Genomic DNA, 57671 nt, shown 5'->3' on the forward strand with positions numbered 1-57671 from the left:
AGATAGAAATCCACACGTTTGAAATACCATATTGGCGAACCAAGCGGTTGAAAGTGTATCCATTATCTGGGTGAACGCGAACGCAACCGTGAGAAGCGCGCGTGCCTAAACGTTTGATGTTACCAGTTGTTGTTCCATGAATCGCAAAACCACCGTTATAGAAAACAGCGTAAGGCATATTGCCTAAACCTTTGTAGTCACCTTCTGGGTATTTCGTTGAAGTGTAGCGATCATAGATACGACCATTTGGACGACCTTCAAAGTTCGGAGTTCCGCGACCAGCGATACCTGTTGAAACCAACCAAGTGTCAATTTGACGACCGTTTTGATAAAGGTAAGCCTTTTGAACTGCTTTATTTACGCGGATGTAAATGGGGCAAGTCATCTGACGGCAAGGTGCGCCCCACGTTGTTACGATATCTTCAATGAACGCAGGCTTTCCTGTTTCTTGTTCGTACTGAAGATCCATCTGATCAAGTTTTTGTTCGATGTTTGGATCAAATGGGTCCAACTCATCCATTGCATTGGATGTTGCGGGAGCGGGGATTACAGTTGCCGGCGTCACTTCTTGAGCCTGTGCAAATGTCGCCAAAGATGAAACTAATAATAGAGCTGAAATTAGGCGAGTGATCATTCTTATAACCTCCTGGTCATTTAAATAACGCGTTGAAACGCGCAATGGAGGCTTGATAATCAGGATGTGCTGAATAGGCAATCAATCAATGAACAGGTGCGGCGCATTACATCGATGACATAATGCGTCCGTCTGTATTTTTACCGATGTTCGCGATTATTGTTTGAAGCCTTTAAGTCTTTCGTTCTCAGATTCAAGAACACGGACCAGTGTTTTGAGGTCCGAAACTTCGTCTTTCAGCTGAAAGATCTGCTCTTCTTTTTCCTGAAGAATTTGGGTGTAAGCTTTTTTGAGTTCATTCAAAAGCTTGTTCGCGGCAGTAAGGATGGGCTCATCCTTATTTATCTTTGCCGTTTTTTCTTGCAGGTCCTGAGCCCGATTCGCTTCTTTCATGGCATCCGTTCCTTGATGAGCACCCACCGCCGTATTCACTCCGCCTTCGGCGGAGTAGTTTCGGTCGCTTTCTTGGGAGGGGCGATGTACACGTTGATGGGTACCCATCGGTTCATCCATGATGAAGTACTTGCCGTCTTCGAAGCGGAACTTAATGTCGTCGGCTTTGATTCGGCGACGAAGTGTGCTCACACTAATCTTATGTTTAGTGGAGTACTCCGTTAGCGGTAGCCATGAATCAGAGTTTTCAACGATCATTAAATCCCCTCTTCAAACAGTTCTGGTGAGGTGGTCACCCTAACCGTTTGCATAACCAACACTATCACAGGACTTCGGTCTGTCAAATTTTGTGTGACTACTTAAAACAAAAAATTTGAATTTCAGGACCTTCATCTGGCTATTCACCATGTTATTCACACTGGTCACGGCTTTTGAGCAGGACCTTCGCCTTGAGTATGCACACTTTTGTCGCAACTTTCTTCACGCCTACCAAAGAACTCTTTGCGCCAAGACTGCGGACACTAGATACTTGGTGAAGGCATATGCGAATTAGAGATAAGAAAAAAGTAGCTTTGGTTTTAAGTGGCGGCGGCATTAAAGCGGCGGCTTTTCATATTGGAGTCTGCTTAGCTCTTCAAGAAAAAGGCTTTAAATTTGCTGGCGGAACCAAAGAGATGGTGCGTCAGAATTTTAATGACAAGGATCCTCTGACCATTCGACTTTATGTCGGCTCTAGCGCTGGTGCTTTTATCGCTTCATGTTTGTCGGCGGGCTATCCTGTTGAGTCATTGATCAACGCCTTCCAGGTCGGCTCGGGGACCATTCCGACTTTTGAAAAGAATGACATCCGTTACCTGAAACCAATGTCCTACCGGGACATTTTTAACTTAAATGCCAGCGGGCTTTTAAAGTTCATCCCTCGAACTTTGATGGAAAAGGCCCTGGTCACCGGTGGCTTTGAGTCTCTTTTAAAAAACGGTCTAAAGTTAAATGGTCTTTTTTCAACCAAAGGTATGGAGTCCTATTTACGCAAAGAGGTTTTGCTAGATAATGATTTTTCACGTTTGGGAGTCGGACTCTATATTATAGGTACCCAGCTGAACCATACCCGTAAGGCCATCTTTGGTGATTTCCCGGAAAGCTATAAAACCGGCGACACCAAATATATTAACTACGCTACGATCAGCGATGCCGTTGCTTGCTCAACCGCTTTGCCTCCCGTTTTTTCTCCCTATGGAATTAAACGTCCAGATGGAAAAGAGATCTTCTATTATGACGGCGAAATTCGTGACACTTTATCCACGCACGTCGCGGCCGATAACGGGGCCGATCTAGTCATTTCGTCGTTTTCAATCCAGCCATACCACTACACCAAAGAAATGGGCTCTTTGCATAATTACGGAATTCCACTTATTGCTAATCAAGCCCTTTACCAAGTGGTTCAGCAAAAGATCATGCGCCACATCCAGCACCGCAATGAAATTCGCAGCATCTATAAAGCGGTGGATGGATACTTTAAAGAAACAAACTTACCCGAAGAGCACAAAGAGAAACTTCTTGAAATTATTAGGGAACGTGCAAACTATCGTCCCGAAGTGGATTACATCTATATTTCTCCGCGTCCGCAGAACTATGAAATGTTCTTTGTGGACCACTTTAGTTTGAATCCAGAAATTTTAGCCCGCATTGTTAAAATCGGCTTTAAATCTGCAATCAACACTCTTCGCCATCACGACATCTAGAAAATAGATCAAAGCTTGTTTCTGATACCTCCAGCCCGCACAATATTGGGACATATATATGACATGGAGGTTTTAATGCGAGCATATGTAATTGCGGCGGCGGCTTTATCTTTGGCCTTGAGCGCCTGCGTTTCTAAATCAAAACATCAAACTGAGATGGATTCCTTAAAGGCGGAAATCCAAAAGGAAAAAACTGAAGTTCAATCTTTGAACGCGGAAAAAGCAAAGCTACAAGACACATTGATCGCTTCAGCCAAAGATCGCGGACAGCTTAAAACGTCTTTAGATGAAATGAAAAAAGCAATGGCGGAAATGCGTGAACGCCAAGCCGAACAAAGAAAACGACTCAAAGAATTCGAAGATTTAACAGCTCGTTTCAAAAAATTGGCTGATACGGGTGCTTTAACCGTTCAAATCATCGATGGAAAAATGGTTGTAAGCTTGGGTTCTGACGTTCTTTTCGGTTCTGGTTCAGCAAAACTTTCAGCTGCCGGTATGGAAGCAATCAAAGAAGTCACCAATCAGCTTAAAAACATCCCCGATAAACGTTACCAAATCGAAGGTCATACAGACAATGTACCTATCGCGACAGCTGTTTTCCCATCTAACTGGGAGCTTGCATCCGCGCGTGCTTTAAATGTAACGCGCGCGATGATTGATGCGGGAATGCCAGCAAACCGCGTGAGTGCGGCAAGTTATGGTGATACAAGTCCAGTAAAACCAAATGATACACCAGAAGGTAAAGCGGCCAACCGTCGCATTGCGATTGTGGTAGTACCGGATCTTTCAACGATGCCAGGTTATGATGAATTAAATAAAATGGGTTCGTCGAACTAAAAAACTTAAAGGGTCCTAAAAAGGACCCTTTTTTATTTCCTCTTTCCATTCCGTGCGCAGGCTTCCTATATCCTCACCTGCAGTTAAGTCTTCAGCGTAAACATGACGATCATAGGAATGACCAATTTTTTCTAATACCGGCTTAAGCTGTGGATAGGCTTCAGAGATCTTTTCAAAATAAATCAAGGGCGGCTGTTGGGATTCACGCTTAAGGTTTTTAGATAAACCCCATTGTTCAATTTCTAAAAGCAGTTTTTGCGAGGGCGAAAGTTTCTTTGCTTTTCGGAAGCGGTGGCGAACAGCCACGTAAACGAACAACGCCACGGCTATCAGAAATAAAATCAGCGGTCCCCTTTGTTCTAAAAGATTCTGCCAAAAGTTTTTCTGACTGCCACGATCAAAATCAATCAAGAAATAAGTCCACTGATAATTCAGATCCTCCGCCCAAAGGGTTATTTGATCCCAAATCATCGTAGAGTTGGCCCATGTCGGACGCCAGTTCGCCGATTTCGCAAATGCCTTTTGGTCTTCTTCTGAAAGATTAAAAAATTCTTCTGCCCCAATGGAAAGTCTTAACGGTGCCACCCACGCTGTCGGATCAACCCGTTGCCAGTGGCCATCAACAAAAACCTCTGCCCACGCGTGAGCATCCTTTTGCGATATCCTCCAAAAATCTCCCCAGGGATTATATCTGCCACCCTGATATCCGATGACCACCCGTGCGGGAATGCCCAAGCCTCGAGCCAAAGAAGCATACGCCCCGGCATAGTGTTCACAAAAGCCGCGCTTTCTGGTAAACAGAAACTCTTCTAAATCATTCGGTCCATAGGTGCCCGGCGCGATTGTATAAAAAAATCCGGTTTCAGAAAAAAGATTTTTGATCTCGGCCAAACGCCCTTTGGTATTTAATTTTTTACCGTTAACGGCGTCAACCCACTCCCGCACTTTTCCGCGCAATGGGGGTGTTTGTAAGTCTTGATCTGTGGGTTGCTCACGATTGATATAGTCCTTATCCCAAAAACCCACGTACACTGTGGCCTTTGAAAGAATTCTTGTTGATCTAAAAACATCTTGTTCTAATGGAACTATTCCGCCGAACTCACTGCGCACAATCCGCGTGCCTTCTAAAGCAAAAATATATCTTTGCGATGTAGCTTCAATCGCCACATCATAACTTGGTAAATCTTCAATTTTTTGTAAGTGATTAAGTCCTGCGGCCCGTCCCGGACTCCAACTAAGACCTTTAGATACATTTAATACCGAACCACGCCAGTACATATCAGATGTTATGAACAGTGGAAGATTGTGCAAGCGCGCGCGAAATGCCATCGCATTCGTGCTTGCAATGTCTGCCACTCGTCCAGGGCTTATCTCGTCAGAAAATCCGACCTCGGCCTGTTGGGAAGCTCCGCGTGACATCGCCCACGGAAGTACAAATCTTGGAAACGCAAAAAACATGAACATCGCCAAAGGCATCGATAAGATAAACATCTTAATCGTCAACCGCAGACGCTGCGGATAAGCTGGCGGCAATAACGAATACCACAGCCCCGCAAATGCAAAAACGGAAGGTACGATCCAGTAGATATCTAAGCTGAACAAAGCCTTAATTGAAATTAGCAAAAAACCAAGCAAGACGATAAAACGATGATCTCTATCTGTTTTATAATCCATAACCCGCAAAGCAGACAGCGCTAACAAAAATGTATAAGCCGGTTCTTGTCCGACAATAGTACGAAACTGCACAAGCACTTGTATCAAGGCCAGTATACTTAAAATTCCGGTCCACCGACGCGAAAGGGGCCTCCATCCGCGTTTTTCAACCACCCATTTCCAGCCCATTAAAAACGCGCAGAATATTCCAATAACGGGTGAAACTTCCACTGCCACCATAATCATCGCTGTAAGAAATGAATAAGATAAAACTTTATTGCCGTAAAAAGAGCGGTTCATCAAACCACTCCTTCTTTGGCGCGCGCTAAAATTTCAAGACAGTTTTTGTGCTGTCCCGGTCCCTTAGAAAATGCGGTCTTAAATGTGCCGAATTCTAACGAGTATTCGTGGCCATGCTTTTCAGCCTCATCAATCCATAACGCTAACTGCGAAAGGCGTGCTTCAAAGTTTTCTAGCGACGCCGTTTGCTCCCAATGGAATTTCAGCGAAGGCTTCTCGCCTTCCTCAAAATTTTTGACCAATAAATCTTGTCTGCGAGCGCTGGCTCGCCAATCAATTCGACGTACCGGATCCGAGCTTTGATAAATACGATGATCTCGAAACAGCCCTAGGTTCTGGATTCCTTCCGGCGCGCTAGAGCTTAGGGGAAAGCGGGGATCACCCCTGCGAGCGGGGTAGATCAAAATGAGGGGCGTCTTTTTGTACGCTTTCCACGCGCGAAAAAGCCCTACGGGAAAACGACTTTGTAATATTAAACGTGGCAGTTGAATTTCGCCCCGTTTTTTGGAGCTAAATGGAACTTCGATATATTCTTCGATTGATTCATTTAGAACTTCTTTAAACGCCATTTCCGGATTTCGTTGAAAGAAAAGTTCGAGCTCCCAAAGCTTCGAGGTCCTTCGATTTTTTAAGGACACTAAAACGGATGCGGGTTCTTCGGCAAAAGATGATTTCGGTTCGATTTTTCCAATTTCAACGCCATCCGTATTTCGGTTGGTGATAATCATTCCTGTGAGGGCAACGGAAATCAGGAAGAAAAGAAATATATAAATCAAGTTGTTGGCATAACCGACAGCCAAAAAAAATAATATGATCGCCACCGCACCAAAGGCATAACCAAAGCCTGTCGGTAAAATGTAGGTTCTGACTTGGGGACTAGACAGGAACGGCCGTCGACTTTTGAAGTTGGTATGCCCACTCGCGGCCTCGTTTGATGCCATGGTTACCTCCTAAGCGATGACCCAATACTGGAATTAAAACACTTTGCACATCCTCAGGCCGGACATAATCCCGTCCATCCATGATGGCCCAAGCTTTGGCCGCTCGGGTAAGGGCTAGGCCCGCACGCGTCGACAAAGGATTTCCTTCAAAGCCGGGTTTGCGGCTTATTTCCAAAAGATCCCCAACATATTGTGCCACGATCGTAGAGACTTTCACCTTTTCGACTTCTTTAATGAGCTTTTCAACTTCTTGTTCGTTGAATAACGCTTCAATTTTCTGTAACTGCTGGCGAGGATCTTCACCTTGGAAGATTTTAACCTCTGTTTCTTTTTGCGCGTGGTTTAACTCTAAGCTCATTAAAAAACGATCTAACTGACTCTCCGGAAGTGGGAATGTTCCCGTTTGCTGATGCGGATTTTGTGTTGCAATCACATAAAAGGGCTTAGGCAGAACGTGATTAATACCGTCTACAGAAACTTCGCCTTCTTCCATTGCCTGCAGCAGCGCGCTTTGCGTGCGCGGACTGGCACGATTGAGTTCATCTGCCATCACTAGCTGCGAAAATAAAGGGCCTGGATGAAAATGAAATTTCTGTTCCTGAGGATGATACACTTGTCCGCCAATGACATCAGCCGGAAGCAAATCAATCGTGAATTGGACTCGTCGTGTTTTTAATCCAATCAAGCGCCCTAACACTTGCACTAATGTGGTTTTACCCACACCTGGCAAATCTTCGATAAGCAAGTGTCCACCTGCCAAAAGACAGGTAACGGCCAAACGAACTTCCGCTTCTTTATCTAGAACAATCTTTGAGGCTTCAGAAATAAGAGCTTGGAATTTATGATTCATGGATTCCCAGAATACCGTCTCACGCAGTCTAGAACTAGTCCTGTTTCCTCGTAAGAATATAAAAAAAGCCCCGATTGCTCAGGGCTTTTTAAAATTTTCTAGTCTAGGACTTTAAGATTATCTTAATAGGGATGCTTCGACCGCCGTAAAGATTGGACCCGATACAAAGCCCATCAACGTGATAGCTAAAGCCATCACTACCGCTGTGACTGTTGTGGCATTGAGTGAATGTCCCGCAATCTCTGCATTGCCTTCACGCATGTACATAACAACGATCGGACGAAGATAGTAATAAACCGCAATAACGGAACTTAACATACCCCAGATCGCTAGCCATAAAAGACCTTCGCCAATAGCCGCGTTGAAAAGATAGAACTTACCAAAGAAGCCTAAGGTGGGTGGAACCCCCGCCAAAGATAGCAAGAAAACCGTTAAGCACAATGCCAACATTGGACGCTGTTTTGCAAAACCCGCAAGATCGTCGATGTTTACAATGTGGTTTTCAGATCTTTCAAGCATGCTTGCAATCGCAAAAGCACCCAAAGTCATAAGGCCATAGCTTAGAAGGTAAAAGATCACTCCTGAAGCTCCGAATGCTGAGTTGTCGCTAACACCTGCCGTGATAACTCCCACTAAAAGATAACCAGAGTGAGCCACTGACGAGTATGCAATCATACGTTTAAAGTTGTTTTGAAGAATCGCTGCCGTGTTACCCAAGATCATCGTGATAACAGCCAACCATTGAAGCATGTCAAATAGGTGCTCTGAACCGATCAACGATTTTGTCGCGATAATTCTTAAAAATGCCGCAAAAGAAACGGCCTTTACCGCTGTCGCCATAAGAGCGGTGTGTGGAGTTGGCGATCCTTGGTAAACATCCGGAGTCCACGCATGAAACGGAGCAATTGAAACCTTAAAGCAGAAGCCCAGAATCACAAAAGTGATACCAAACAAAAACAAACGACTTGTTTGGATAAGATCTGGCGCTACTTCCATGAAGTTAAGGATGTTTGTTCCACCCGTCGATCCGAAAATAAACGCCGTTCCGTAAAGGAAAATTGCTGAAGCAAATGAACCAAGTACGAAGTACTTTAAAGCAGCTTCTTTTGAAAGCTTCTCTTCATGGCTCATCGCGATCATCAAATAAAGAGACAACGACATCATCTCTAAGCCGATAAAGACCATTAAAAGATCTACCGCGGATACTAGGATCAACATCCCGATGGCAGAGCTTAAAGCTAAGAAGATCAATTCAGAGAACTGTCGGCCCTTAGTAGACGGATTTTCGTACATCATGATGATCGCCGCACCAGCAGAAGCCAAAGCAATTACGCCCAACCACTGAGTCACGCCGTCAAAGATAAGGCCATTATTAAAAGCTGTCTTACCCGCGCCACCAAATACAATCAAAAGACCGATAGAAACAACCAGACCCAAGATCGCTTGTGAAAGTGTTGCAATCGCTGGTTGCTCTTTATTTCCGCGCAAAACTTTTACTGTGATCGGAATCAAGCTTGCCAAGAAAAGCGCAATCATTGGCGAAATAAGCAGGATGTCACTAAGTCCGATATCGATTTTCATTACTGCTCTCCTTGCGCGTGCTGAATCTTCTGATCGCCAGGGTTAACAATGGTCAAGTTGTAGTTCGTTCTATTATTTACCAAGTGGTCAATACTCGCTTTAGAATAATTCAGGAAATGATTCGGGAATAATCCCATCCAGAAGACCATGATCACTAGTGGAACTAAAACCACGATTTCACGGCAGTTCAAATCGTGAAGTGGGTGATGTTCATCCGCAACCAGCTCTCCTTTTTGACCAAAAAACACTCGCTTAAACATCCACAACATGTAAACCGCACCCAAAACCACACCGGATACTGCAAAGTATGCAAACACTGGGTTTGCTTGGAAAGTTCCAAGCAGGATGAAGAACTCTCCCACAAAACCGTTCGTCAACGGAACCGCAATTGAAGAAAGAGTAATGATGAAAAAGAAAATCGTGAAAATCGGCAATACACCCGCTAATCCACCGTATTTTGAAATTTCACGCGAATGCGTTCTTTCGTAAATCATACCGATTAACAGGAACAGGGCGCCCGTTGAGATACCGTGGTTTAGCATTTGGTATAAGCCACCCGCCATACCGTATGCATTGAAAGCAAACAGACCCAGCAAAATGTAACCCATGTGCGACACTGAAGAATACGCCACAAGTTTTTTCACATCCGGTTGCACCATCGCGACCAAGGCTCCATATATAATCCCGACAGTACCGATAAGCATGAATAACCATGCCCAATATTCAGCCGCCTCTGGGAATAATGGAATCACCCAGCGCATGAACCCGTAAGTACCCATTTTCAACATAACACCAGCTAGAATGACAGAGCCTGGAGTCGGAGCTTCAACGTGGGCATCTGGCAACCAAGTATGAACCGGGAAAGCCGGAACTTTGATTGCAAAGGCCAAAGCAAAAGCAAAGAAAAGAAGTGTTTGAAGACTGAAGAATGTCCCGCCGATAAAAGGAATCTGAAGCTTATAGAAATCAAGAAGACTTGCACTCATTGTTCCAGTGGCTTCTTGGGTCAGGTACATCATATAGATGATCGCTACAAGCATCATCACCGAGCCGGCAAAGGTATAGATGAAGAACTTAACTGTCGCATAAATACGACGAGTACCACCCCAGATACCAACCATGAAATACATCGGGATAAGTGAAAGCTCCCAGAACAAATAGAAAAAGACCGCATCAAACGCTAAAAAAGTTCCTAGCATCGCGGTTTGAAGCAAGAACATACAAACGTGGAAGCCCTTGATACGTTCTGTGATCGAAGTCCAACTTGCCAAGATGATAATCGGCGTAAGGAATGTGGTTAGAAGAACAAGCCACAAAGAAATTCCGTCGATACCCATGAAGTATTGAATACCGAAGCGCTCAATCCACATGAACTTTTCAACCATTTGCAATCCCGAGCTATTCGGATCGAATTGTTTGAAAAGGGCTAAGCTTAAAATAAATTCAACCACCGAAAGGCCCAAAGCTAGGTGGCGGATCGTATTGGCTTTTGGCCAAACAGCTACGATCAGCGCAAACAAAAGAGGTAGAAAAACAATGCTACTAAGGATCATACCATTACCTCATGATCACAAATGAAAGGACAACTACGACACCGATACCGATGTACATCGCGTATTGCTGCATATTTCCGGTTTGAGAAGAACGAACCATTGAGCCCATTCCTTTTGCTAAATCACCAGCCAAATATGTCATTTTATCGATGAAATTCACGTCGATGTAATACCAAGTGTTGCGGCTGATGTTCACAAGCGGATTAATGATGAAAGCAAAGTACGCCTCATCGACAAAGTACTTGTTGTAAATAAGGGTGTAGATAGGCTTGATTTTTTCCGCAAATTTCTTCGGAGTATCCGGAGATTTCACATAGAACTGGTACGCCACGATCGCCGAAATTGTCGCCAAACCAACAGATACACCCATCAAAGTCCACTCTGTCGCGTGATCAATGGGCTGCCAACCTGGGATTGGCGAGATCAATGGGTGCAACCAGTGTTCCCACACATTCGGAATATGGCCCAAAACTGCGCCAATGACATGCGGAATACCAATCCAACCGCCGGTAACAGACAAGATCGCTAGCACAATCAAAGGAATGGTCATCAATGCCGGAGATTCATGTGGATGAACATCCTGTGGTACACGGCTTTTGCCCCAGAAAGTCAGCGCCATCAAACGAGTCATGTAAAACGCGGTCAACGTCGCACCCAAAGCACCCGCCGCCCAAAGAATGGGCGAACCGAAGGGCGAATTAAATGCGTAAGCCAAAATTTCATCCTTAGAGAAAAACCCGGCAAAAGGCGGAACCCCGATGATCGCCAGCCAGCCCAATAAGAACGTGATGTGCGTGATCGGCATGTATTTTTTCAATGCGCCCATCTTGCGGATATCTTGTTCTTCGTGCATTGCATGGATCACCGAACCCGAACCTAAGAACATCAAGGCTTTGAAAAACGCATGGGTCATCAAGTGGAACATCGCCGCGCCAAACGCCCCAACACCGCAAGCTAAGAACATATAGCCAAGTTGCGATACGGTTGAGTAAGCCAAAACTTTTTTGATATCCCACTGGGTCATACCAATTGTCGCTGCTAAAACGGCCGTTGCAGCACCGATGATTGCAATAACCATCATCGTATTTGGAGCCACAATAAATAACGGATTCAAGCGCACAATCATATACACGCCAGCAGTAACCATCGTCGCGGCATGGATCAGGGCAGAAACTGGTGTCGGACCCGCCATCGCGTCTGGAAGCCAAACATACAACGGAATCTGTGCTGATTTACCTGTCGCACCGATAAATAGGAACAATGTTCCTAAAGTCACCGCGCCCAACCAAGACGATTCAGCCACCGTGGGAGCTAATGCATTTAACTCCGCAAAGTTTAAAGTACCAAAGCTTACAAACAGGATGAACATACCCAGCAAGAAAGCGGCATCACCCACACGATTCGTGACAAAGGCCTTCATACCTGCGGCGGCTTTTTCTGAATCTGTGAACCAGAAACCGATTAGCAAGTAAGAGCAAAGACCCACACCTTCCCAACCCACAAACATCACTAACAAACTGTCACCCAGAACTAGCAACAACATGTTAAAGATAAAGAGGTTTAAGTAAGCAAAGTATTTCGCCACACCCTTATCGTGGTGCATATACCCGATAGAGAATAAGTGAATCAAAGTTCCAACACCCGTGATGACCAGGATCATAATGGCGCTGATTTGATCGACTACGAAGCCCGCGTTCACCTTGAACTTATCAATCGCCATCCATTCAAAAAATGAAACCGCGATACGGCGAGACTCGGCCGGCATCGCTACCAAATCAACAACCAAAAGGATGGCGCTGATAAAAGAAATCGCGATGGCTAACGTCGCGATACTTCCCGCAACGTTTCCAGAGTGTTTTTTATAACGAGCTCCGTTGATTAAAAAACCAACGAAGGGGCTTAGGATAAGAATAGCCATTAAAAGAGAGTGATTCATCGTCTATCCCCTATCCCTTCAAATGCTCAAAGAAACGAATGTTAACTTCGTTAAAGCGTTTGAAGATCGAAACCGTCAAAGCCAGCCCTACCGCTGCTTCCGCCGCCGCAATCGTCATGACGAAAAAGACCATGATGTGTCCGTCTAACAGACCCAAGAACTTACTGAACGCCACGAATGTCAAATTCACTGAGTTCAACATCAGCTCGATCGACATCAAAAGAACGACGACGTTTCTACGAAGCAAAACGCCCGCCATTCCCATAACAAAAAGCATCGCTGACAGAACCAAGTAGTGGGTCAATCCGATGTTGGTAATAAAATCAGTGTTCATGAGTTCCACCTTTACTGCGCGCCAAAGCCACCGCACCAACTGCGATCACAAGCAATAAAACGCCCAATGCTTCAAAGCCGAAAATATATTTAGAGAAAAGAATATTACCCAATGCCTTGGTCGTTTCCATACCGTTACCAACCATCACTGGATTGTCGGTGGTTTTTTCTGGAATCAGGCTCATTGATACCGTGATGGCGGCTACGATAAGGCCCGCCAACAAACCCACTGACGCAATTTTAAGTGCGCCCGTCACGCGTCCGCGGGTAAACGCCTGCACTTCGGCTTTTAAGTCGAAAAGCATCAACACCATGACAAAAAGAACCATCACCGCGCCGGCATAAACGATCAACTGAACCCCGGCGATAAAAAATGCGTTTAAGGTTACAAACAACGCCGAAATTCCCACCATGGTCATGGCCAAGCAAAGAGCAGAATAAATCGGATTGTTCATCAAGATCACGCTAAGGCCGCTTGCTAAAACGACAAAAGCTAAGAACCAAAATAAAAAAGCATCTGCAGTCACGTCAGTCTCCTTACAATGATGCTACGTAAATAATTAAAGCGGTCGCGATTGTGTTCGCTAGCGCCCACGGCAAAAGCGTTTTCCATCCGAAGGCCATCAATTGATCGTAACGGAAGCGCGGAAGCGTCCAACGAACCCAAATGAAAACCCACATAAAAAACGCAAACTTGATAAAGAACGAAAGGAAGTGCAGAAGGGCCACAAGACCGCTACCAAAACCAATCGAAGTCGCCCATTCATTAAGCTCGCCAACAGTCACATAAGGAATGCTGAAACCCCCAAAGAAGAATAGCGCCATTAAACCAGAAGCGATCATCATATGGCCGTACTCACCGATGAAGAACATATTGAATTTAAATCCGCCGTACTCGGTGTGGAAACCGGCAACAAGCTCGGATTCACCCTCAGCTAAGTCAAATGGCAGGCGGTTTGATTCAGCAAATGTGGTCGTGAAGAACAACAAGGCCGCTAACGGCTGGTAAAAGATACCCCAATTTGGAAGCCAGCTCGCCACAACATTGTGACCTAAGAAGTTAAAACTCAATGGACCTTGTTGAGCCAGTGTCATTGCCGTTAAATCAAAAGTTCCATAAAGCATAATGATGCCGACGATAGAAAGACCCAAAGCCAACTCATAAGAGATTGCTTGAGCTGACGCTCGAAGAGCACCCATCAAAGCGTATTTATTTCCCGATCCAAAGCCCGCCATCAAAAGGGTGTAAGAAGCTAGTGAAGAAATACCCAAGATGAAAACGATGCCGATACCGATTTCATAACCTTGAACAAGGAATGTGTAGGGCCCCCAAGAAGAGCCAAACATTTCAAACGCGGCTACTTGAATGGGTGTCGACATCGGAATCGCGGAAAACGCCACCGCACCCGGAATCAACGCAAACACCGGCGCTGCATAGTACAAGAAAGTTTTCGCACTTTCTGGAACGAAGTTTTCTTTTGTTAAGAACTTAACGGCATCGGCAAGAAGCTGCATTAAACCCAAAGGTCCTACGCGGTTTGGCCCCAGACGATCTTGGATAAATGCCGATCCACGGCGCTCTAGCCAAACCAAGATAGGAACGGCTTGAACCATCATCAGAAAGATGACGACTAATTTCAGTCCGTTGACTGTAATTTCAAAAATATCTTTACCCATTCCCATGAACTAGTCCCATTCCAATGCTTTTGATTTTACTTCCCAGAACAATCCGTAAATGAAGATCGCAATGAAGACCATCATTGAAATCAACACGAATGCGCCAGTCCCTGTAGCGATGAATTCTCTGAAAGAAACCGCCCATGGATACATGAAGATGATCTCGATATCGAACAAGATAAAAAGGATCGCCGTCAGATAATACTTTACCGAAACTTTCGTATCTTTTTTGTATTGAGATGGTAAGCCGCACTCGTACGGTTCAAATTTTACCGGATTATACTTGGCTTTACCGCCGGTTTTGGACGCGACCCATAGCAAGAATGCACCGAATACCGCGATGAAAATAAAAATGAAGATAATACCACCGAGTGGCATGGCCCCTCCAAAGTTGTCGTTATTATTTGGATTTCAATTAGTTATATATGTGTCGTCTGTGAAAACCAAGAAATATGAATGGAAACAAGGCGATAAGCATGGCAGGATAACTCCACCACATGAAAGCCGAGAGCACTCACACAAGACTCGAATCCATTCTGGAAAGAGCCTTTGAAACATCACGAGGAAAAATCAACGTCACCGGAGCCTCATCACCTCTGGCGCTCGCGTATTTCTTGTCGCAAACTTACTCTAAAAAAATCAACAGCTTGCCGCATCTGGTTGTAGTTGGTAGTGCGCAAGATGCACGCAAACTTTCAGAGCTGATTGAGTTCTTTGACCCGTCTCGTCGAAGCCACCTCTTCGCTTCTTTTGATGTCTCTCCATATTCCGGTCTTTATCCAAACACAAAAGTTGTCAGTGATCGCATTTCGTTTTTGTCGGCGGCCCAAAATGCCAAAGCTGGAGAAATCTTCATATCCCCGTCTGACGCACTGATGCAAAAAACTCTGCCTGTCGAAATTTTAAAGAAAAACTCTCGCAAAGTTTCTTCCGGCGACGAATTGCCAGAAGACATCGCTGAGTTTTTAAATTCTTTAGGATATTCAGCAGCTCCCATGGTCGAAGATCGTGGTCAGTATGCTTTGCGTGGGGGGATTGTTGATATTTTTCCACCGACAACCGACAAGCCTGTCCGTTTAGATTTGTTTGGTGATCAGGTGGAAAGCATTCGTCATTTTGACGTCTCTGACCAAAGAAGCACGGACGAACTTTCATCGTTTGTTTTGACTCCAGCAAGAGAAGTTTTATTTCGTGACGAAACCCATGAGCGGCTTTTGCAACGTGTCCGTGGCATGATTGATGGCCGTGAAGTCGATAAGGCTGAAGCCGAAGATCTGTTGCGATCTTTGGTTCTTAAAAATGTCTTTCCCGGCGTTGAGTTTCTTTTGCCCTATTTTTACGGGGAACTTTCCTCGCCCCTAGATCACTTCCCAGGGCCGGTGAACGTTTGGTTCTTAGATCCGATTGAGATTTCTCGCGTCACGGATGAGCTGGCATCCGATCTTAAAGCTGATTTTGCTCAAAGTCGCAAATATGTTATTCACCCAGAAATTGAGTCTCTTTACGAGGGTTTTGAAAAGCTGCGTTTTCCCGAAAACTCTCGCGAAGTTTATTTTTCGTCACTTCAATATTTTGATGAAGAAAATAGCGAAGATGCTCACGTCGAATATAAAACTTATAACACCCAAGACTTTAACAACTTAAGCCTGGCAAATCCCATCGGATCCGATTTGTGGTCCCAAGCCGCCGCCAATAAACTTCACCGCTGGAAGTCCGATGGATATCGCATCTTTGTCGGATCTAAAAATCAATCCCACATTGAAAAACTAAAGCTGATCTTTGAAAAAATGGATTTGCGCATTCAGCGAATTGCCGACGACGACTATCGTTGGGACACCTGGCTTCAAGAGCAAGACCGCGATGCCGGCCTCGTGCATGTAATTCCGCGCGGGCTGGTTGAAAGCTTGCGTTTAGACGAAGAAAAAATTGTCTTTTTGCGCGATGAAGATTTTTACGGAAAAAAACTTCGCTCGCGCGATTCTTCGGGTGCTCAAGATTTTCAAAAGCAAGCAAAACGCCTGGCTTTCGGTGATTTAAAACCGGGCGATTTGGTCGTTCACGTCAAGCATGGCGTAGGACAGTATGAAGGCTTAAAGCTGATGAACATCAGCGGCGTGGAGTCCGAGTACATTCAGGTGGGGTATAAAGACAAAGACAAACTTTACCTCCCCGTCTATCGCGTGGGACAGCTGCAAAAATTTTCTGGCGCAGCCGCCACCTCCGTCCTGGATAAACTTGGCGGCACGGCCTGGGAAAAAACTAAGACCAAAGTTAAATCTCATGTACGGGATATCGCGTCTGACTTGCTGGCCCTGTATGCAAAACGGGCCGAACTTCATCGGCCGCCCTTCGAATTTAAAGAAAGCGAAATTTCTTTATTTGAAAATGGCTTTCCTTATGAAGAAACCGAAGACCAATTGCGCGCCATTAACGATATTGAAAAGGATCTTCACTCCACGAAGCCGATGGATCGCCTTATCTGTGGCGATGTGGGCTTTGGTAAAACTGAGGTCGCCATGCGCGCGGCCTTCTTTGCCGTGCAAGCCAGAAAACAAGTGGCCTTGCTCGCGCCGACCACCGTCCTGACGTTTCAGCACTTTGAAACTTTGAAAAAGCGCTTTGATGGATGGCCCGTAGATATCCGCGTCTTAAATCGTTTTGTCTCCACCGCGGAAGTTAAAAAGACTTTGCAAGATCTTAAAGATGGCAAAGTCGATATCGTGGTTGGTACTCATAAGCTCTTAGGATCCTCAATCCAATATAAAGATTTAGGCCTATTGATAGTCGATGAAGAACAAAAATTCGGCGTTGCTCATAAGGAAAAAATTAAAAAGATCAAAAACAGTGTTGATACTTTAACTTTGTCAGCCACTCCTATCCCTAGAACTTTGAACATGGCCTTGGTGGGCGTGCGCGATTTAAGTTTAATAAACACCGCGCCCGTGGATCGACTTCCAACCAGAACTTTTGTGACCAAGTTTGATGAAGATACGATTCGCAAAGCCATCACCGCAGAAGTGTCCCGCGGTGGACAGGTTTACTTCATTCATAATCGCATTGAATCTATTTACGGATTGGCGGATGAAATTCGCAATATCGTTCCGGAGGTACGCATCAAGGTAGCTCACGGCCAAATGGAAGAGCATGAGCTAGAAAAAGCCATGCTTAGCTTCTTTCACCATGAAATTGACGTCCTTATTTGTACTGCCATCGTAGAGTCCGGCATGGACGTGCCTCGTGCTAACACCATGTTTATTGATTCCGCCCATATGTTTGGGTTGTCGCAGTTATATCAACTGCGTGGACGCGTGGGTCGCAGCAAAACGCGGGCTTATTGCTATCTAATGATGCCGCGAAATCGCAAGCTTGATAAAGAACAGCAAGAGCGTCTTAAAATTATCCAAGAAAATACAGCATTAGGTAGCGGCATTAAGATCGCACAATACGATCTTGAGCTTCGCGGGGCGGGAAATTTCTTGGGTGAAGAACAATCCGGACACATCAATGCCGTCGGGTATGAACTTTACATGGATCTTTTAAACGAAGCCCTAGCGCAAGCCAAGGGTGAGGCCGTGGAAGACATGGATTTGGATCCTGAAATAAACTTGCGCATCCCTGCCATGATTCCTGATAGCTATATTGCCGACATTCGTATTCGCTTAAGTTATTACAAAGCGCTGGCCGATATTACGTCCGCTGATGAGTTAGATCGCATCGAAGAAGAGCTGCGCGATCAGTTTGGCACCATCCCAGAGCCTACCGTGAATCTAATGGGGCTGATGTTGATACGCCGTCTTTGCAAAGAACTCGGAGTTCGGGACGTCAGTGCAGGCGTAAAATCTATTTCATTAATCTTTACAGCGCAAACCAAGTTGAAGCCTGAAGCCGTGATCGGCTTAGCGATGCGCGAATCAAAAAAATACTCCTTAACCCCAGACAACCGTTTGAATATTAAAATGGGAACTATTAGCTGGTCAGCGGTACACGAAGAGTTGGAAAACCTTCTGCGTTTAATTTAGAAGCTAGAATTCAAGTCTTAGGCCCGCTCCGTACAGGAAGTCGGTCTCGGTATTGGGGTCCGCATCCGACATCGTTTTTGCGTATTGAGTGGCATACACATCTACAAATGTATTTTCGATACCCCAATCCCACGTTGACGTTTTTGAGGAATCATAATCAAGCCAATCTAATTGAAATAAAAAACCCAGGGTGTAGTTATATCCAAAATCCGTGGTCATATCAAAATTATCCGTAGGAGTTTTTTCTTTAATTCCCATCTGCCAAAAGTTGATTCCCACATACGGCGCCACGTAAGGCTCCGTCCACAGGTTGTCGAGCGTCCATTTTAGTCCTACCCCATATTTCAATAGCGATAGATCATGGGTCACCCCATTCACCGTTCCGGAAAGCTGGCCTGTTCCCAAATCAATTCCCGCAGCGATAGATCCCAATGCCGTATTATATTTATAATCAACATTCAGGCGAATTAGCGGAACTGGGTTAGATCCAAAAATGCTCGCGTAGCTTTGATTCACACCATCTAAAACTGAAATATAGTTTTTAAGATCAACACCCTCATACGCAATGCCAAAATAAACCCCTGAATTATCACGACGCTCAACATACGGAGCAAGATTGTCCTGGCTAAGTTCAACCTCGACAAGAGGCGGGTCTTCTTGCGTTTGGGCTGAGGCCACGACTCCGCAGACTCCCAGACTCCATACGATTAGAATTTTCAGACTAAGGTGCAATTTCATGCTGTCTCGCAAATCTTACCTATATTCCCAAGGGCTGAATGATACGCTTTACCTATGCACAAGTATATCAGGGAAAATATTCGAAATTTGAGTGTTACTCTCTGGCTGATGCTATTTCCCCACCTTGTGCTAGCTCTTCCTAAGAATATCGACAACCTGGTCGAAAAAAAAGTCGCCCAGATGACTTTGGAAGAAAAGGTCGGGCAGCTTTTCATCGTCGGATTTCCGCAAACTAAAATCGACGCAAGCTTAGAAAAATTCATCGCTAAGCATAAGCCCGGCTCTTATCTGCTTTTTAAAAGAAATATTAAAAACGCAGAACAGATTCGCACGCTCAATGACCAACTTTACAAGCTTAGCTTTAAAGTTTCAAAACTCCCTCCACTGATTGCTATCGACCAAGAAGGCGGTGCGGTCTCAAGACTTCCGATAGTACCTGCTCAACCGAATGCTCTTGCTGTTGGACAAACTCAATCACCGCTTATGGCTGAAGAAATGGGTCAAATCACCGGCAGATTTTTACGCGAAGTCGGATTTAATATGAACCTCGCGCCGGTCTTAGACGTCTCTGATCCGTTCAGTGGAAGCTTTATCGGTGTAAGATCTTTTGGATCTGATCCAAACCTGGTTCGGGAGCTTGGATTTGCTTACTCCAAAGGTCTTTTAAAGGCACGGGTTGTTCCCACGGCTAAACATTTTCCCGGGACCGGAGACCTAAAAGCCGACCCACACCACAAAGTAGTCGAAAACAATACCCCTTTAGATCGCCTTTACAGCAAAGATCTTCTTCCATACAAGGGATACGCGCAGCTAGGTCCGAGTGTTGCGGTCATGCTTTCACATTACATTTACCCTGCCCTGGATGAATCTAAAGAGCCCGCAAGCTTTTCAAAAAAAATCATTCAAGATATTCTTCGGCGCGATCTGGGCTATAAAGGCTTAATCGTCACTGACGATTTACAAATGCAGGGATCAAGACAGCTTCTGCGTCCCGAAGCCGCCGCTCTTAAGGCGTTGCAAGCTGGGGCCGACATCGTGATGTTAACTTATTCCTTTGCGGACCAAGAAAAGGCCTTTCAATATATTAAAAAATCAGTGGCTTCAGGCGAGCTGCCAATGAAGGCTGTGGATGAAAAGATGAAACGCATCTTAACGGCGAAGGCCTTTGCTAATCTTTACCGTCGAAGCCCTCAGTCCCCTTCTCTGTTTCAAGGAAACTCACTCACTTCAAATGATTACCGAGAGCTGGAGTCCACGATCTTAGAAAGAAACCTCAGCGCGGCTTTGATGCCTAAAGATCTGCCGCCAAAGGTGCAAAAAAGATCGATGGCCTCTTCGGAAAATATCTGTCTGCTGGCCCCTAATAAAAAGTTTTTATCTTCATTTCAGAGGGCGACCAAGCGCTCGGTGAAATCTCGTCTGCTCGCGGGCGGAGTTAAAGCAGACACCGTCAAGGAATGGGTGCAGCAGCAAGGTTGTGATAAGGTCCTTTTTGCGGTCACGGGTCCGCAAACCGCTGGTCTTACTAAAGCTCTCGCTTCATCGTTAAAAGAAAAATCGATTGTCATAAACTTAGGATCACCAAAACTGTTTTCTAAAAATTCGAAATCGCCGCGAGTGATGAATTTATTCTTTAACCACGAAGACTCTGGAAAAAAAATCGCCGAACATCTTGATCAGATATTATATTCTTCTTCGACGAACTTAGTTTTACGCTGAATATCTTTTAGACACTGACGGACGCTGGCTGTCCCCGGGAAAAATTTACCGGCACTTTAAAACTCAAAAGCCCGAACTTTCAGCATGTTTAACTTTTATAAACGAATATGCTCCATTTCACTGCCCTTTTTCTCATTTTGAGACGACTTTGGATGGGCCTAATTTTGCATTACCTCCTTTGGAACAACAATGCTGAGGCGGTAAACGGTGTTAAGACAACAACCACAATCAATTAAAGCAAAAGCAAAATGGTTTTCAAAATGCTTCATGGTATTTTCCCTTTTGTTTTCAGCAGGTTTAACTTTCCACACGGAAGAATCCGAGGCTGCTCGCCGCACAGTTCGTAAAGCGACAAACACAAAACGTGTTGTTCGAACCAAGAAAAATCCTACAAAGAAACGCGCACTTCAGCGCCGTAACAAAACAACCCCTGCCGGGGTCTTCGCCCTTTATCAGAATCCCGTATTTGGATACGGAAAATGTTTACCCGGCCTAGTTGAGCCGGCAAAAGCTATTTTATCTCGAAACGGAATCCAAACTGAAAGAGCCTCTGCCCTTGAAATCGCGGCCTTAGCTAAAGGCATCGCGCAAGTCGAAAGACTTTTAGGGAAGCCAATTCCAAATGATTATCAATATGACTATCAATGGAAAGAAGCTTCTGGTCCTTGGAATTCTGGCTTATCTCGCGTAGGTTTCGTTACCGTAAAACGTCCTCGCGGGTCACCAAAGGGGCAACTTACGGGTCGTATGATGCATGAATTGGGTCACAGATTCGGTCATGCTAACGGCAATCAAAACTATAATGAGTATCGTCAACACATGCGCGGCAAAAAGTGCATGATCACTACTTATTGCGGAAAAAGTTTGAACGAAGAATTTGCCGAAGTCTTCGAAGCCTATGTCGTTCACCCAGACTTCTTGGCAAAACATTGCCCAGATTCTTACGCGTATTTCAAAAACAAACTTTTCAGAAATCCAGAGGCTTTAAATGTGTCGTGTGAAGACCCGGATTCTATCTTAGATCACGATCATGACGATGATGATGATGCGGTTGAAGAGTCTAACGAGCAGCAAATTGACGAAAACAAAGACTATGATCTGCCTGACGTCGGCCCTGTTCCAATGATGAATCCACGTTCGGCCGAGGACGTTCCAGCGGTAGAAACTGCACCTGTAACGACCGAAGAGGCCGCCCCACAGGCCGAAAACCCGAGCGCCGCGCAAGAGCAAGCCGTTGAGACGGTTGAATCCGTAATTCAGCAAGATCAGCAAGGTCAACAAACACAAACGACTCCGGCTGCCACCGCAACCACGGTGCAAGCTCAGCAATATAATTTACCTACCGGAATGAATATTCCGGTTCCGGTAAGTCGTCCAAAAAGATAATTTAGATTTTTATAGCTTTGAAAAAGAAAAAGCCCTCTCTCGAGGGCTTTTTTTATTTGCGTGGCGCCATGCTGGCAACATCGATCTTCGCGCGGGCGTGCGCCCATTCACGTTGAAATTCTGCCCAGTCTTCATCAGTGATAAGTTCGTTCATCACTTTTTTCTCAGACTCCGCCAATTGAGTTTTGGTCATTTCAAGGTCGATTTCTTCTGGCAACTCAGCGATGTTCGCTAAGATGTTCACGCCTTCAGGACTGACTTGGCAATAACCCCAGCTGATAACTGCAAGTTGTTGCAACTCTTTCCCTTTGATTTTCCATTTCATCACGCCTGTTTCCAGAGTGGTGATCAATGGGGCGTGACCAGGAAGAATATTAAGCTCTCCCTTAAACGCGGGAACAGTAACCTCTTCGACCTCTTGGCCGACCAGGATACGTTTTTCCGGTGTCACGATAGTTAGTTTAAACATGTAAGCTCCTTAGAGTTGCAAGCTTACGCTTGCAACTTCTTCGCTTTCTCTACAACGTCTTCAATAGTTCCAACTAGATAGAACGCCTGCTCTGGAAGAGAGTCGTGTTTACCATCAAGGATTTCGCGGAAACCACGAACAGTGTCTTTGATGTCTACGTATTTACCTTGAAGACCCGTGAACTGCTCAGCAACGAAGAACGGCTGAGACAAGAAACGTTGAACTTTACGAGAACGAGATACAACCAGTTTATCTTCTTCAGACAACTCGTCCATACCCAAGATCGCGATGATATCTTGAAGTTCACGGTAACGTTGTAACAACGCCTGAACGTCACGAGCACATTTGTAATGCTCTTCACCGATAACTTGTGGGTCAAGAAGACGTGAAGTTGAAGTCAACGGATGAACCGCCGGGAAGATCGCCATAGCCGCGATATCACGGTCAAGATTCGTCGTTGCATCTAAGTGAGTAAATGTCGTTGCCGGAGCTGGATCCGTGTAGTCATCGGCTGGTACGTAGACGGCTTGAACCGAAGTGATCGAACCTTTTTTAGTCGATGTGATACGCTCTTGCAAAGTACCCATTTCAGTTGAAAGAGTCGGTTGGTAACCAACGGCTGAAGGGATACGACCCAATAGTGCCGACACCTCTGCACCCGCTTGAGTAAAGCGGAAGATGTTATCTACGAAGAAAAGAACGTCTTGGTTTTCAACGTCACGGAAGTATTCCGCAACAGTCAAACCCGTCAAAGCAACACGCGCACGTGCTCCAGGAGGTTCATTCATTTGACCGAAAACCAGAGCTGTTTTTGCCAATACGCCTGATTGTTTCATCTCTTGCCACAAGTCATTACCCTCACGAGTACGCTCACCCACGCCGGCAAATACAGAGAAACCACCGTGCTCAGTTGCGATATTACGGATAAGTTCTTGGATTAGAACTGTTTTACCAACGCCCGCACCACCGAACAAACCGATCTTTCCACCTTTTGCGTAAGGGGCAAGAAGATCAACGACCTTGATACCGGTCATCAACATTGCTGCTGAAGTGGCTTGATCTTCGAATTTTGGAGCTGTTCTGTGGATGCCCCATTTTTCTTTGGCGTTTACTGGGCCCATTTCGTCAATCGGTTCACCGATAACGTTGATGATACGTCCCAATGCTTCACGGCCTACTGGGGCTGTGATCATTTCGTTCATTGCTTTTACTTTTTCGCCACGAACTAAACCTTCAGTTTGGTCCATCGCGATAGTACGAACCACACCGTCACCTAAGTGCTGTGCTACTTCAAGAACTAGGTTCATTTCAGCGTCAGATACGAATTTATTTGTTACACGAAGTGCTGAGTTGATTGCTGGAAGTTCTCCGCCTTCAAACTCTACGTCCACAACCGGACCCATTACTTGTTTTACTTTACCGAATGCCATTATTCAGCTCCCCTATTTCAGCGCTTCCGCGCCAGATACGATTTCAATCAATTCTGTAGTAATTTTTTCTTGTCTCAACTTATTGTATGTCAGCGTGAGCTTGTTGATCATGTCTCGCGCATTGTTTGTCGCGTTTTCCATCGCGCTCATACGAGCACCATGTTCACCGGCAACAGACTCTGACATAGTTCTGTAAACTTGAAGGTCGAAATGTTTCTCAAGCAATTCTTTGATGATTTGCTCTGGAGCTGGTTCGAAAATCATATCTACAGAGAAATTTCCCGCTTTGTCAGTTTGATCTGCATTGAAAGCGCTCAAACCCATATCGATAGGCAAGATTGTTTCACAGACAACTTGTTGGGAAATTGCAGACTTAAATTCGTTATACACGATACGAACTTCGTCATAACTACCTTCAAGATAGTCATTCATAACTCGGTTCGCCACCTTTGAAGCTAGTTCATAAGAAATATCCTTATCTAGCTTCGTGATGTAATCGATTGGTTTGATCCCGCGGCGAGCGAAATAGTCATGAACCTTGCGGCCCACGAAAATAAAATCGATCTTCTCAAGTTTCGTTTTGTTCTCGTTATAATAGTTCTCGGCGAACTTGTTGATATTGCTGTTAAAGGCTCCGCACAAACCGCGGTCAGAGCTAATTACAACAAGCAAAACCTTCTTTACTTGTTCTTTAGCTTCCATCAACGGATTAGAGACTTTGTTTGTAACAGCGATATCCGCAATCACCTTACGCAAAGTTAAAGCGTAAGGACGCATATTAACGATGTTATTTTGCGCCCTTCTTAACTTCGCCGCAGACACGAGCTTCATCGCTTTCGTGATCTGCTGGGTGTTTTTAGTGGACTCAATCTGAGCCCGGATATCCTTCAAACTTGCCATTTAAGCACCGATTACTTTTTAGTAGGTTGAAAAATAGCTTTGAACTCATTAAGAGCGGCCATCAATGCCTTCTTAGTGTCGTCAGAAATAGCTTTTTTCTCGCTAATAGTTTTGATGACGTCTGCGTGTTTAGAACGCAAGAAATCCATCAGTTCCTTTTCGTAACGTTTAACGTCTGTTTCTGGGTAAGCATCAACAAAGCCGTTAGAGGCTGCGAAAATCATCGCAATTTGTTCTTCAACTTTTACTGGTGAATATTGACCTTGTTTTAGAACTTCAACCAAACGACGACCACGCGCCAATTGTTGTTGAGTCGCTGCATCCAAGTCAGACGCAAACGCCGCGAATGCTTCCATCGCACGGAACTGCGCAAGCTCAAGTTTCATAGAACCCGCAACTTGTTTCATCGCTTTAATCTGAGCCGCACCACCTACGCGTGATACAGATTTACCTACAGAGATCGCCGGACGGATACCTTTGTAGAATAGGTCTGACTCAAGGAAGATCTGACCGTCAGTGATCGAGATAACGTTTGTAGGGATGTAAGCAGAGATGTCACCTGCTTGAGTCTCGATGATTGGCAATGCAGTCAATGAACCGCCGCCTTTATCAGCTGACAATTTAGATGCACGCTCTAACAAACGGCTGTGAAGATAGAATACGTCGCCTGGGTACGCTTCACGTCCCGGAGGACGACGAAGAAGTAGAGACACTTGGCGGTAAGCTTGAGCTTGTTTCGTCAAGTCATCGTATACGATAACTGCGTGGCGACCTGTATCGCGGAAGTATTCCGCCATCGCGGTTCCAGAGTATGCAGCCAAATATTGTAGTGGAGCTGGGTCCGATGAGTTCGCAGCGATAACAGTTGTGTACTCAAGAGCACCTGCAGCACGCAATTTTTCAACCACTAGAGCAACAGTCGATTGTTTTTGACCGATAGCTACGTAGAAGCACTGAACGTTTTGACCTTTTTGGTTGATGATAGTGTCAACCGCGATCGCTGTTTTACCAGTTTGACGGTCACCAATGATCAACTCACGTTGGCCACGACCGATTGGTACAAGCGCATCGATAGCTTTGATACCCGTTTGAAGAGGTTCTTCAACTGGATGACGATAAACGATACCCGGAGCTTTCAATTCAACGACGCGGCTGTGAGGTGTGTTGATTGCGCCACGACCGTCGATGGGGTTCCCAAGAGCGTCAACAACACGACCAAGAAGAGCTTCGCCCACTGGAACGGAAACGATTCTTTTTGTACGCTTAACTGTATCGCCTTCTTTAATGTTACGGTCTTCACCGAAGATAACCGCACCAACGTGGCCTTCTTCTAAGTTAAGAACCATACCGAAAACTTCGCCAGGGAACTCAACTAGTTCACCGGTCATAACGTTTTCAAGACCGTAAATGCGGGCAACCCCGTCACCTACAGAAAGAACGCTTCCTGTTTCGCTTACTTCAATCTTTTTGTTGTATTGATTGATTTGTTCTTTGAGAACACGACTGATTTCATCAGCACGAATTTGTGTTTCCATTGTTAGTTGGCTCTCCTGTTTAATTCTTCATTCAATTTTTTCAAGTGCGCATCAAGGCTATCGTCAAAAGTCCAACCACCCACTTGAGCAACAATGCCGCCCAAAAGCTTAGGATCTTGTTCGTAGGTCAACACGATCTTCTTGTTTAAAACTTTATTAATTTTTTGTTCGATATCTTTTTTAGCGTCGTCATTCAAAGCCTGCGCCGAACGAACCACGCCGCGAGTAACACCCTCTTCAATATCCATAAGATCTTGGAAAGAGTGAACAACGTCATTCAAAGCTGAAAGACGATTTTTTTCCGCCATAAGAACGATGGCGCTTAAGACCTCTTCGCTTAAACCTTTGCCAGCAAGGGCTGACTTAACCGCTGCTACTTTTTGTTCAGAGTTGACCATGGGGTTTTCGAAATAGCTTTTTACAGTCGCATCGCCGTTAAAGCCCTCAACTACGGCTTTAAGCTCTGCAAAGGCTTTCGCGTGAGCGCCTTTTTGCTTGGTTGCAGCCAAGAGTGCTTTTGCGTATCTTTTAGAAACTTCACTAGTAACCATTATCTACACTCCGACGTGATTGATGAAATCTTTTTGAAGTTTTTGCTGATCAGCGCCACTTAAGTCTTTCGTCAAAACTGTACGAGCGGCTTCAACTGAATCTTTCAAAAGTTGTTGACGCAAATCGCGCTGAGCGCGCTCGACTTCAAGCTTCATAGTTAACTGCGCGTCTTCTTTAATGCGCTTACTAACCGCTTGGGCCTCGTCCAAGATTTGTTTTTTCAAATCGTTAGCGTGTGCTTGAGCTTTATTAAGGGACTCGGCGCGAGTTGCATCTAACTGAGCCAATTTATTTTTGATATCTACAAACTCACGCTCTGCTTGCTCGCGAGCAAAAGCAGATTTTTGAGCCGCTTCAAGATATTGCGCCTTACGATCTTTAAAGAAAGTCACGATGCTGTCTTTAGTGAAATAGATCAAACCCGCAACTAGGATTACTACGTTGATCGCTTGGTACATGACAACCGTAGGAACTCCTTCGTTGTGGCCATGACCACCACCCGCCGCAAGTGCTAGGGCTGGAGACAAAAGAATCAATGTGTTCAAAAGTAACTTCATAGTCTGCTCTCTTACTTCAACAGTTTATTTGTGATCGCTAGGGCCACGGCCGTTGTTTGATTTTTCAGATCTTGAGCCGCGCTTTGTACTGCCGACATCAGCTGCGTGCGATTGCTTTGAACAGCTTTTTCAGATTCACTACGAACAGCAGATACCGCCGCTTCGTATTCTTTATTGGCTTGAGTTTTTGCCGAATCAACGATGGCTTTAATCTCGCCATTCAGTTCACGCATTTTGGTCTCATAAGTTGAATTAAGTTCGACGGCTTTATTTTGGAACTCTAAAGCAAGGTCTTCGCCCCCTTTAGTTCTTCTTTGACGTTCTTCCAATGCATGCGCATATGGGCCGAAAACTACTTTCGACAAAAAGATCAAAGCGACACAAAAAAACACGAACTGGAACGCGGCTGTGGTATTGATACCAAGTTGATTAAATATGTCCATTTAGCTGAAATCCCTACTAGTTTTTGAGCTTCGGATTTACCCGGTAGCCCATAAGGGGTCAAGCCGTATTTCTAATTGATAATGTTCAGGAATGACCCCAAATTGGGACCACTTTAAAATAGCCTATGACTTAGGCATATAAGAAGCACCCTCAAAGACCACGCCCTCATCAATTCTCAAGCTGGGTGACGTGACCGTGCCCTTAAAGATTGCGGGTGGGTGCATAATAACTCGGCGGCGGGCAAAGAGATTCCCCTCAACCCGGCCACTTATTATAATGGTATCGGCTTCGATTTGAGCCGTAACAGACGCGCCTTCGTTAATAACGATCGTATCTTTAGTAAAGATTTCGCCTTTAAAGTCGCCACCAATTTGAACCGTGCCCTCAAAGCTGAGCTTTCCCTCGAAATGAGTGCCTTGATCCAATATCGCCGTGACATGACCAGAAAGAAGATCGTCTTGAAGTAAGTTTGCGTTCGCTATTGCCATCCCTCTTTCAGCCTGTCTACTAAGTTCGTTAATTCATCATCAGAATAGAAGTGAATACTGATTTTACCTTTTGAGTTGGAATAATCAATGTTCACCTTCGTCCCCAGCATCTTTTGTAGCTCTTCGCTTAATCCAGAAATCAAACGTTGAGTTACATTAGAACCAAGCTCGCTTACTTCTTCTTCTTTATCATCAGCTCCCTTAACGACAGCCTGCACCATTTTTTCAAGCTTACGAACTGCAATTTTTTCGTTGATGACTTTCTTAGCGAATTCAATCTGTTTTTTTGAATCTGGAAGTGCCAATAACACTTTCGCATGACCCACGGACAATTCATTTCCTGAAATCAGGCTTTTGATTTCCTCAGGCAAAGACAATAAGCGCACGGCATTTGCTACGGTGGCACGATCACGCCCCACTTTTTCTGCCACTTGCTGCTGAGACAATTTAAATTCAGAAATAAGGCGCGAGTAACCTTCTGCTTCTTCGATCGGATTTAAATCTTCACGTTGAATGTTCTCAACAATCGCCAATTCAAGCGCTTGCTTGTCATCGTAATTCTTAAGGATAACTGGAACTTCATGTAAAGCCGCAAGCTGAGCCGCTCTCCAGCGACGCTCTCCGGCCACGATTTCTAATTTTCCATCTTTTCTTCTGCGCGCTACGATCGGCTGAAGAATTCCGTTTTCTTTGATCGATTGAGCTAACTCTTGAAGAGGCTCTTTTTCAAAGTGACGACGAGGCTGATATTCGCCTGGTGAAAGTTTATCAATGGCTACTTTCCAAATCTTGCTTTCAGGATCCACGGGAGGGGCTGCAACTGGAGCAGGAGTTGGGGCTGGGGCTGGCATTGCCGCGGAAGCCGCAGTTGCACCAGCCGGAGGGTTCATGGTTTTTGGAACCGTTGATGCGGGAGGGGCAACGGTTTCATTAGCAGGTCCACCAAGCAAGGAACCAAGTCCACGACCCAGTCCCTTTTTTTTGTTTGATGATTCGACAGCAGTATCAGACATTTAAATCACCTTTCTTAGGCCATTTGTTCTGCTAGCGAAGGGGCCTCAACAGAGACTTTTCCTTGTGCACGAGCAACAACTTCCTTTGCAAGTTCAAGATATCGCTGAGCACCAATCGATTTGCTGTCATATTCAAAGATGGATTGTCCGTGTGATGGTGCTTCGCTAAGGCGAACATTGCGTGGAATAATGGCGTTAAATACTTTGTCACCAAAGTGGTTTTTAATTTCAGTTACCACCTGATGGCTTAAATTATTACGAGCATCAAACATCGTTAAGACGATGCCCTCAATATGTAATTGAGGATTTAAGTTCTTCTTAATCAAACCCGCTGTATTCAACAGCTGACTAAGCCCTTCAAGCGCATAGTATTCACATTGAAGAGGAACCAAAAAAGAGTCCGCCGCATTTAAGGCGTTCAGAGTAATCAATCCTAAAGATGGAGGGCAATCAATGATCACGAAATCAAATTGATCAGCCACCGTCGCAATGGCTTGCTTAAGACGGTATTCACGCTGCGGCATATCAACAAGTTCAATCTCTGCACCTACCAGGTCAGGATTGGCCGTAGATATTTTCAAATTGCCGTTTGAAGTATTTTGAATAGCTTCAGTCAGTGTTTTTTCGCCGATGAGTACGTGGTAGCTATTCGCATCTTGGCTTTCATATCTTTTGATACCCAAACCGCTTGATGCATTCCCTTGAGGATCCATGTCGATCAAGAGTACGCGCTTACCCATCGTTGCTAAGGCTGATGAGAGGTTTACAGACGTCGTTGTCTTGCCTACGCCACCCTTTTGATTAGCTATACAGATAGTTTTAGCCATATTTCCTCCTTGAGATTTAAAATTCTTCCTTTTTTGGATAACTAGCAAGAATAAAGACTAGTTTTTCGCGCCACATCTTATGATTTTTCAAAAATATGCCGATGTTCCACGTGGAACACTATGCTTTTTAGAATAATCACACTTCTATTCTTGTGCGCAGCCATTGTTAGCTGTAATAAGCCCGATCCAAATCCGGAGCTTAAAGATCCCATTTACAATGATTTGAATTCTAGGCTCGGCAGTACAAAGCAAGCCCTCGAAGCTGAAAAGAAGGCGCTTGAAGGTCACGAGCAGGCGTTAAAAGACGTAGTTCCTCAAACAGGCCAAATTAAGTATGCGCAGAAACGTATTTATGAATCTCAGGCAAAGATTCAGAAACTCGGCCAAGAAGTGAGATATCTGGAGCTAAAAATTGAAAGTCGCAAAAAGGAAGCTAAAACTTCTTACATGTTGGCTTTTCAAAAGGGCGAAGAGTGGCCAAATCCAAACGAATTCTCTTCATATGAAGCCGCCAATAAGCTCCGCGCAGGTAAGATGACCTGGGATGCAAACGCACGGGTAAAAGCTCTCGCGCCGGGAGCAAAACCGGCGGCCGGAGGACATGGGGCTGCTGAAGGTGGAGAAAAGAAGGCGGAAGGCGGCGGACATCACTAAAGATGTTCCACGTGGAACATCTAAGCGATTTTTTCAGTTTTAACGACGGAAAATTTGATTGCACCTACTGGAAGTTTATATTCTCCAATAAGTGAGGGCGACCAGATGGAGCAAAGCTGAGTTGGAATTTCTCCAACCTCGATACCCCACTCTTCTCCCTTAAGATGATAAAAAGACCCGCCTTTAACCATCGACTTTCTAGCCGTCATGATTGTGCGGGAAATATTGGAAAGTCCGCGAGCCATCGCGTGCTCGACCGAGTTTTCCGGCAAGGATTCAATCGTCTTGCACTCCACCGTCGCATTCTTCAATTTTAAAACAGAAACGATGTTATTTAAAAACTCACACTTCTTTTGATCAGCCTCGACCAGCACGACCTCTACTTGGGGAAATAAAAGTGCAAAGATAGCTCCTGGGAACCCGGGACCACTGCCAAAATCAAAAATCTTTTTGATACCCTTTTGGGTCGACATAATAACCCGAGACGCTAAGATAGAATCCGCAAAGTGAAGAGCATCCGCCACGAAAACAGTTTTGGCGGAAATAAGATTCGTCGTCCGATTATATTTAATCAGCTCTTCATGGTAGGTCTTAAGGCTAGTCTTGATCTCAGGACTTAGATCCGGGAACCACTCATCAATTCGCCAGAATACCGTCGGTGCGTCCTGCTCTTGGTTTTCCTTCAAGCTCGATCTCCTTGGTCGTTTTGTGACCTTTTAGATAGATCATTATAGCTTGAATTGCCGAAGGATTAACACCACTGATTCTTTGAGCTTGACCTAAGGTGCGTGGCTTGATGCGCTGCAGCTTATCTTTCTCTTCGTTAGACAGTCCACGAATGTCTGCATACACAAGAGTCTCAGGAAGAAGCATTTCTTCCATTTTTTTAGACTGATTAATAAGCTCGAGCTGTCTTTTTACGTAACCCGAATATTTTACCTCAATTTCAACAGGTTCACTCACGTTTGGATCTTCATCCACAGTAAAATTCAATTTCTCAAGATGAGAACAAGAAACCTCTGGACGACGCAGCAACTCTTCGAATGTTAACGACTTTGTAAGTTCAGGGGTCGGAAAGGACGCCAAGATTTCCTGAACATCTTTGGTCGGATACACCTTTTCTGTACGAAGTTTTGTGTGTAATTCCCGGCGCTTTTCTTGAAGAGTTTCTAAGATCTCCAATGACTGTGAAGAAACAATACCCAGTTGAGCGGCTTTTGCGCCTAAGCGATCGATAGTATTGTCTTCTCGCAAAACCAAGCGGTGTTCTGCGCGTGAAGTGAACATGCGATAAGGTTCGCGCGTTCCCTTCGTCACAAGATCATCAATAAGAACTCCGATGTACGCTTCATCACGCTCCAAAATAAATTCTTCTTTTCCCAAAATACTGTGGGCGGCGTTTACGCCCGCAACAAAACCTTGAACAGCCGCTTCTTCATAACCAGAAGTTCCGTTGATTTGTCCCGCCAAGAAAAGTTGGCGAATCGTTCTTGTTTCAAGGCGGTGCCAGATTTGAGTTGGCTCTATATAGTCATACTCAACCGCATAACCATAGCGCGCGACTTTCACGTTTTCTAATCCAGGGATGGTCTTTAAAAACTCATCCTGAACTTCTTCCGGTAAACTTGTCGAAATACCTTGAAGGTAAATAAGGTCGGTTGAAAGACCTTCAGGTTCTAAGAAGGTTTGATGGCTGGTTTTATCCGCAAAACGAGTGATTTTATCTTCGATCGAAGGACAATAACGTGGCCCAACGCCTTCAATAATCCCACAAAACATAGGGGATTTATCTAGGTTCTCACGGATAATTTCATGGGTTTTTTCCGTCGTGCGAGTCAGATAGCAAAGAATTTGTGGGAGCTTTAATTTGGTCGAAGAACGATAGCTAAAAGGATAAACCTTTTCGTCCCCGCCTTGGGCAATAGTTTTTGACCAATCAATGCTGTCTTTTAGAAGTCTCGCGGGAGTTCCGGTTTTTAAACGTTTCACTTCAAAACCGAATTGCGCCAACTGATCAGATAAACCAATGGAAGGCAAGTCGCCGACGCGGCCGCCAGCCTCTTGGCGAAGACCGATATGCATCACTCCATTCATGAAGGTGCCCGTGGTGATGATCACGGATTTTGCGAAAATTTCGGATCCATCTTGCAAAACCACGCCTACGCATAAATCTTTTTCTAAAATCAGGCGCTTTACTTCGCCTTCCAGCAAATCTAAGTTGGGTTGATTCTTTAAAACCGCGGTTTGGAAGGCCGAATAAAGATGCTTATCATTTTGCACACGAGTTCCGCGAACGGCGGGACCTTTTGAGGAGTTAAGGCGTTTGTACTGGATGCACGTTTCATCCGCCGCCAAACCCATTTGTCCGCCAAGCACATCAAGCTCACGAACCATGTGGCCTTTTGCTAAGCCACCGATAGAAGGATTGCAGCTCATGTAAGCGATGCGGGAAATGTTTGAAGTGATCATCAACGTTTGTAAGCCTAAACGCGAAGTCGCCAAGCAAGCTTCAACCCCTGCATGTCCGGCACCAACCACGATCACATCAAATCTTTTGTTATTCATAACTACTAAGCCCTATTTGCCGGCTTATTTCGCCGACTATTTTCCAATACAGAATTCTTTAAACACGCGATCCATGATTTGATCATCAAATCGTTTACCCAAAGTTTCATGAATTGCGATCAAAGCCTCTTTAAGCTCCAAAGCAATAAATTCTTCGCCCAAGCCCTGCTTTACTAACGCCTCGGTTCTTCGGGTGTTCTCAAGTGCTCGCGTCAGGTTTTCAAGATGTCGAGAGTTAGAGATCAACACTGTGTTTTCTAACTGCAAATCGGCAAATTCAGCGACCAATTCTTCAAGGACTTGAGAGCGGATCTTTTTATCAAGGGCGCTGACAAAGAACACCCTTCTTTTCAGGAAGCCTTCCAGGTCCCCGATTTTTTGTAAAAATTCGCTGTTATCAAGGTCTTTAAGTACCGTTTTAGGGCTTAAAACAGATGAAATTCGGTCGATTTTATTAGCTAAAATGTAGGTTCTTTGAGGGTCTAAACCGTTCAGAATCTTGATCTCTTCCTGGCTCAGTCCTTTTTCAGAGTCATAAACAAAGAATACGAAATCTGACTCGCCCGTGGCTTCTTTAGATTTTTGAATCCCGATTTTTTCAACCAAATCAGAAACCGATTCACGCAAACCCGCTGTATCCAAGAAGGTGAACTTAACACCTTTAAAGCTTGTATCCCCGTGAATAACGTCCCTGGTGGTTCCGGGGATATCTGTCACGATGGCGCGTTCATCTTCTAAAAACACATTTAAAAGGCTGGATTTCCCCACATTAGGAAGACCAGTTAAAACAATGCGGAAACCGTCTTTCAGAATTCTGCCGACGCGGAAAGTAGCAACTAATTCTTGCAGAGACTTTTCAATGACCGCCAATTTTTGCAAGGTCACCGTTTGATCAACCACTCGAATGTCTTCGGTTGAAAAATCAATGCCGGCTTCAGCGTGAGCTAAAATCCAGGTCATATCATTTTCGATGTCTTCTAGTTTTTTAGAAACCGAACCTTTAAGCTGACGCAAAGCGAGTTTTGCTGCCTGCTGACTTTGCGCTTCGATAAGTGAAAGCACGCTTTCAGCTTGAACCAGATCCATTTTTCCATTCATGAATGCCCGATAAGTGAACTCACCACGATCTGCAGGGCGTGCGCCTAAACCCACCAGTTGAGTTAAAATACTTTGGCAGATGACCGGGCTTCCGTGACAAGAAATTTCAATAACTTCTTCACCCGTGAAAGAGCGGCCGTGTTGGAAATAGGCTGCAAGAACCTCATCAATCTCTAAACCTGTTTCGACGTCTTTAAGAAGACCGAAATAAGATTTATGAGACTCAGGATGTTCAGGCAAAAATGCGCAGATTTTTTTTACGATTGATAAAGTCTTTGGACCGCTAATGCGGATGACTGAGATTCCACCCACTCCGTGAGGGGTAGAGACCGCACATATTGTGTCGTTATCACGATCTCCACGAAACATTTGGTTACTCCCTTTTAGTGCGGCTAGCGATATGCACCGCTAGCCTTTAAACACTAATCGTTACCCGCGTGAGCGTCTTCGGCCCCATTGCCTTGTGCTTGCCCACCCTTAGCTGGGTAGATTTTGATTTTTTTGTACAGACCATCACCCAAAGAGCGGCTTTTAACACGTGGGTCTTTGGCTAAGTATTGGTGAACAACTTTACGATCTTTTGGAGGAAGGGCGCGGTAATAAACGGATTTACCTTGCTCAATACAGATCGCTTTTAGGTTTTCTGCACGCTCAATTAAAGCATTTGCAGATTCATCACGGTAACCACCACAGTCCACGGTGATGTTCGTTTTATCTTCAGGGAAGTTGTGTTGAACAACGCGTTTAAGGAACAGTTGAAATGCATCCAACATTTGTCCTTTTTTATCTTTCAAGATGTCTTCATCAGCGCCGTTAAATTCAACTGCCAAAGTTGAGCCACCGTCTTCTTCTTTTTCGGTGTTCAACTCAAAGGTCAATTCAAACTGTGCTTTTTCAATGATTCCCTCTAAGGTTTTTTGAACAAGTGCTTCAACTTCACTGTTGGCACCCTTGCTTTTCCCCCCGAAAAGCTTACTAAAGAAACCCATTTTACCTCCTAGTTATAAATCAAATTTAATCCACTATCGCTAAAGCTCCAGCGGACAAGTCCAAATCGCCCAGAACTTGGTGGGCTTGCCAGCCGAAGCCTCGGCGTAGGCGTATTATTTTTTCGCGACGTTGATAACCGCAGCTGAAGCCGGTGTCCTATCGCGCATCATGATATACTGTTGAATGATCCCGAAGAGCGTGCTTACAACCATGTAAAGTGTAAGGCCCGCAGGTAACTGCAACATAAATAACGAGAATACCACCGGCAAGAACAGCATAATCTTAGCTTGAGTAGGATCCATTGTTGTCGGCGTGATCTTTTGTTGAACAAACATGAAAACTGCCATCAATACTGGCAAAACATAGAATGGATCATGAGCACTTAAGTCATGGATCCACAACACAAAAGGTGAACTGTAAAGTTCAATGCTTGACCCGATAACGCGATAAAGAGCGAAGAAAACGGGAATCTGCAGCAACATCGGTAAGCAACCACCAATGGGGTTCGCGCCGTTTTGTTTCATCACCGCCATCATTTCAGTGTTTAAACGCATTGGATCGTCTTTATATTTTTCACGCAAATTAGCGATGATCGGCTGAACCTTTTGCATCGCTTTCATTGATTTGAAAGACATGATGTTAAAAGGAAGTACGCACAACCGAACTAAAAGGGTCAGAATGATGATCGCAAAGCCCCAGTTTCCAACAACAGCGTGAGAAGCTTTCATCACGTAAAGAAGTGGTTTAGCGATAAAGCTAAAGAAACCAAAATCAATAATATCCGCCATCGCGGGATCCACAGCATTTAGCGCATCAATTGATTTAGGGCCTGCATAAAAGATCTCGTTGAACTTCATTTCAGGAGTCAGATTAACTGGTTTATAAGTTAATTCTGCAAGGCCTGAATGATTAACCACGGATGAAGTAACTTTTACTTCCGGCAAGATTTCAGATTTATCCAAGATCGCCGCTGCAAAGTATTGTGAGCTTACCGACAACACACTTGCTGTTGAAAGACTCTTATTTACGTCTTCTTTAGCATTATTAAAGTTGATGGTTTCATGCTTTCCGCCATTATGAACAACGAAGAAATCTTGGTGTTCGTAAGAAGGAAAAAAGAATGAAGAAGACCCTTTAGCGTGAACTGCTTCCGGAATTAAAAGAGTAAAACCCTTTTTAAATTCGTCACCTGGGTTTTCCACCGTAATGGTGTTAGTGAAAGAAGAGTTTTCCGTATTGAATTTAAGTTCGCGGGTGATCGTTGTTGATCCAACTTGCGCTTTACCAAGATAATGACCCGGAGATTGTTCAGTGATGTTAAAGTTTAAAGCCTTATCATCCCCCGCCCAACGCATTTCAAAAAGAGCCGTGTTTTCCGAAACCCCAAGGCGAATATTATTTTTTTCTTTATCTTGATAGTTGTTGATTGTGTAGTTTTTTAGGCCCATCCCATGACTAGTCAGTGCGAAAGAAACTTTGTCGTTAGAAAATTGGAATGTTTGTTCTGTGTTTTGGGTGACTACTTCGGATTTGCCATCGACAGGCTTAGTCACTTTTCCTTCAGCAAGTTCTGCTGATGAAGAGCCTGGTGTTGGTGAGGTCGCGACTTGCGATTGTGCCGGGGTATTTTTGCCGTAGTCAGGATATTTTTTTTGTAGGTACGTATTCCACCCGAAATAGACAATCGCAACTGCGGCAACGGCGATAAGTGTTTTCGGCTCTAAAAAAGAAGGATTTTTGTCATTCTTTTGTTGCATCGTTCATTCCTCCTTGAGGGGGTACGGGGTCGTATCCATAAGGACCACCCGGACGACATTTACAAACTCTTTTTGTGATTAACCACAAAGCTTTATGTGCATGATGAGTGTTAATTGCTTCCACAGCATAAGCAGAACAACTTGGTTCGAAGCGACAAGAACCACCAAGATGTGTGGTTCCGATAGTGCGATACGCACTTATAAGAACTAACAAAAGCCCTCTAAAGATGTTTTCGAAGGCTTTCCAAACCACGATCCATCCCCTTAACAAATTCTTCGTAACGAAGACCTTTGTAGAAGTTCTGGTCCATAGGTTTAAAAATAATGTTAATGTCGGCTTCAATAGTTTTCCCTGCCACAAGAAAAGCCCTGAAATACTCTCGACACCAACGTTTTAATTTGTTGCGAACAACAGCGGGACCGACTTTGCGGCTTGCTGTAACTCCGAAACGCAACTGACCCTCGCTGTTCTTCTTATAATTAAGAAGCAACCATTGCGTGGGCCAATATCTTTTTCCCGTTTGTTTTAAAGAGAGAAATTCAGAACTTCGCTTTATTATTTGCGGAGAACTATTTTCCACCAGTAGAAACTGTCAGACGCTTTCTACCTTTAGCGCGACGACGATTTAGAACTTCTTGACCCGCTTTAGTAGCCATACGAGCACGGAAACCGTGAGTAGTTTTACGACGTTTATTAGAAGGTTGGTATGTACGTTTCATGATATTCTCCCCGAAACAAAAAATTACGACGCTATATGACGTCAATTACATCTATATATGTATTCCACCGAGCTGTATTAAACTAGATACGTGGGGCACTAATAAAGCACGTTGCGGCACGAAGGTCAACTGTTGAAAACTTCAGCTCCCCTTGTTAAGACCGCTCCAGGTTTTGAGGGGATGGTCTTTGTGGAGTTGAACTCGTCGTTTTGGACATTGATTAAATCGAAAATGAAGAGCCGGAACGATAACAATAAGTTATTGGATACCTGGCTTGATCCTATTGAGTATGTGAATACCAGTGGCAGCACGGAACGTCCCAAATTGATACTTGGGGTCCCCAATGCCCTTCACCAATATTTTGTTATTGAGAACCTCCAAGATAAGATTTATTTAGAAATTTCAGATACTTATGGAAGACCCTTTGAGGTCGAGTTTAGTATTACGGGAAGCAAAGTAAATACTCATATTGATAGCTCTGTCGCCCAGGAAGAGGCTGTGGGGGGAACTGAAATCCTTCAGGCTCAATTAGCACGTACTCAGAATATCCAGATTACTCAACCTAAGTCGGGCCCCGACACGCTCAACCAAGAGCTGACGTTTGGAACCTTCGTCGTAGGTAAAAATTCCGAATTTGCCCATGCGGCCTCTTATAATGTAGCCCGCAATCCTGGCGCTGATGATTATAATCCTCTCTATATATATGGACCCGTAGGAATGGGTAAAACCCATCTTTTACATGCCGCTGGGAACTATATTCGCGAGCAATATCAGCATCTTAGAATCACCTACATTTCGGCCGAGCGCTTTATGAATGAGTGTATTTCGGCGATCCGACGCCATGAAATGGATAAATTCCGTCAGAAATACCGCGAAAATTCAGACATCTTATTGGTGGATGACGTGCAGTTTATCGCCCGTGGTGAAGCTGTTCAGGAAGAATTTTTCCATACTATCAACAGCTTTATCGACAGTCGTAAGCAAGTTATCTTAGCCAGCGACCGTATGCCGAAAGATATCCACGGACTCGAAGATCGTTCGCGCACTCGTTTAGAACGTGGATTGATTGCCGATATCACGATGCCGGATTTAGAAACCCGTATCGCGATTTTAAGATATAAAGCTGAAAAATTTAATGTCCGTATGCCCGAAGATGTCGTGAACTATATCGGACGCATCTCTAAACGTTCTATCAGAGAGCTCGAAGGCAATTTGAAGAAAGTGAAGATGTTCTCTGAACTTCAAGGCTTGCCAATCGATGCAGAGCTTGTGAAGCGCATTCTTTCGCATCATGAAACTCAAAGCACAATTTCAGTTGAGGAGATTCAAAAGCTTGTCGCGGACCATTATAAAGTGCGCGTTCCGGACTTAAAATCATCAACTCGTGCCAAACCCATTGTCGTTCCACGTCAAATTGCGATGTATCTGATTAAAAAGTTTTTGGACAAATCCTTGGTGGATATCGGTAAAGCTTTTGGCGGAAAAGATCACACCACCGTGATGAACGCGCTGGATCGAGTTAAGAATCTACAATCTGCTGACCAAGATATTTCAAAAGATATCGAGGATTTAGAGCAGAGGATCCACAATATCACAGGGGTGTGAATGTGGAGTGTGGAAAGAGTTGTGGAAGAGTTTCTGGGAAAAATTGTGGATTGAAGTTACCCCCAAAAACAGCTTTCTTCCCTCGAGTTTGTACAGAGCCCTTATCCACAGGCGTTTTTTAGTGTTTACAGGTATTTAAGACATTTGTTAGGTTTTCCACGCCCCTACTACTACTACTAGTATTTATATATATAAGTAATAGTTAATAAGAGAGGGTCATCAAAGAGGGTTCAGATATGAAACTTGAAATTGATAAAAGAGATCTATTAGGCCTGATCGGAAAGACTCAAAACATCGTTGAGAAACGAAATACAATGCCGATTTTGGTGAATGTGCTTTTAGAAGCTGACCAAAACTCATTGAAAGTTTTTGCCACAGATCTTGAGGTAAGTTTAACCGACCAAATTAAAGTTCAAGTTCATCAAGCAGGTAAAGTTGCCGTGAGTGCAAAAAGTTTGTTTGAGATCGCCAAAGAACTTTCTGAAGGTCCAATCACTTTAATCAAAAAAGAAAATAATTGGTTGGAAATCAAGCAAGGCAAATACACTTCAAAAATTGTTGGTATTTCGGCTGAAGAGTATCCCATCTTCCCTACTTACAATTCTCAAAGCTTCATGACAATCAATGCGCAAACATTGAAAGAGATGATTGATAAAACAATCTACTCTGTCTCCAACGATGAAACTCGTTACCATCTTAACGGCGTTTTTTTTGAATTAAGTCCAAGCACTGGTTTTAAAATGGTTGCCACTGATGGTCACCGTATGAGCTTGGTGAATAAACCTGTCAGCGAAGTAAAAGTAAATGCCACTCAAGGTGTTATCATTCCTCGTAAAGGTCTTCATGAAATTAAAAAGATTTTGGAAGGCATTGAAGGAAATGTGGAGATCGCTATCGAAGGTTCACAATTCGTATTGAAACATTCATCCACAATTTTGATGATTCGTTTGATCGAAGGAAAGTACCCGAATTATCAACAGTTTATTCCACAGAAACTTCCGCAAAAAGTGATGATCAACCGTGATGCGTTCCTAACATCACTAAAACGTGTATCACTTTTGGCAAATACGAAATCTAAAGCGGTTCTTTTGAATCTTTCAAATGGCCGTATGGAGATTTCTTCGAACAATCCTGAATTGGGTGACGCGAAAGAAGAAATCGAAGTTGATTATTCAGGTGGAGAAATCAAAATTGGTTTCAACGCGAAATACATCACGGATATTTTAACTAGCATGCAACATGATAAAATTGATTTTGAATTGAACGATCATCTTTCCCCAGGATTGATGAGACCTCACAACGACCAGTCTTACACTTGCGTTGTGATGCCTATGAGAATCTAATGATCTTTGAAAAACTACGTCTGGTTAATTTTCGTAATTATCGAGACGTTGTCGTGTCTTTCTCTCCTCGAGTGAATGTATTTCTTGGAGAGAATGGGCAAGGTAAAACAAATCTCCTTGAAGCCATGTATCTTATCTCTCAAGGAGATTCTTTTCGTTACGGTGACAACACCACTCTTATAAATTCGAATAATCAAGAAGCATTAATTCAAGCCTTGATTACTCAAAATGATCTTCACTACAAACTTAAGATGGGCTTAGGACGTTCGCGAAAAGTTCTAACCTTGAACGACAAGAAAGTTTCTTCGGCCGATGTTCGCAAACTTTTTGCTAGTGTGGTGTTTTCTCCGGAAAGTCTTTCTTCGATCAAAGAAGGTGCGGATCATCGACGTGAACTTGTGGATGAACTTCTAGTGACCTATGAGCGTCGTAATGCTGACTTAATCTCGGATTATAGAAAAGCACTGAAAACTCGAAATAAGATCCTTAAAAACCATTTAGATGGGGGGCAGCCCCTCAGCCTTACCCGAGACCTTCTTGAAAGCCTAGAGCCTCAATTTGTGCGTTTAGGTGCGGAACTGGCCTACGCCCGGATCACTGCATTGAAAGGCCTTTCCAAAGAATTTAATAATGCCATGCAATACATTTCAGGGCAAAGCGCTGTGGATATCTCAGTGGAATATGTGATTTCCGACCAAAATGCGCTGAATTTTTCATTGGAAGAAGTGACTTTCGCTTTGAAAAAACGCCTTCAAGAATTGCATGATGCGGAGCTCTCAAGTGGCACCAGTTTGGTGGGTCCGCACAAGCACGATATCGTCTTCCTATATGGTCAAAAAGACTCGAGATTTTACTGTAGCCAAGGGCAGCAAAGAGCGATCATATTATCTTTCAAAATGGCCCAAATTGTGTATCATAGGAAGGCTCACGGAACCTATCCTGTTCTGATGCTAGATGATGTTTTATCCGAGCTCGATAAAAACAAAAGAAATGCGCTGATTACGTTTCTTCACGAAATCAATACGCAGATTTTTGTTACGACCACGGATTTTACATTACCTGAAGCATTCAGTCTTGATCAGTTATCTGTGTTGCACATCAAGGAGGGCACAGTCCTCCCTGGTTAGTTCAAATTGCTAGTGAGGGGTTACAGTGTCCGAGTCCGAAGTAAAAGCGCCAGAACAAACTTCCTATTCCGCCGACTCGATTCAAGTTCTTGAAGGACTTGAGGCGGTTCGTAAGCGTCCCGGTATGTATATCGGTGATACAGTTTTCAAAGGTTACCATCATCTTGTGTATGAGATTGTGGATAACTCGGTAGACGAACACTTGGCGGGTTATTGCAAAAAGATCAGTGTGACTATCAACGCCGATGAATCCATCACGGTGCAAGATGATGGTCGCGGTATTCCGGTGGCGACACAAAAACAAACTGGAAAGTCCGCTCTTGAAATCGTTATGACCGTATTACATGCCGGCGGAAAATTCGACGGTGGTGGTTATAAGGTTTCCGGGGGCTTGCACGGCGTGGGTGCCTCCGTTGTGAATGCACTTTCAGTTCGCGTGGCTGTTGATGTTGAACGTGAAGGATTTCACTGGCATCAAAATTATGAACGCGGAAAAATTATGGCGCCTGTTACTAAAGGCGAACCTACGAATCGCACTGGGACCAAAGTTACATTTAAACCGGATCGTGAAATCTTTAAAGATGAAACCATCACTTACGATTTTGCGACTCTAGCAAATCGTTTCCGTGAATTAGCTTTCCTTAATGCAGGTTTACATATTTCTTTGACGGATGAACGTTCGGGTAAAAAACAAGATTTCCAATATGCGACAGGTGTGGCGGAATTTGTTCGTTATTTAAATCAGTCCAAAAAATCGTTACACAACGACGTGGTTTATTTCAAAGGTGAAAAAGACGATGTCGAAATCGAAATTGCAATGCAGTGGAATGATTCTTATTCGGAATCTGTTTTCACATATTGTAATAACATCAATACGCACGAAGGCGGTACTCACCTTGTCGGTTTCCGTGCCGCTTTGACTCGCACGACGAATGCTTATGCGACGGAAAAAAATCTTCTTAAAGATTTAAAAACAAATCTTGAGGGTGAAGATATCCGCGAAGGTTTAGCCGCGGTTATCTCTGTAAAAGTTCGTGAACCGCAATTTGAAGGCCAAACAAAAACCAAACTTGGTAATACCGAAGTTAAGGGTATCGTCGAAGCTATGGTGAATGAAAAATTGGCGGACTGGATGGATCGCAATCCAGCGCCGGCAAAGAATATCATCATGAAGTGTGTGGAATCAGCGCGTGCCCGTGATGCGGCCCGAAAAGCTCGTGATTTAACTCGTCGTAAGACGGCTCTTGATGGTGGATCTTTGCCAGGTAAAATGGCGGATTGCCAAGAACGTGATCCGGCACTTTGCGAACTTTACTTGGTCGAGGGAGACTCGGCGGGTGGATCTGCAAAACAAGGTCGCGACCGTCGTACGCAAGCGATCTTGCCGTTGAAAGGTAAAATCCTCAACGTCGAGAAAGCGCGCTTTGATAAAATTATTTCCTCAGAAGAAATCAAAGTTATCATCTCGGCTTTAGGTACGGGTATTGGTAAAGACAATGTGAACGTGGATAAAATCCGTTATCACAAAATCATTATCATGACAGATGCCGACGTCGATGGATCTCATATCATGACGTTGTTGTTAACATTCTTCTATCGCCAAATGCCGGATGTGCTAGAGCGTGGTTATATCTATATCGCACAACCACCATTGTACCGGGCGAAAAAAGGTAAAGAAGAAACTTACTTAAAAGATGAAGCGGCTTTGACAGAGTTTTTGTTAAGCTCTGGCCTAAATAACTTCAAAATCAAGGGTAAGGAAAATTTAAAAGAAACGGAACTTCGTCAGCTGATTTTAAATATTCAGAAATTTAATAACCTTTTACATGTTTCTTCTAAGAAATATGACAAGGATGTTTTGTATTTCCTTCTAAGCAAAGTGAACGATTTTGAAAAATTTGTTTCAGATGATGCAAAAATGGATCAAGCGCTTAAAGATTTAGGCGCATGGATTAATTCAGATCCAAAACTTGGAATCACTGAATACAAAGGTGAAGTTAAAAAAGATGAAGCGGGCCGTTCGTACGCCGATATCTACACCGTTCGTTATGCTGATCGCTTAACGACAAAATTCAGTGCGGATAGCTTGCGTTCTTCAGAAATCATCGAGCTTCGTCGTATTTGGTCTGAAATCCAAGCCGTGACAACTCTTCCAATCACTATTTTGGAAGGTGACGCGAAAAATGAAGTGCCGTTTGAAAATTATAACGACTTCTATACTCACGTCATGGAATCGACAAAAAAGGGAATGTACATCCAACGTTACAAAGGATTGGGAGAGATGAATCCAGAGCAGTTGTGGGAAACAACGCTTAACAAGGAAAATCGTACTCTTCTGCAAGTGACCATCGATGATGCTGTTGCGGCAGATGAAACATTCTCAATTCTAATGGGTGAAATGGTTGAGCCTCGTCGTCAGTTTATTCACGACAATGCTCTTCTTGCTCGCAGCCTAGACGTTTAATTTTAGTTTTTTAAGTTGGTGATTGAATGGATAATGTAAATGAAGAAAAAGGCGTAACCCGAGTTGATGTCAGTAAGGAAATGCGTGATGCATACCTTCAATACTCAATGTCGGTTATTGTTGGTCGTGCCCTTCCTGACGTTCGCGACGGTTTAAAACCCGTTCATCGTCGCGTGCTTTTCGCCCAAAGCGAAATGAACAACCGTCCGGGAAGACCTTATTTGAAGTCTGCCCGTGTTGTCGGCGATGTTATCGGTAAATACCATCCTCATGGTGACTCCGCAGTTTACGAAACTATGGTTCGTATGGCCCAAGATTTTTCTTTGCGTTATCCGCTTGAGGATGGACAAGGAAACTTCGGTTCGATTGACGGCGATAGCGCAGCAGCTATGCGTTACACCGAAATTCGTATGACTCATCTTGCAGAAGAACTTTTGCAAGATATTGATAAAGAAACTATTCCGTTTGGACCAAACTATGACGACTCTTTACAGATTCCATTAGTTCTTCCCGCAAAATTTCCAAATCTTTTAGTAAATGGTTCCACGGGTATTGCCGTGGGTATGGCGACGAACATTCCTCCGCACAACTTGGGCGAAGTGATCGACGGTTGCGTTCACTTGATCCAAAATCCTCAATGTACAATTGATGATTTGATGGTTCACATTAAAGGACCGGACTTCCCGTCTTCAGGTGTTATCGCCGGACGCGAAGGTATTTTACAAGCGTACAAAAAAGGTCGCGGTATCATCACCCTTAAAGGTGTGGCAGAGATCACCCAAGTAAAAGATCGTGAAGAAATCATTATCACGGAAATTCCATACCAGGTGAATAAAGCTAAGCTTATCGAAAGCATGGCGGATCTTGTTCGTGACAAACAAATCGAAGGTATTTCTGATATTCGTGATGAGTCTTCACGTGAGGGTATGCGTATCGTGGTTCAATTAAAACGCGGCGAAAATGCGAGCGTTATCTTGAACCGTCTTTACAAATTTACTCAATTGCAAACAAGCTTCGGTATTATCATGCTGGCGCTGGATGCGAAAAATCAGCCGATCACTTTCGATTTGAAAGGTATGCTTGAGGCGTTCGTTGATCACCGTCGTGACGTTGTTACGAAACGCTGTATCTTCGAACTTAAAAAAGCCCAAGAACGTGCACACATCTTGGAAGGCTTGAAAAAAGCGCTAGATCATATCGAAGAAGTTATTAAAACCATCCGCGCTTCAAAAGAGGCAAACACGGCTCGTGAAGCCCTGATGGAAAAATTTGAATTCTCCGAACGCCAAGCAGTGGCCATCTTAGAAATGCGTTTGCAACGTTTGACGGGTTTAGAGCGTGATAAAATCATCGCCGAACTTGCGGAGCTTCAAAAACAAATCGACTGGTTGAAGTTTGTTTTGTCTGACGTTCGCGAAATTTACAAAATCATCGTGGGCGAACTTGAAGAAGTTAAGAAAAACTACGCAGATCCTCGCCGCACGCAGCTTCAGGGTTCCGGCGATGACATCGAAGATGAAGATTTGATTGCCGATGAAGACATGGTTGTAACCGTGACTAACACCGGCCTTATCAAGCGTATGTCGCCAGACGAATACCGCACGCAAAAACGTGGTGGTAAAGGGATGAAAGGCATGGAAACCAAAGAAGAGGACTATGTCACTGACTTGTTCTCTGCTTCGACGAAGACCATGCTTCTGGTTTTCACTGATAAAGGTAAAGTTTACTGGGTGAAAGTTCACCGTCTGCCATTAGGAACTCGTCAGTCTAAAGGAAAATCTTTGGCCAACGTAGTTCAACTTGCAAGTGGCGAAAATGTTCGTGCGATCTTGCCGGTTGATGAATTTAATGAAAACAGATTTGTTGTTATGTTGACTGAAAAAGGTGTGATTAAGAAAACATCTTTGGATGCGTTTGCTCACCCGCGTACAGCAGGTATCATTGCATTAACAACGGATCTTGATGATGGCGTTATTGACGTAAAAATCTCTGACGGTCAAAGTGACGTGTTCATCGCTACCAAAGAAGGTATGTCGATTCGTTTCAACGAAGCCGACGTTCGTGGAATGGGTCGTACCGCACGTGGCGTGAAAGCAATCACGTTAGCCAAAGACGATATCGTGGTCGCGATGGAAGTCATTGAGAAAAACACTAAAGACACTATCTTGATGGTGACCTCAAAAGGTTACGGTAAGCGTTCGGAAGTAGGCGAATACCGTGTTCAGTCTCGTGGTGGTGTGGGTATCATTACTCAAAAAACGACCGACAAAGTGGGCTTAGTTATTGGTACTAAAAAAGTATCTGAAAAACATGAGTTGATCTTGTCGACGGATAAAGGCCAAGTCATCCGCATGAGAATGTCTGACATCTCTGTGTTGGGTCGTAACACTCAAGGGGTTCGTTTGATTAACGTCAATGATTCTGATGAGTCCGTAACGGGTCTAGCAGTGGTCGAAGATACCGCCGGTACCGATGAAGCTTCGGCGCCCTCAAATCCGGAAGGTGTTACTCACTAGATGAAAAAATGGGCCTTCGTTGTGCTAGTATTAGCTTTATCTGCTTGTTCTTCCCAAGAAGAAGCAGATTATAAGCAGGCGCAAAAGGCCATGGGGCAAGAACATTACCGTATTGCTCTTACCCATCTGGATCGTGTCATTAAAAGAAACTCGAGTTCAAAATTACCATTAGAAGCCGCGCGGGATGCTGCGCGGATTTCATATTTTGAAATTAAAGACTTTAAAAAAAGTGTAGACTACTATCACTTTATTGTTCTGCATTCTAAAGACGAAAAAGAACGAGTTGAATCGCAAAGACAAATTGCCGCCATCTATTTTAATAACCTTCAAGACTATCCCCGCGCGATTATCGAGTATTCTAAGCTGCAACAAATGCCGCATACGGATCTAGAAGAGGCTCAATATAAAATGAATGTGGCACGGGCCCAGTATTACCAAAACAATTTCTTTCAGGCGGAATCCGAAATCGATTCCCTGTTACAACTTAAAGGCGATCAAGCTACTCGCTTTAGCGCCCTCATGTTAAAAGGAAATATTCTGGTAGCGCGCAAGGATTTTACGAAAGCCGCTGATATTTTTAAAGAATTGATCCGAGACTTTCCTGAAAAGTCGATACAAGAAAATGTGGCCCTGATCCTAGCTGTCTGTTACGAAGAAAATTTTGACTTTAAAAGCGCGCTAGCTGTACTTGAAGCTCATCGTGGTAAATACAATCCTCCCGAATATATCGAGTTGCGTATCAAACGTTTGCAAGAGCGTATGAAGAACGCTCCCGGAGCGAAAGGCTTTAGGAAGTAATGAAACGTTATATAATTTTTGCAAGCATTGGGTTTGAATTGGTGGGTCTAATTGTTGGATCTTATTACTTAGGCCAAACGCTTGATGAGAAATACCAAACCAATGGGCTTATTTTCGTGGGACTTTCATTTGCCTGTTTGATCGGTTGGCTGACTCGGGTTATTTGGATGATCCGCAGAATTCAAAAAGAGGACGAAAAGGAAGAGGCTAAAAACCCGCCTTCGAACACCCTATGAACTTCGTTTTATCCGTACAAATCCTCATAACGGCCCTGGGAAGCATTCTTTTAGGGTCTCTTTTAGGTGTTCAACCATCCGCGTCATTTGCCGTGGGTTCTTTAGGAATCGCTTTAAGCTTTTCCATGATGGCTATTGGATACGGATTGATATTCAAAAAGAAAATGATTGCCCTTGCTGTGGGGATCATTGTATTTAAGTACGCGATTTTAGGGATTATTATCTTTACGCTCGTCAAGCTTTCATGGTTTGAACCTTTATGGTTTGCCCTGGGCGTGGCAAGTTTAATTCTTTCAGCTATTGCATACGCACTGAAAGAGGCTAAAGAAGGAAACAAAAATGTCATTTAACTGGACACAACTTATTCCTGGCGTTGGTCACGAGTACGCACACATTGCCACTCTGGGTATCGCAACTGCAGCAACTATCGGTATCGGTGTTGCGGCTCGCGCGTCACTAGGCACTGGCGAAACGGCGATTCTTCCAGCAAGCAAGTTTTCTCTTCGCGGAATTATGGAAATGCTTACAGAAATGACGGCGGGTCTGGCGGAAATGGTTATCGGTGAACACGGTAAGCACTACATTCCGTTCTTTACGTCTGTTTTCTTCTTTATTCTTTTTAACAACTTGATCGGGATGATTCCGGGCATGACTCCGGCGACTGAAAATATCAACACGACTTTCGGTTTTGGTATCTTGATGTTCTTGTTCTATAACTTCCAAGGCATCAAAGAAAACGGTCCTGTCGCTTATCTTAAGCATTTTATGGGTCCGGTTATTTTCCTTGCTCCATTGATGTTCGTGATCGAACTTGTTTCCCACTTTGTTCGTCCGTTCTCTTTGGGTCTTCGTCTTGCGAACGTAATGATGGGTGACCACACAGTTCTATCTGTGTTCTTGGATCTTGCACCCATTGGTGTACCGATTCCATTCTATATCATGGGATTGTTCGTTTGTTTTGTTCAGGCTTTTGTATTTACTTTGCTTTCAATGGTCTACGTGGCATTCGCGATTGCACACGATCACTAAGGCAAACTTTAACGTTCTAAGGAGAACACACATGAAAAAAATGATGCTTGTACTAGCTACTATGATGGTTTCTGTTTCTGCTTTTGCTCAAGAAACTGTTAACGCAACAGTAACTACTAACGACCGTGGTATGGTTGCTATCGCTGCTGCTTTAGCTATCGCTATCTCTGTATTGGGCGGCGCTCTTGCTCAAGGTAAAACTGCAGCAACTGCTCTTGAAGGTATCGCTCGTAACCCAGCGGCTTCTGGTAAACTTCTTATCCCAATGATCTTGGGTCTAGCACTTATCGAGTCTCTAGTTATCTACGCGTTGATCATCGCTCTTGGTCTTAAGTAGTCATTAAGTCGTCGTTCACGACGACAGTTGATTCTTAAAAACACAAAGGCTGGGTTTATCCCGGCCTTTTGTTTTTTAAAGGTGCCCTCACCAATCTCTTCCATGTCTCACCCGTCCAAAATTTAAACGGCCCGTTTCCCAGTCACTGGTCCTTGGACCGTGTTACTTGTGGAGTTATTGTGTCTGCGATTAAGTCTTAAACATTAAAGCGATCTTTAAAATCATAATGAATATGACTAAGATCGCTTTAGTAATCCCTAATATGCGTCGATAACGTAATTAACTGTGTTTACGCATCGGACACCTCCGAGTCATTCGGACATAGGGTCCACCAAAAGCGAGATTGGCGAAGGCGAATCTCGCTTTTGCATTTCTGGGGCCCTGACTCAGGTTGACTTAGATAATTGCCCAAACTCTAATAATTTCATGAACAGCTCATTTCATAAATACCTCGAGTTTTTGGAGTTCTATCTTCAGGGGATTCTTTCTGAGGGTTTGTTGATTCCTTTGCGAAATTTTTCTGCGCGTAGGTTGGATGACGTCGGAACGGATGCGGCCCTGTTTTTTCAGTTTCAGATGGATGGCCGTTCGCCTCAAGATGCTTTGAAGGATCTAAAGATTAAAATGCCCCAGGCACTTAAGGAAGCGCTTGTGCTTGGTTTTGAAAAGTCCACGCTTGATTTAGTACTTGCGGACACCATTCAAATATTAAAATCTAAAAATTCTGAAGAAGAAACTGAATCGGCTCTTTCTGAAATTTTAAAAAAATATAAAAAAATCGATACGACTCTTATTTGTATTGGATGCGCGAAAGAGGAGATTTCAAAGATCTTTGCTCGGGCTGAAGCCGAAGGTGTTAAAGAGGTCATCATCCAGCAAAAAGGTGAGTTCATAGTTCAGAAATACTTAGGCCCTAAGCTCGTGACCGTCATCGAGGCGTCGATTCCCGGCGTTTATGAAAGCCTTAAGGAAGCTTTAAAAAACCGCAAAGACAGAATTCAAATCATTTTTCAATAGTATCCATATTGACCTTGACCCAAGGGCAACCTCGATATTGATTGCGAGGTAAGGATGAAGAATTGGCTGACCATTGGACAATTTGCTCGTGAATCCGGATTTTCGCCGAAAGCCTTACGGCTTTATGAAAAGATGGGTTTGATTATTTCCCATGCCCGTGGGGACAATGACTATCGCTATTACGATCAATCGCAATTAGCAACTGCCGGACGAATCAAAGAGCTTAAAGACCTTGGTTTCACGTTAAATGAAGTAAAAGATCTTTTAAAGGTGGATGAAGAGTTGAACTCTGAAAAGCTTCATTCCGCCCTATTAAAACGTCGCGATCTTATTTCGGAGCAAGCCGATGTTCTTCGTAATCAAAAAAACCAAGTTGAAAAAATCCTCTCCTCTTTGAGCAAAAAAACACAGCCACTAGAGGCTGAACAAAGGAGAGCGATTATGAGTTTTTATGGAAATATTTCGATCTTGGTCACAGGAACTCAAGGCCTAGAAAAAACGGCTTCTTATATTCAGAAGCACTTTAAGAATAACGGCAAAGACATTCCCATTGTTCAATGGAATAAGGCGCAAGCACTGCCGGTACAAAAACCATATATTCTGGTATGCCCTGAGGCGGTCTTAGGAGATTCATCTGTGGAAGAAATAAACGCCGACGTTATCGTGGTAAAAAATATAAGCGCTCACGATCAAAACCTTAAACAAAAGTACCTTCGTCTTTTTTTAGCTGCCGGTCCTCACGTGACTACGGTCATAAATGCAGATGATCTTGCCTCTGTGGATTTAGCTGGGGATAACTCTATACGCTCAGGCAGGATATTTTATTTTTCTAAGAATAAGGCCCTACAAGAACAGATTTCAAAAATTGGTGGAGTCATTGGTCAAGGTGATGATGTTTATCTATTTGGATTTAATCTTCAGAAAAAAGAGATTGAATTTAAGTTGGATAAAATCTTGGCCTTAGAAGATGAAGTTTCCTATTTGTCCTCTTTAGGAGCAGTTCTCACTGCGGGTTTTTCCTATGAAACATTAAGACCTTAATATCAAGTGTCAGCCAAATTTTGGCAAGGGCGCAGGACAGCGCCCTGTGCTACCGATTGCTTTCATTTAAGTCGGCCTTTTTCTTGCTGATTAGTACTGCGAACTGTCTTTTAAATTTTTGTCTCAATTTGAGACGAGGAATTTTTATGAAAGCAAATCGCACGATGAATCTTTTAGTCGCAAGCACTTTGGCTTCAAGCTTGGTGCTGACATCAACAACCGCATTTTCAGCCGAAAAATGTGCGACGATTTTTTTAGAAAAACAGGCGATTTTAGCTTTCAAACTAGGTGTACGTCAAACAGGTTTAGAAGGTCGCCCACTAGGTCTGCAAGTTGTTGAATCAAGATATAAAATTGTTGAAAACACTATCAACGCCGTTGCCACGGCGGTATTTGGAAAAACACTTAAGCTTGATGTTATCAACAAAGTTACTAAAAACTTTTTAGCCGACACCAGCAGCGATCCCTATTTTGTGCGCTTGGCGCGCGCCTTTGATTTACGTTTTAGCGCGGATGAGGCGGCATTAGTAAAAGGAATTCCGGCTCAAGGTGGTGGGATCATCGTATTAAATCACCCTCGCAATGGTTCAGATGGTATTGCCGTCGCCGCTGCCATTTCAAAACTACGTCCCGACACCAAAGTTGCCATGACACTATTCTTAGAAAATGTTCCGGGACTGAGTGATCACGCTATTTTCTTAAATCCTTATGGGGGCCGGGCGGCCCGCGATTACAACGCGCCAAGAATGAAAGAAATGGAAGAGCATATTCGTAATGGGGGACTTCTGGTGGTCTTTGCTTCGGGCGAAGTTAGCATGAAAGATCCAGGATCAGCGCAAAAACCGGTGGATCCAGAATGGAGATCCGGGGTTGCGCGCCTAGTACAAGCCGTTCCTGAAACCCAAGTTATCCCTGTCTATGTCGGTGGCGAAGCTTCAAAACAGTTTTATGAAGTTCGAAAAAAAGGCTTAGGATTAAAAACAACGATTTTTCATGTCAGAGAACTAGCCAATAACGTAGGTCGTGAATTCCCACTTTCTATTTCTAACCCCGTTCAGGGTAAAGAACTTTTAGAAACTTTCGGAACTAACTCTAAAGATATGATGCAGTACTTGCGTGCGCGCACATATTTAATGAATGAACAAACAAGTTTGGTAAAAAAATCTGAGGCGGCTCCGCGAGTGATGGTCGATGTCGCGTTGTCAAAAGACCCTGCCCGTATTCACTCTGAAGTTATGCGCGACGGCGACTTGCTTGTCTCTGATGATAAAAAGGGTATCAACGTTTATGCTCTAGAAGGCAGCAAGATGTCGGATCTGGTGTGGCATGAGTTAGGCATTGCGCGCGAAAAATCCTTCCGTGTTGTGGGTGAGGGGTCCGGCAAAGAAATGGATATTGATGTGTATGACAGACACTATATTCACATCATCGCCATGGATACCGTGACCAATAAAATGTTAGGTGCGTATCGTGTGGGTCGCGTGGATAAGATCGTGGCGGAAAGAGGCCTAGAGGGTCTTTACACTTCAAACTATTTCAAACACCAAGCCTTGATTGAAAAACACGGTTCCCAAATGTTAGAGATGGGCCGAAGCTTTGTCGACTTTGAAGCCGGCGCCAAAGCTATTGTGGGATTAGATCGCTTATGGAGAGGTGTGACCTCTTACGTTTCAAAAAACCCGCATTATAGATATCTTATTGGGCCGGTTTCTATTTCCAATGCTTATTCCACAACAAGTAAATTGTTGATGTTAAAGTATCTAGAAAAATACATGGACCCAGAACTTTCGCAAGTTGTGAGCGGTAATACTCCGATTGAGTTTAAAAGTCAGTTCTCTAAAGAAATTGATATCGTTGCTAATAAAACTGCGGACTTAAGAGAATTAAATCGTTTGGTAGTAAACTTAGACGGCCAATCTATCCCGCCATTGCTTATCAGTTACAATAAGCTTGGTGCAAAATATATCGCCTTTGACCGTGACGTTCAATTCAACACGGTCGATGGACTTATTCTTGTGGATCTAGTTTCTAAGGGAGCTGCTGACGAGGCGTCGAAATTTTTCGGAGACCAGTGGCCTGCGTACTTGCAGTACCACGGGGCCTCTGTAGATCAGAATTAAAGATATTTATTCACGACGGCCTCGACGCGATTTCTAATAGCGTCTAGGCCGGCTTGAGTATTTGATTCATAACGAACTACAACCACGGGTTGTGTGTTCGAAGAGCGGCACAAAGCCCACCCGTCTTTAAAGCTCAAGCGAATACCATCAGTGAAATCCACTTTATAGTCAGCACCTGGCTTGTCCGGAAAAGCCTCAATCATTTTTTGAACGATCAAAACTTTTTTCTCTTCCGTGGTATCAATACGAATTTCAGGCGTGTTGAATGCTGGCGGAAGGCCTTCTAAAAGTTCTGGAATGGTTTTTCCGGTTTTAGCTAAAATTTCCACCAAGCGAAGAGCCGCGTAAGGAGCATCGTCGTAACCATAGTTGCGATCTGCAAAGAACACGTGCCCTGACATCTCGCCACCAAACGGAGCTTTTTCAACCTTGATTTTTTCTTTTACTAACGAGTGACCCGTTTTCCACATGATAGGCACGCCACCATGCTTAGCCACGTCTTGATACATACGATCGGAACACTTCACGTCGCCGATAATTTTTGCGCCTTTTTGTTCCGCCAAAATCGCGCGTGAAATAATAACCATCAACTCATCGCCATAAACCATGCGGCCGGTGTGATCTACAACACCGATACGATCCGCGTCGCCGTCAAAGCCGATACCACAAACGGCACCTTCTTTAGCGACTTGTTTTTTTAGGTCCTCAAGATTTTCTTCAACCGTTGGGTCTGGATGATGATTTGGGAAGCGTCCATCTGGCTCTTCGAACAGGATTGTCGGCGTTAAACCGACGGCATTAAATAAACCGCGCACAACTGAACCGCCCGCGCCATTTCCGCAATCTAAAACGAATTTGATGTTTTTGATCGTACCGAATTCTTTTTTATAGCGATCATAATAAGTCGGTTTGATGTCGATTGTCTTTTCAGTTCCTTGACCATCGATGTATTGACCCTTTTGAATGATGTGCAAAAGTTTTTGGATCTCGACACCAAAGATGGTTCCTTTGCCGACAGAAATTTTAAACCCATTATATTCTGGAGGATTGTGGGAACCTGTTACTTGGAAAGCACCTTGAACTCCGGCCACTTCGAATGTTGAAAAATAACAAACCGGAGTTGTTACTAATCCTAGATGAATAACATTCGCACCCGACTCCATTAAACCTTTAGCCAAACTTTTTACGATGGCTGGAGAGCTTTCGCGTGCATCACAACCGATAGCCACTGTTGGATTAGAAATATTTTTTTCGTTCTTCATGTAAACGACATAAGCGCGAGCAAGCAAACGAGCAAAATCGTCGTCGAATTGTTGGTTATAAACGCCGCGGATATCGTATTCTCTAAAAATCACTGGTTGAAACATAGTCACCTCTGAATAAGACGGGCCTTGCGGCCGCAGATCATTGCAATCATTAAGGAATATAATTTTAGGCAGCTACAGTCGAGCTAATTTTATCGCCCAAATGATAGAATCCTTCATAGAGCTTGGATTGGCGATATTTTTACCAAAAATGTCTTTGGCGGTTCCGTGATCGACACTGGTTCTTACAAAAGGAATGCCCAAAGTAATATGGACCCCGCTGTCTTGACCGTGGACGAGCTTAAAGGGAATAAGCCCCTGATCATGGTAAAGCGTCAGGTAAAGGGAGTATTTATTCCAATTGCTTTTAAAAAACGCGGCATCTGGAACTAACGGCCCCTCAAAAGGGATTTTATGAGTCTTCGCAAAGGCTTTTAGCTTCGGAAACAGTTTCAGCTCTTCTTTGCCGATCAAACCCTCTTCGCCGGCGTGGGGATTTAATCCCAGCACGGCAATAGGTTTTTTTGCCTGTTTTTTATCTAATTTTTTTCTCAGGTCATTGGCATTTTTTAGTGCAGAAGAAATACTTTTAAAAGTTACCTTCGACGGCACATCTTTGATCGCAGAATGCCCCGTACCTAGAACGACGTTAAACTGATCCCCGACAAAGCCCATATTCACGTTTTTAGATTTTGAAACGCGCTTTAAGATGTCGGTGTGCCCCAAATCTTTGTATCCGGCGGCCTTGATGCTGGTTTTAGATAAAGGAGCCGTAGCAATCGCGTGGACTTTGTTTTTCAAACAAGCAAGAGCTGTGATCTCAACCCAACGTGCGGGCGCTAAGTCGGACTCGATATCCACCAAATAAGGACCTTCGATTTTTAAAGCTTCTTCAAATGAATCAACAGTGATGCGTGACCATTTTTTATCAAGCAACTTCAAATAGCGAGGATCTGCATTTTCGGAGCGAAATAAAATGACTTGAACGTTTTTCTGTGGACCCAAAGCGTGCAAAGCTTTTGCTGCGACCTCAAGTCCGATGCCGTCGATATCGCCTGTGGTGACAACGACTTTTGTTTTACTCATTGATGCGGATAGAGGATTCTTCGCGCTTGCTTTGCAACCAGTTTTTTAACTGACGTTTAAAGCTGGCTTCCATAAGTTGAGCTTTGATGGCCTCTTTTCTTGCCTCAAATTTAGGATCCGTTGTTAGCTTTTTCCCAGTCAACTTAACGATATGATAACCCATGCGTGATTTTACGATCTGAGTTGTTTCGTTCACTTTTAAGTTTGAAATGGCTTCTTCAATTTCCGGTAAGAACTCGCCGGATTTAAAAGAACCTAAGCTTCCGCCGGAAGAAAAATTTGGATCTTCGCTGAATTGTTGCGCTAGGTTTTCAAAGTTTTCACCGGCACGAAGTTTTCCTAAAGCAGTTTCCGCACGCTTCATCGCCGCCTCGGCCCCACCCTTTTTTGGATTAAAAAAGATGTGCGATACGCTAAACTCGTCAATCGAAGGACGACTTGATGGAGACGTTTTAAGATATTCGTTTAAAGCATCCTCGTCCGCAATACGCAGTTTAGAAATGATCTCTGAATCCATCAAAGAACGCTTCTCGATACTTTCTTTTAAAAAAGCACGATATTCCGTCGGATTTAGGCCCTGCCCCTTGATGATTTCTAAAAGCTGCTCCTCAGAAACATTGTTTCTTTTGGCCATATCTTTGATTTCAGAATCAACGCGGTCATTGGTCACGGTTAAGTTCAAACGCTTTACTTCAGACTGAAGAATCTTTTCGTCGATAAGATAGTTCAATTGAGCCTTGCGATTTGATTTTAGTGAATCTACGGATGAATCAAATAAAAGTGACTCATCAATTAAGCCCGGCTTGCCAATGCGCTTTTGTAATTCTTTGAAATCAGATTCTAAAACCAGCTCTGAATTCACGATAGCCACAGTTTTTTCCACAACCTCTGCGTGGGCAGAGAGAGCTACTAGAGAAATAAGAAGAAACTTAATCATTGGCACCTCGAGTATCGACTTTGATGGAATTCATCAAATCATAGTCCTTAAGCACTTTACTACTTCTTAGCTGAGCATCAAGCCACGCCACGTATTCTGCCTGTTCGCGTTGTGCTTTTAGCTCCCGCAGGATCTGCGGTTTAACCTCTTCCAAGGTCTGCGTGCTGGCAGGGGCTTTCTTCTCGACGCGGATAAGGTGGACGCCAAAGGGGCTTTTAATAACCTGAGGGGCGGATCCGGCGCTAAATAACGGATCAAAGTAATCAACCGTTCCTTTTTCGATCCAACCTACGACTCCGCCCGCTTTTCCCTCAGGAGTGATAGAATATTTCTTTGCTAGCGTCGCAAATTCGGTGGTTTTAAGATCGGTTTTAATGGCGTCTATTTTTGCTTCTTCGTCGACCACGATTTGTCGCAGGT

54 protein-coding genes (2 of these 54 running past the window's edge) are annotated in these 57671 nt (G+C 44.0%); 19 read left to right on the top strand and 35 right to left on the bottom strand.

Features of this window, described 5'->3' with window-relative positions; all coding sequences use genetic code 11:
- On the bottom strand, positions 1-634 hold the 5' portion of the coding sequence (locus tag AZI86_RS06440; protein WP_081111799.1) for a L,D-transpeptidase. The gene continues 8 nt to the left of window position 1, outside the view; only the first 634 of its 642 coding nucleotides appear in the window; the start codon lies at positions 632-634; its stop codon lies off the left edge, out of view.
- 156 nt (positions 635-790) lie between these two features.
- On the bottom strand, positions 791-1285 hold the full coding sequence (locus tag AZI86_RS06445; RefSeq protein ID WP_061834248.1) for a hypothetical protein: 495 nt from the start codon (positions 1283-1285) through the stop codon (positions 791-793).
- 284 nt (positions 1286-1569) lie between these two features.
- On the opposite strand from AZI86_RS06445, the gene AZI86_RS06450 reads away from it, so the two are divergent.
- On the top strand, positions 1570-2769 hold the full coding sequence (locus AZI86_RS06450; RefSeq protein WP_061834250.1) for a patatin-like phospholipase family protein: 1200 nt from the start codon (positions 1570-1572) through the stop codon (positions 2767-2769).
- 75 nt (positions 2770-2844) lie between these two features.
- A complete protein-coding gene (locus AZI86_RS06455; RefSeq protein WP_061834252.1) occupies positions 2845-3606 on the top strand; it encodes an OmpA family protein in 762 nt (253 codons plus the stop codon).
- 15 nt (positions 3607-3621) lie between these two features.
- Here AZI86_RS06455 and AZI86_RS06460 read toward each other — a convergent pair whose 3' ends face one another.
- The 10 genes from AZI86_RS06460 to AZI86_RS06505 form a co-directional block, all read right to left on the bottom strand.
- Positions 3622-5559 carry a transglutaminaseTgpA domain-containing protein gene (locus AZI86_RS06460; protein WP_061834254.1) on the bottom strand — a complete coding sequence of 646 codons (1938 nt, stop codon included), beginning with the start codon at positions 5557-5559 and terminating at the stop codon, positions 3622-3624.
- Positions 5559-6500: a DUF58 domain-containing protein gene (locus tag AZI86_RS06465; RefSeq protein ID WP_081111800.1), complete on the bottom strand. Its 942-nt coding sequence runs from the start codon at positions 6498-6500 to the stop codon at positions 5559-5561. Before AZI86_RS06465 ends, AZI86_RS06460 begins: the two co-directional genes overlap by 1 nt.
- The gene (locus AZI86_RS06470; RefSeq protein WP_061834256.1) at positions 6436-7350 is read right to left on the bottom strand and encodes an AAA family ATPase; all 915 of its coding nucleotides are present in this window, start codon (positions 7348-7350) and stop codon (positions 6436-6438) included. Before AZI86_RS06470 ends, AZI86_RS06465 begins: the two co-directional genes overlap by 65 nt.
- A gap of 117 nt (positions 7351-7467) precedes the next feature.
- Positions 7468-8931 (bottom strand): NADH-quinone oxidoreductase subunit N, encoded by a 1464-nt coding sequence (locus AZI86_RS06475; protein WP_061834257.1) that lies wholly within the window; start codon positions 8929-8931, stop codon positions 7468-7470.
- Positions 8931-10484 carry a complex I subunit 4 family protein gene (locus tag AZI86_RS06480; RefSeq protein WP_061834259.1) on the bottom strand — a complete coding sequence of 518 codons (1554 nt, stop codon included), beginning with the start codon at positions 10482-10484 and terminating at the stop codon, positions 8931-8933. The genes AZI86_RS06475 and AZI86_RS06480 overlap by 1 nt, the downstream gene beginning before the upstream one ends.
- A 4-nt stretch (positions 10485-10488) precedes the next feature.
- Positions 10489-12420, bottom strand: coding sequence for an NADH-quinone oxidoreductase subunit L (gene nuoL / locus AZI86_RS06485; protein ID WP_061834261.1), 1932 nt, complete (start codon positions 12418-12420; stop codon positions 10489-10491).
- Positions 12421-12430: 10 nt separating this feature from the next.
- Positions 12431-12754, bottom strand: a complete 324-nt coding sequence (gene nuoK, locus AZI86_RS06490; protein WP_061834263.1) for an NADH-quinone oxidoreductase subunit NuoK — start codon at positions 12752-12754, stop codon at positions 12431-12433.
- Positions 12744-13280 (bottom strand): NADH-quinone oxidoreductase subunit J, encoded by a 537-nt coding sequence (locus tag AZI86_RS06495; RefSeq protein ID WP_061834265.1) that lies wholly within the window; start codon positions 13278-13280, stop codon positions 12744-12746. Before AZI86_RS06495 ends, nuoK begins: the two co-directional genes overlap by 11 nt.
- A gap of 10 nt (positions 13281-13290) precedes the next feature.
- Positions 13291-14436: a complex I subunit 1/NuoH family protein gene (locus AZI86_RS06500; protein WP_061834266.1), complete on the bottom strand. Its 1146-nt coding sequence runs from the start codon at positions 14434-14436 to the stop codon at positions 13291-13293.
- 3 nt (positions 14437-14439) lie between these two features.
- Positions 14440-14808, bottom strand: a complete 369-nt coding sequence (locus tag AZI86_RS06505) for an NADH-quinone oxidoreductase subunit A (protein ID WP_061834268.1) — start codon at positions 14806-14808, stop codon at positions 14440-14442.
- Between the two features lie 119 nt (positions 14809-14927).
- Here AZI86_RS06505 and mfd point away from each other — a divergent pair, with 119 nt between their 5' ends.
- Positions 14928-18449 carry a transcription-repair coupling factor gene (gene mfd / locus AZI86_RS06510; protein WP_061834270.1) on the top strand — a complete coding sequence of 1174 codons (3522 nt, stop codon included), beginning with the start codon at positions 14928-14930 and terminating at the stop codon, positions 18447-18449.
- Positions 18450-18452: 3 nt separating this feature from the next.
- On the opposite strand, the gene AZI86_RS06515 is transcribed toward mfd, so the two are convergent.
- Positions 18453-19187, bottom strand: coding sequence for a hypothetical protein (locus AZI86_RS06515; protein ID WP_157684648.1), 735 nt, complete (start codon positions 19185-19187; stop codon positions 18453-18455).
- A gap of 87 nt (positions 19188-19274) precedes the next feature.
- Between AZI86_RS06515 and AZI86_RS06520 the strand changes: the two genes are divergently transcribed.
- Positions 19275-20906: a glycoside hydrolase family 3 protein gene (locus AZI86_RS06520; RefSeq protein ID WP_253715803.1), complete on the top strand. Its 1632-nt coding sequence runs from the start codon at positions 19275-19277 to the stop codon at positions 20904-20906.
- A gap of 267 nt (positions 20907-21173) precedes the next feature.
- Positions 21174-22292: a hypothetical protein gene (locus AZI86_RS06525; protein ID WP_157684649.1), complete on the top strand. Its 1119-nt coding sequence runs from the start codon at positions 21174-21176 to the stop codon at positions 22290-22292.
- 52 nt (positions 22293-22344) lie between these two features.
- Here AZI86_RS06525 and atpC read toward each other — a convergent pair whose 3' ends face one another.
- From atpC to AZI86_RS06575, 10 genes are all read right to left on the bottom strand, one after another.
- Positions 22345-22761 carry an ATP synthase F1 subunit epsilon gene (gene atpC / locus AZI86_RS06530; protein WP_061834276.1) on the bottom strand — a complete coding sequence of 139 codons (417 nt, stop codon included), beginning with the start codon at positions 22759-22761 and terminating at the stop codon, positions 22345-22347.
- 23 nt (positions 22762-22784) lie between these two features.
- Positions 22785-24191 carry a F0F1 ATP synthase subunit beta gene (gene atpD, locus AZI86_RS06535; RefSeq protein WP_061834277.1) on the bottom strand — a complete coding sequence of 469 codons (1407 nt, stop codon included), beginning with the start codon at positions 24189-24191 and terminating at the stop codon, positions 22785-22787.
- Between the two features lie 12 nt (positions 24192-24203).
- Positions 24204-25091 carry an ATP synthase F1 subunit gamma gene (gene atpG, locus AZI86_RS06540; RefSeq protein WP_061834278.1) on the bottom strand — a complete coding sequence of 296 codons (888 nt, stop codon included), beginning with the start codon at positions 25089-25091 and terminating at the stop codon, positions 24204-24206.
- Positions 25092-25102: 11 nt separating this feature from the next.
- Positions 25103-26626, bottom strand: coding sequence for a F0F1 ATP synthase subunit alpha (gene atpA, locus AZI86_RS06545; protein ID WP_061834279.1), 1524 nt, complete (start codon positions 26624-26626; stop codon positions 25103-25105).
- Positions 26627-26628: 2 nt separating this feature from the next.
- The gene (gene atpH / locus AZI86_RS06550) at positions 26629-27177 is read right to left on the bottom strand and encodes an ATP synthase F1 subunit delta (RefSeq protein WP_061834280.1); all 549 of its coding nucleotides are present in this window, start codon (positions 27175-27177) and stop codon (positions 26629-26631) included.
- 3 nt (positions 27178-27180) lie between these two features.
- Positions 27181-27735 carry an ATP synthase F0 subunit B gene (locus AZI86_RS06555; RefSeq protein ID WP_061834281.1) on the bottom strand — a complete coding sequence of 185 codons (555 nt, stop codon included), beginning with the start codon at positions 27733-27735 and terminating at the stop codon, positions 27181-27183.
- A gap of 11 nt (positions 27736-27746) precedes the next feature.
- Complete coding sequence (locus AZI86_RS06560; protein ID WP_061834282.1) at positions 27747-28178, bottom strand: ATP synthase F0 subunit B; 432 nt, start codon at positions 28176-28178, stop codon at positions 27747-27749.
- Positions 28179-28301: 123 nt separating this feature from the next.
- The gene (locus AZI86_RS06565; RefSeq protein ID WP_061834283.1) at positions 28302-28667 is read right to left on the bottom strand and encodes a bactofilin family protein; all 366 of its coding nucleotides are present in this window, start codon (positions 28665-28667) and stop codon (positions 28302-28304) included.
- Positions 28658-29680, bottom strand: a complete 1023-nt coding sequence (locus AZI86_RS06570) for a ParB/RepB/Spo0J family partition protein (RefSeq protein ID WP_061834284.1) — start codon at positions 29678-29680, stop codon at positions 28658-28660. Before AZI86_RS06570 ends, AZI86_RS06565 begins: the two co-directional genes overlap by 10 nt.
- Positions 29681-29694: 14 nt before the next feature.
- A complete protein-coding gene (locus AZI86_RS06575; RefSeq protein ID WP_061834285.1) occupies positions 29695-30507 on the bottom strand; it encodes a ParA family protein in 813 nt (270 codons plus the stop codon).
- Positions 30508-30627: 120 nt separating this feature from the next.
- On the opposite strand from AZI86_RS06575, the gene AZI86_RS06580 reads away from it, so the two are divergent.
- A complete protein-coding gene (locus AZI86_RS06580) occupies positions 30628-31161 on the top strand; it encodes a hypothetical protein (RefSeq protein WP_253715804.1) in 534 nt (177 codons plus the stop codon).
- 20 nt (positions 31162-31181) lie between these two features.
- On the opposite strand, the gene rsmG is transcribed toward AZI86_RS06580, so the two are convergent.
- The 8 genes from rsmG to rpmH all read right to left on the bottom strand — a co-directional run bounded on the left by rsmG (position 31182) and on the right by rpmH (position 38291).
- Positions 31182-31847: a 16S rRNA (guanine(527)-N(7))-methyltransferase RsmG gene (gene rsmG / locus AZI86_RS06585; protein WP_061834286.1), complete on the bottom strand. Its 666-nt coding sequence runs from the start codon at positions 31845-31847 to the stop codon at positions 31182-31184.
- A complete protein-coding gene (gene mnmG, locus AZI86_RS06590) occupies positions 31798-33726 on the bottom strand; it encodes a tRNA uridine-5-carboxymethylaminomethyl(34) synthesis enzyme MnmG (RefSeq protein ID WP_061834287.1) in 1929 nt (642 codons plus the stop codon). Before mnmG ends, rsmG begins: the two co-directional genes overlap by 50 nt.
- Before the next feature lie 36 nt (positions 33727-33762).
- A complete protein-coding gene (gene mnmE / locus AZI86_RS06595) occupies positions 33763-35193 on the bottom strand; it encodes a tRNA uridine-5-carboxymethylaminomethyl(34) synthesis GTPase MnmE (RefSeq protein ID WP_061834288.1) in 1431 nt (476 codons plus the stop codon).
- Positions 35194-35246: 53 nt separating this feature from the next.
- Positions 35247-35813, bottom strand: a complete 567-nt coding sequence (locus tag AZI86_RS06600; RefSeq protein ID WP_061834289.1) for a protein jag — start codon at positions 35811-35813, stop codon at positions 35247-35249.
- 114 nt (positions 35814-35927) lie between these two features.
- A complete protein-coding gene (gene yidC, locus AZI86_RS06605; protein WP_061834290.1) occupies positions 35928-37571 on the bottom strand; it encodes a membrane protein insertase YidC in 1644 nt (547 codons plus the stop codon).
- A complete protein-coding gene (yidD, locus tag AZI86_RS19500) occupies positions 37555-37824 on the bottom strand; it encodes a membrane protein insertion efficiency factor YidD (protein WP_061834291.1) in 270 nt (89 codons plus the stop codon). Before yidD ends, yidC begins: the two co-directional genes overlap by 17 nt.
- Entirely contained in the window at positions 37793-38152 is a 360-nt protein-coding gene (rnpA, locus tag AZI86_RS06615; RefSeq protein ID WP_061834292.1) for a ribonuclease P protein component, read from the bottom strand. Before rnpA ends, yidD begins: the two co-directional genes overlap by 32 nt.
- Positions 38142-38291 (bottom strand): 50S ribosomal protein L34, encoded by a 150-nt coding sequence (gene rpmH, locus AZI86_RS06620; protein WP_011166211.1) that lies wholly within the window; start codon positions 38289-38291, stop codon positions 38142-38144. The genes rnpA and rpmH overlap by 11 nt, the downstream gene beginning before the upstream one ends.
- Positions 38292-38471: 180 nt before the next feature.
- Between rpmH and dnaA the strand changes: the two genes are divergently transcribed.
- The 13 genes from dnaA (at position 38472) to AZI86_RS06685 (ending at position 53924) form a co-directional block, all read left to right on the top strand.
- Complete coding sequence (gene dnaA, locus AZI86_RS06625; protein ID WP_301335745.1) at positions 38472-39896, top strand: chromosomal replication initiator protein DnaA; 1425 nt, start codon at positions 38472-38474, stop codon at positions 39894-39896.
- A gap of 236 nt (positions 39897-40132) precedes the next feature.
- Complete coding sequence (gene dnaN, locus AZI86_RS06630; RefSeq protein ID WP_061834293.1) at positions 40133-41239, top strand: DNA polymerase III subunit beta; 1107 nt, start codon at positions 40133-40135, stop codon at positions 41237-41239.
- Complete coding sequence (gene recF, locus AZI86_RS06635; RefSeq protein WP_061834294.1) at positions 41239-42366, top strand: DNA replication/repair protein RecF; 1128 nt, start codon at positions 41239-41241, stop codon at positions 42364-42366. Before dnaN ends, recF begins: the two co-directional genes overlap by 1 nt.
- Before the next feature lie 25 nt (positions 42367-42391).
- Positions 42392-44830 carry a DNA topoisomerase (ATP-hydrolyzing) subunit B gene (gene gyrB, locus AZI86_RS06640; protein WP_061834295.1) on the top strand — a complete coding sequence of 813 codons (2439 nt, stop codon included), beginning with the start codon at positions 42392-42394 and terminating at the stop codon, positions 44828-44830.
- 26 nt (positions 44831-44856) lie between these two features.
- Complete coding sequence (gene gyrA / locus AZI86_RS06645) at positions 44857-47346, top strand: DNA gyrase subunit A (RefSeq protein ID WP_061834296.1); 2490 nt, start codon at positions 44857-44859, stop codon at positions 47344-47346.
- Positions 47347-48144: a tetratricopeptide repeat protein gene (locus tag AZI86_RS06650; protein ID WP_061834297.1), complete on the top strand. Its 798-nt coding sequence runs from the start codon at positions 47347-47349 to the stop codon at positions 48142-48144.
- Positions 48144-48380, top strand: coding sequence for an AtpZ/AtpI family protein (locus AZI86_RS06655; RefSeq protein WP_061834298.1), 237 nt, complete (start codon positions 48144-48146; stop codon positions 48378-48380). The genes AZI86_RS06650 and AZI86_RS06655 overlap by 1 nt, the downstream gene beginning before the upstream one ends.
- The gene (locus AZI86_RS06660; protein ID WP_061834299.1) at positions 48377-48730 is read left to right on the top strand and encodes a hypothetical protein; all 354 of its coding nucleotides are present in this window, start codon (positions 48377-48379) and stop codon (positions 48728-48730) included. Before AZI86_RS06655 ends, AZI86_RS06660 begins: the two co-directional genes overlap by 4 nt.
- Positions 48720-49409, top strand: a complete 690-nt coding sequence (atpB, locus tag AZI86_RS06665) for a F0F1 ATP synthase subunit A (RefSeq protein WP_061834300.1) — start codon at positions 48720-48722, stop codon at positions 49407-49409. The genes AZI86_RS06660 and atpB overlap by 11 nt, the downstream gene beginning before the upstream one ends.
- Before the next feature lie 31 nt (positions 49410-49440).
- Complete coding sequence (locus AZI86_RS06670; RefSeq protein ID WP_061834301.1) at positions 49441-49746, top strand: ATP synthase F0 subunit C; 306 nt, start codon at positions 49441-49443, stop codon at positions 49744-49746.
- A 426-nt stretch (positions 49747-50172) separates the two neighbouring features.
- Positions 50173-50763 carry a hypothetical protein gene (locus AZI86_RS06675; protein WP_061834302.1) on the top strand — a complete coding sequence of 197 codons (591 nt, stop codon included), beginning with the start codon at positions 50173-50175 and terminating at the stop codon, positions 50761-50763.
- 54 nt (positions 50764-50817) lie between these two features.
- A complete protein-coding gene (locus AZI86_RS06680) occupies positions 50818-51804 on the top strand; it encodes a MerR family transcriptional regulator (RefSeq protein WP_061834303.1) in 987 nt (328 codons plus the stop codon).
- A 146-nt stretch (positions 51805-51950) separates the two neighbouring features.
- Positions 51951-53924 carry a lysophospholipid acyltransferase family protein gene (locus AZI86_RS06685; protein ID WP_061834304.1) on the top strand — a complete coding sequence of 658 codons (1974 nt, stop codon included), beginning with the start codon at positions 51951-51953 and terminating at the stop codon, positions 53922-53924.
- On the opposite strand, the gene AZI86_RS06690 is transcribed toward AZI86_RS06685, so the two are convergent.
- From AZI86_RS06690 to AZI86_RS06705, 4 genes are all read right to left on the bottom strand, one after another.
- Positions 53921-55291, bottom strand: coding sequence for a phosphomannomutase/phosphoglucomutase (locus AZI86_RS06690; protein WP_061834305.1), 1371 nt, complete (start codon positions 55289-55291; stop codon positions 53921-53923). The genes AZI86_RS06685 and AZI86_RS06690 overlap by 4 nt on opposite strands.
- Before the next feature lie 72 nt (positions 55292-55363).
- On the bottom strand, positions 55364-56314 hold the full coding sequence (locus tag AZI86_RS06695; protein ID WP_061834306.1) for a PdxA family dehydrogenase: 951 nt from the start codon (positions 56312-56314) through the stop codon (positions 55364-55366).
- The gene (locus AZI86_RS06700; protein WP_253715806.1) at positions 56307-57251 is read right to left on the bottom strand and encodes a peptidylprolyl isomerase; all 945 of its coding nucleotides are present in this window, start codon (positions 57249-57251) and stop codon (positions 56307-56309) included. Before AZI86_RS06700 ends, AZI86_RS06695 begins: the two co-directional genes overlap by 8 nt.
- Positions 57244-57671 carry the end of a peptidyl-prolyl cis-trans isomerase gene (locus AZI86_RS06705; protein ID WP_061834307.1) on the bottom strand. It continues 541 nt past the right edge of the window, so the window shows 428 of its 969 coding nt (coding positions 542-969); its start codon lies beyond the right edge, outside the window; the stop codon is at positions 57244-57246. Before AZI86_RS06705 ends, AZI86_RS06700 begins: the two co-directional genes overlap by 8 nt.

This window comes from Bdellovibrio bacteriovorus (assembly GCF_001592735.1).
Lineage (GTDB): Bacteria > Bdellovibrionota > Bdellovibrionia > Bdellovibrionales > Bdellovibrionaceae > Bdellovibrio > Bdellovibrio bacteriovorus_D.

Excerpts from the sequence above, each read along its gene's own strand:
- AZI86_RS06445 (WP_061834248.1), bottom strand. The coding sequence starts at position 1,285 with ATGATCGTTGAAAACTCTGATTCATGGCTACCGCTAACGGAGTACTCC.
- AZI86_RS06450 (WP_061834250.1), top strand. The coding sequence starts at position 1,570 with ATGCGAATTAGAGATAAGAAAAAAGTAGCTTTGGTTTTAAGTGGCGGC.
- AZI86_RS06455 (WP_061834252.1), top strand. The coding sequence starts at position 2,845 with ATGCGAGCATATGTAATTGCGGCGGCGGCTTTATCTTTGGCCTTGAGC.
- AZI86_RS06460 (WP_061834254.1), bottom strand. The coding sequence starts at position 5,559 with ATGAACCGCTCTTTTTACGGCAATAAAGTTTTATCTTATTCATTTCTT.
- AZI86_RS06465 (WP_081111800.1), bottom strand. The coding sequence starts at position 6,500 with ATGGCATCAAACGAGGCCGCGAGTGGGCATACCAACTTCAAAAGTCGA.
- AZI86_RS06470 (WP_061834256.1), bottom strand. The coding sequence starts at position 7,350 with ATGAATCATAAATTCCAAGCTCTTATTTCTGAAGCCTCAAAGATTGTT.
- AZI86_RS06475 (WP_061834257.1), bottom strand. The coding sequence starts at position 8,931 with ATGAAAATCGATATCGGACTTAGTGACATCCTGCTTATTTCGCCAATG.
- AZI86_RS06480 (WP_061834259.1), bottom strand. The coding sequence starts at position 10,484 with ATGATCCTTAGTAGCATTGTTTTTCTACCTCTTTTGTTTGCGCTGATC.
- nuoL (WP_061834261.1), bottom strand. The coding sequence starts at position 12,420 with ATGAATCACTCTCTTTTAATGGCTATTCTTATCCTAAGCCCCTTCGTT.
- nuoK (WP_061834263.1), bottom strand. The coding sequence starts at position 12,754 with ATGAACACTGATTTTATTACCAACATCGGATTGACCCACTACTTGGTT.
- AZI86_RS06500 (WP_061834266.1), bottom strand. The coding sequence starts at position 14,436 with ATGGGAATGGGTAAAGATATTTTTGAAATTACAGTCAACGGACTGAAA.
- AZI86_RS06505 (WP_061834268.1), bottom strand. The coding sequence starts at position 14,808 with ATGCCACTCGGTGGTATTATCTTCATTTTTATTTTCATCGCGGTATTC.
- mfd (WP_061834270.1), top strand. The coding sequence starts at position 14,928 with ATGAAAGCCGAGAGCACTCACACAAGACTCGAATCCATTCTGGAAAGA.
- AZI86_RS06515 (WP_157684648.1), bottom strand. The coding sequence starts at position 19,187 with ATGAAATTGCACCTTAGTCTGAAAATTCTAATCGTATGGAGTCTGGGA.
- AZI86_RS06525 (WP_157684649.1), top strand. The coding sequence starts at position 21,174 with ATGGTATTTTCCCTTTTGTTTTCAGCAGGTTTAACTTTCCACACGGAA.
- atpC (WP_061834276.1), bottom strand. The coding sequence starts at position 22,761 with ATGTTTAAACTAACTATCGTGACACCGGAAAAACGTATCCTGGTCGGC.
- atpD (WP_061834277.1), bottom strand. The coding sequence starts at position 24,191 with ATGGCATTCGGTAAAGTAAAACAAGTAATGGGTCCGGTTGTGGACGTA.
- atpG (WP_061834278.1), bottom strand. The coding sequence starts at position 25,091 with ATGGCAAGTTTGAAGGATATCCGGGCTCAGATTGAGTCCACTAAAAAC.
- atpA (WP_061834279.1), bottom strand. The coding sequence starts at position 26,626 with ATGGAAACACAAATTCGTGCTGATGAAATCAGTCGTGTTCTCAAAGAA.
- atpH (WP_061834280.1), bottom strand. The coding sequence starts at position 27,177 with ATGGTTACTAGTGAAGTTTCTAAAAGATACGCAAAAGCACTCTTGGCT.
- AZI86_RS06555 (WP_061834281.1), bottom strand. The coding sequence starts at position 27,735 with ATGAAGTTACTTTTGAACACATTGATTCTTTTGTCTCCAGCCCTAGCA.
- AZI86_RS06560 (WP_061834282.1), bottom strand. The coding sequence starts at position 28,178 with ATGGACATATTTAATCAACTTGGTATCAATACCACAGCCGCGTTCCAG.
- AZI86_RS06565 (WP_061834283.1), bottom strand. The coding sequence starts at position 28,667 with ATGGCAATAGCGAACGCAAACTTACTTCAAGACGATCTTCTTTCTGGT.
- AZI86_RS06570 (WP_061834284.1), bottom strand. The coding sequence starts at position 29,680 with ATGTCTGATACTGCTGTCGAATCATCAAACAAAAAAAAGGGACTGGGT.
- AZI86_RS06575 (WP_061834285.1), bottom strand. The coding sequence starts at position 30,507 with ATGGCTAAAACTATCTGTATAGCTAATCAAAAGGGTGGCGTAGGCAAG.
- AZI86_RS06580 (WP_253715804.1), top strand. The coding sequence starts at position 30,628 with ATGCTTTTTAGAATAATCACACTTCTATTCTTGTGCGCAGCCATTGTT.
- mnmG (WP_061834287.1), bottom strand. The coding sequence starts at position 33,726 with ATGAATAACAAAAGATTTGATGTGATCGTGGTTGGTGCCGGACATGCA.
- mnmE (WP_061834288.1), bottom strand. The coding sequence starts at position 35,193 with ATGTTTCGTGGAGATCGTGATAACGACACAATATGTGCGGTCTCTACC.
- AZI86_RS06600 (WP_061834289.1), bottom strand. The coding sequence starts at position 35,813 with ATGGGTTTCTTTAGTAAGCTTTTCGGGGGGAAAAGCAAGGGTGCCAAC.
- yidC (WP_061834290.1), bottom strand. The coding sequence starts at position 37,571 with ATGCAACAAAAGAATGACAAAAATCCTTCTTTTTTAGAGCCGAAAACA.
- rpmH (WP_011166211.1), bottom strand. The coding sequence starts at position 38,291 with ATGAAACGTACATACCAACCTTCTAATAAACGTCGTAAAACTACTCAC.
- dnaA (WP_301335745.1), top strand. The coding sequence starts at position 38,472 with ATGGTCTTTGTGGAGTTGAACTCGTCGTTTTGGACATTGATTAAATCG.
- dnaN (WP_061834293.1), top strand. The coding sequence starts at position 40,133 with ATGAAACTTGAAATTGATAAAAGAGATCTATTAGGCCTGATCGGAAAG.
- recF (WP_061834294.1), top strand. The coding sequence starts at position 41,239 with ATGATCTTTGAAAAACTACGTCTGGTTAATTTTCGTAATTATCGAGAC.
- gyrA (WP_061834296.1), top strand. The coding sequence starts at position 44,857 with ATGGATAATGTAAATGAAGAAAAAGGCGTAACCCGAGTTGATGTCAGT.
- AZI86_RS06650 (WP_061834297.1), top strand. The coding sequence starts at position 47,347 with ATGAAAAAATGGGCCTTCGTTGTGCTAGTATTAGCTTTATCTGCTTGT.
- AZI86_RS06655 (WP_061834298.1), top strand. The coding sequence starts at position 48,144 with ATGAAACGTTATATAATTTTTGCAAGCATTGGGTTTGAATTGGTGGGT.
- AZI86_RS06660 (WP_061834299.1), top strand. The coding sequence starts at position 48,377 with ATGAACTTCGTTTTATCCGTACAAATCCTCATAACGGCCCTGGGAAGC.
- atpB (WP_061834300.1), top strand. The coding sequence starts at position 48,720 with ATGTCATTTAACTGGACACAACTTATTCCTGGCGTTGGTCACGAGTAC.
- AZI86_RS06670 (WP_061834301.1), top strand. The coding sequence starts at position 49,441 with ATGAAAAAAATGATGCTTGTACTAGCTACTATGATGGTTTCTGTTTCT.
- AZI86_RS06675 (WP_061834302.1), top strand. The coding sequence starts at position 50,173 with ATGAACAGCTCATTTCATAAATACCTCGAGTTTTTGGAGTTCTATCTT.
- AZI86_RS06680 (WP_061834303.1), top strand. The coding sequence starts at position 50,818 with ATGAAGAATTGGCTGACCATTGGACAATTTGCTCGTGAATCCGGATTT.
- AZI86_RS06685 (WP_061834304.1), top strand. The coding sequence starts at position 51,951 with ATGAAAGCAAATCGCACGATGAATCTTTTAGTCGCAAGCACTTTGGCT.
- AZI86_RS06690 (WP_061834305.1), bottom strand. The coding sequence starts at position 55,291 with ATGTTTCAACCAGTGATTTTTAGAGAATACGATATCCGCGGCGTTTAT.
- AZI86_RS06695 (WP_061834306.1), bottom strand. The coding sequence starts at position 56,314 with ATGAGTAAAACAAAAGTCGTTGTCACCACAGGCGATATCGACGGCATC.
- AZI86_RS06700 (WP_253715806.1), bottom strand. The coding sequence starts at position 57,251 with ATGATTAAGTTTCTTCTTATTTCTCTAGTAGCTCTCTCTGCCCACGCA.